Below are 47,839 nucleotides of genomic sequence, written 5' to 3'. Positions count from 1 at the left end.
AATTTATTGTGTTATTTTTTTGTGAACTTTATGAACAAAATGGCGATTAAGTTTTTAATGAGACTTAAATATATAATATTTAAAACATTCAATAATTTTGTAAAATTAAGAAAACGGTTACAAGGGGGAAATAACATGTTTACTTTTAAAAAAATATCAGCAGTAATGTTTGCAGGTGCTTTGGCATTAAGCTTAGGTGCATGCAGCAGCAGTAAAGAAACAGCTGGCTCAAATTCTAGCAAAAAAGAGGAAAGTACCGGCTATCCAACGAAAGCGATTTCTGTTGTTGCGCCATCTGGTGCAGGTGGTGGATGGGACTTAACTGCCCGGTCATTTACAAAAATTCTAAGTGAAACCAAACTAGTCAATCAGCCATTAACGGTTGAGAATAAGCCGGGGGGCGGCGGTGCAGTATTTATGGCCGAATATGCAACCCAGCAAGCAGAAAATAATGACATGCTCTTAGTAAATTCACCGCCAATTATCATCAATAATCTCAAAAAAGAAGGAAACAGTCCATACGGATACAAAAATACAACCCCTCTTGCACAACTGACCAAAGATTATGGAGCGATCGTCGTAAAAACGGATTCAAAATTCAAGGATTTAAAATCAGTGTTAGACGAAGTTAAGAAGAATCCTAGTAAATTAACGTTTGCCGGAGGTTCGGCACCAGGTTCCATGGACCATTTGATTTCTATCCTGCCTGCTTATAAATATGGAGTGGACCCTACAAAAATTAAATATGTTTCCTACGATGGAGGCGGGGAAGCAATTACTGCACTTCTTGGCGGCAATGCTGACGTAATCGGAACCGATGCTTCTAGTGTGAAAGAGTTCTTAAAAGCAGGTAAAGTAAGAGTCCTGGCAATTACTGCTTCAGAACGATTAAGCGGGGATTTTAAGGATGTTCCAACGGCAAAGGAACAAGGCATTGATGCAGAGTTTACTATTTGGCGCGGTGTATTTGGTCCAGAAAAAATGTCAAAAGAAGCTTTAGTCTTTTGGGAAAAAACCATTGATAAATTAGTTCAATCGCCAGAATGGAAAAAAGAAGTAGAGACACAAGGCTGGGAATTAGAATATAAAAACAGCTCTGACTTTAAAACATTCTTAGATGAACAAGAAAAGCAAGTACAACAATTATTAACAGCGTTAGGGATGCAGAAGTAAGCAGGCCGGGGAGGAGTTTAGGTCCTCCCTATTTTTATAGGAGGTTTAAATCGATGGATATAAAATTTGATCGCTTTGCATCTATTTTGTTTTTAACTGTCGGTGTTCTTTTTATCATTGGGAGCAAACATATTTCAAGCTCCTCTTATGGAAGTGTCGTCGGTCCTGATATTTTTCCATTTATTCTGGGGATTCTTCTTGTTCTATTAAGCATCCGATTATTCTATGAAACATTTATAAAGCAGAGTAATAAAAGCCAGAAAGAGAAATTAGATTACAAGCCATTCTTAATCATTTTTGTTGCGACCTTGGTGTACATGTTAGCCTTGGAATCAGTCGGGTATGTTATTACAACCTTTCTCTTTTTGGTGGTTTGTTTTCAAACCATGGAGAGAAAAAAACTTGTTTCTTCTATTATAATATCAGCCGCTTTTTCAGGAATTATATATTTTTTATTCGTTGAGGTCTTAAAGGGTACACTCCCAGGCTGGCCAGTATGGTTTTAGTAAAATTAATATTTAATAATCTTTAGAAAGGGGTCCAAACAATGAGTACACTCGATTATTTATTGCAAGGATTCGGAACAGCACTCGTTTGGTATAATATTTTGTTTGCATTTGTTGGAGTGTTAATTGGTACAGCGGTTGGGGTGCTTCCAGGAATTGGACCAATGAGTGGAGTTGCACTGCTCATTCCTGTCACAGCGTCTATCACAGGAAGCCTGCCTCCGGAACAGGCAGCAACAAGCGCTATTATTCTTTTAGCAGGGGTATACTACGGGGCCATGTACGGTGGTTCCACTACTTCCATTCTCTTAAACACCCCTGGGGAATCTTCTTCCGTTGTTACCACATTGGACGGTTATCAAATGGCGAAAAAGGGCAGAGCAGGGAGTGCTCTATCCATCGCAGCTATTGGTTCTTTTGTGGCAGGGATTATCACACTCATTGCGTTGATTGCACTTGCGAAACCATTATCAAATGTGGCTCTTAAATTTGGTCCAGCCGAATATTTTTCATTAATGCTCTTAGGATTAGGTGCTGTCAGCGGGCTTGCAGGGAAGTCTGTAACCAAAGCACTGATTATGACAGTTTGCGGATTGTTACTTGGAACAATAGGGATTGATACAGTTTCCGGGATTGCCCGGTTCACCTTTGATATTCCATGGCTTTATCAGGGAATTGAATTTTTAACAGTCGCTGTTGGATTGTTTGCACTTGGGGAGGTATTTAAAACGATATTAGAAAAAGAAGAGGAAGATGGAGAGATTGCTCGCATTAATAATTTACTTCCATCCAAAGAAGAGTTTAAAGAGTCAGCTGGCCCGATTGCCCGTGGTTCGATTCTAGGCTTCTTCGTTGGTATTTTACCGGGTGCAGGAGCAACACTCGCGTCTTTCTTTTCGTATTTACTTGAGAAAAGAATATCCAAAAATCCATCCAAATTTGGAACAGGAGCTATTGCCGGTGTAGCTGCACCAGAATCAGCCAATAATGCTGCATCAGGTGGTGCAATGATTCCGTTACTAACCTTAGGGATTCCTGGTTCTGGAACAACGGCCATTCTAATGGGGGCATTGATGATGTATAATGTCCAGCCTGGCCCACTTTTATTTGAAGATCATCCACAAGTCGCTTGGGGACTTATTGCTAGTATGTTTATTGGAAATATTATGTTGTTAATTCTGAATCTGCCACTTGTTAAAGTATTTGCAAAAATCATCCAAACTCCCAAGAAATATTTAATTCCGATGATTATTGCTGTTTCTATTTTTGGAGTCTATGCCGTACAGGTGTCTATCAACGATCTTTTACTTCTGTTGGGATGTGGAGTATTTGGTTATTTTCTTAGTAAGAATGATTATCCAATCGCTCCGCTTGTACTCGGTCTTGTTTTAGGACCAATGGTAGAAAATAATTTGCGCAGGGCGTTAACCATTTCAAATGGTGATTATGGTGTTTTCTTTACCCGCCCGATTTCACTTGTTTTTCTGCTTATTACAGCTCTTTGGTTAGTCATTCCCTTTTTGATGAAAAGAAGAGGGAAGGAAGTAATTATAAATGTGGAAGGTTGAATCTTTTTAATAGTTAAAAAACTCCTTTAAATAAGGAGTTTTTTTTATATAATGGATATAGAGGTGTTTGCATGCGTTTACATACGAAACTAATGCTGGGAATATCTGTTTTAATTATTATCATGGGTACTATAATTGAATTTACGTTTAAAAATATTATGGAGACTAACCTTAAGCATGAGATAGGTACGAAAGCTTTATCCGTTGCGCGAACCATTGCGAATATGCCGGATATTCAGTCTGCTTTTCGTACAGATCATCCCTCATCCCTTATTCAACCAGTGGCTGAAAAAATTCGAAAGCAGGTGGGTGCAGAATTTATAGTAGTGGGTAACCGAAATGAAATTCGTTACTCTCATCCAAATCCAAACAGAATAGGTCAAAAAATGGTCGGTGGTGATAATGGACGTGTCTTTAAGGGAGAGTCTGTCATTTCAGAATCAACTGGAACACTGGGACCTTCACTAAGAGGGAAAGCGCCTATTATTACTGGGGGAAAAGTAATTGGAGTCGTTTCCGTCGGTTATCTCCAAACTGATATTCAAAAACAGGTTTCGAAATTACAGCAAAAAATCTTTGTCGCTACCCTATTCATATTGGTAGGAAGTCTGATCGCTGCGATCCTAATCTCTCTGAATATCAAAAGGGCCATTTTTGGACTTGAACCAAGAGAGATTGCTTGGATGTATCAGGAAAAGCATGCCATTCTTGAGTCTATCCATGAAGGCATAATTGCGGTTGATACGGCTGGGCGGATTACAGTAGTCAATGAAACCGCACATTCTATTTTAGATGTGCCGAATGATATTCTTTTACGGGGTAAAAAGATTGAAGCAGTTCTTGAAAATACTCAGCTTTATGATGTCGTAAGATCAGGTCAGGCTGAATACGATCAGGAAATTCTCATTAATGGGGATGTTTATCTGGCCAACCGCATACCAATCTTTAATAAAAAAAGCGAGGTAATTGGGGCGGTAGCGAGCTTTCGGAATAAATCAGAACTTGCGAATCTACTTAAGGAACTTTCTCATATAAAAGCCTATGCGGAAGGGCTGCGGGCACAAACCCATGAGTATTCAAACAGGCTTTATACACTGCTTGGTCTTATACAGCTTGGTTCCTATAAAGAAGCAATTGATTTTATCTCAAAGGAAGTGGATGTAGCCCAAGGTTTCATCCAATTTTTGATGAAAGAAATACCTGACCCAATTATTGCTGGTTTCATTTTAGGGAAGGTAAGTCTTGCGAGTGAATTGAAAATTAGTCTTTCCATTGATCGAGGCAGCAGTTTTAAAGATGTGCCAGCTGAGATTAATAGAGACAGATTAGTAACCATTATTGGCAATCTTGTGAATAATGCCTTCGAGGCCGTGAGAGAAAGCCAAAATGAAGAAAAAAGAGTATCGCTTTTCTTAACGGATTTGGGTAAAGAATTAATCATTGAAGTGGAAGATAATGGGGTTGGAATGGATGGGGAAATTCAGAATCAAATACTTAAACCCGGATTTTCAACTAAGAAAACTAGCAGCAATTCTGGTATTGGACTAAGTTTAGCACAAAAAGCAATCAACGAATTAGGCGGTTATCTTACATTTACATCAACTAAGGGGGAAGGGACTATTTTCACGGTAGCCATACCAAAAAGGAGGGCTTGTTAAATGAAAGGGAACAGAGATATCGAAGTTTTAATAGTTGAAGATGATTTAAGGATTGCGGAGATTCAGAAACGATTTCTTGACCTAATGGATGGCTTTCAGCCTGTTGGTATTGCAGCGAGCTATGTGGAAGCAAAAACCCTAATCGAGGTTTTACAGCCTGATTTAATCCTTCTTGATGTCTATTTTCCTGATATGGATGGACTAGATTTATTGAAAGAAACCAAGCTTCAAACTAAGCAAATGGATGTCATTATGATAACTGCCGCTAAAGAGATTGATAAGGTCCAAGCAGCGATTCGACTAGGTGTATTTGATTACATCATTAAACCGGTTGTTTTTGAAAGATTTAAACAATCGTTACAAAGATTTCAGGATTATCATAGAAAACTTATAAAATTAAATGAAGAGAATTCTCAAATATCTCAGCAAGAGATAGACAAACTATTATGGAAAGAGAACGATAGCACTACTAATGAAAGGGTTTACTTGCCTAAAGGCATTGATCCACTAACCCTTGAAAAAGTACTTGAGGTCCTTAGTAAAGTGAAAACAGGACTCACAGCAGAAATTGTGGCTAAAGAGGTAGGGGTTAGTCGAACGACCGCCAGAAGATATTTAGAACATTTGGTAGCGATTGAAAAAATAGAGGCGGATTTGTCTTATGGAACAGTAGGGCGCCCGGAACGAGTTTATTTTCTAGCAGATAAAATATTTGATAAATTAGCAGAGTAATAAAATGATATATCCAGACTCGAAGTGTTTAAAAAGTCTGGATTTTTTTGTTGATAAAATGTTAACGTTAACATTAATTATTTACTAGTTTAAATTATTCTGTTAGACTAATTTATAGAAATTGTTAACGTTAACATATATTATTCAAGGATGTGTTGGTAATGGAAAAGTTTATGGGTCCTAATTTTTTATTAAAAAATGAAACCTCCGTCACTTTATATCATGATTTTGCTAAGGAAATGCCAATCATTGATTACCACTGCCATTTAAGCCCAAAGGAAATCTACGAAAATAAAAAATTTAAAAATATTTCGGAGGCATGGCTTTACGGAGATCATTATAAATGGAGAGTTATGCGGGCAAATGGAATCCCTGAAGAGTACATAACTGGAGACAAGAGCGATTATGAGAAATTTCTTGCATGGGCAAGAACCATTCCTATGACCATTGGCAATCCTTTATATAATTGGACTCATCTCGAATTACAGAGATTTTTCGGTATCTATGATGTACTGAACGAGCAAAGTGCAACAGCTATATGGGAGAAAGTAAACGCCTTATTGTCTGAGGAAGGCTTTAGTGTTAGAGATTTAATCATCAAATCGAATGTAAAAGTAATTTGTACAACAGATGATCCAGTGGATAGTTTGGAATACCACACTCTATTAAAAGATGAGAAGGATTTTCCGGTTAGTGTAGTCCCAGGTTTCAGACCAGATAAAGGACTTGAAATAAACCGTGAAGGTTTCCCTGAATGGGTAGAAAAGTTAGAGCAGGCATCTGAAATAGAAATTAACAATTTTGAAGACTACCTTGCTGCGCTAGAAGCCCGTGTCCATTTCTTCCATGCTGTTGGAGGCACTGTTTCCGATCATGCCTTAGATTCCGTTGTTTATGAAGAAGTATCGTTTGAAGAGGCTGCAAAGATTTTTGCTAATCGATTAAATGGAAGTACCATTTCGTTAACTGACGAAAGGAAATTTAAGACCTACACACTTATTTTTCTTGGAAAACTATACGCAGACCTTGGCTGGGCTATGCAATTTCATATTAATGCTCATCGAAATAATAACACGAAAATGTTTAACAAGCTGGGGCCAGATACAGGTTACGATAGCATTAATGATGATCAAATTGCTAAACCGCTTGTTAAGATTCTTGATTCCTTGGAACAAGAAGATAAGTTGCCAAAGACCATTCTTTATTCCTTGAACCCTGGTGATAATTATATAATTGCAAGTATCATCAACAGTTTCCAAGATGGTAATACTCCTGGAAAAATCCAATTTGGAACAGCATGGTGGTTCAACGATACAAAGGATGGAATGCTGGACCAAATGAAGACTTTGTCAAATGTGGGGCTATTTAGCCGGTTTATTGGCATGTTAACAGATTCGCGGAGCTTTCTCTCCTATACAAGACATGAGTACTTCCGTAGACTTGTCTGTAATCTGATTGGCGAATGGGTCGAAAATGGAGAGGTTCCTTATGATTTAGAATTGCTTGGAAAGATCGTTCAGAGAATCTCCTATTACAACGCTAAAGAATATTTTAATTTTTCCGAAGTAGAGACGGCAGATTGCCTTCCTTTAAAATAACTTAGGTTTTAATTTATTAGTTAAACAGAGGTGGAATATGCAAAAGTTAAATCGAACGAATTACAAGGAATACAACACCTATCCCGAAAAAATTCTCCAATTTGGGGAAGGGAATTTTTTAAGAGGATTTGTTGATTGGCAGGTCCAAGTTTTAAATGAAAAAACTGACTTCAATGGCAGCGTAGTTGTCGTTCAGCCAAGAGGTTCTGATAAGATTGAGAGATTAAACCGTCAAGATGGTCTGTTCACCCTTTATTTACAAGGACTAAAAGGGGGAATACCTGTCAATGAACATAGGATTATTGACTCTATTAGCAGGGGAATTGACCTTTTTACAAATTATCAAGACTATTTGAAACTTGCTGCAAGTGATGAACTTCGTTTTATCATTAGCAATACAACGGAGGCCGGCATTGTATTTGATCCTTTTGATAGGTTAGAGGACCGCCCTCAGAAAAGCTTTCCGGGAAAATTAACCGCCTTTCTTTATCAGCGCTTCCTAGCATTTGACGGTGATATTAATCATGGGTGTATCATTATTCCATGCGAACTGATTGAAAATAATGGCGGAGTGCTTAAAGAGGTAGTCCTAAAGTATGCCGAGCACTGGAATTTAGACAGTGAATTCATTCATTGGATTCATCAGGCAAATACCTTTTGCTCAAGCCTGGTTGATCGGATTGTACCCGGTTACCCTACGGACTCAGTCAAAGAAAAAACAGCTGAAATAGGCTTTGAGGATGAATTGATGGTAGTTGGAGAACAGTATCATCTTTGGGTAATTGAAGGTCCTGAATCATTAAAACAGGAGCTCCCGTTAAATGGAACAGGCTTAAACACTCTAATTGTTGACGATTTAACTCCTTTTCGCACCCGTAAAGTGAAAATTCTAAACGGAGCCCATACGGCAATGACTCCTGTGGCTTATTTATCTGGCTTAGATACAGTAGAAGAGGCAGTCAATGATTTTGAGGTGGGTTCATTTATAAGAGAAATGATTTCTGAGGAAATTGTTCCGACATTGGAAGGAGACTTAGAAGAACTTACGTTGTATGCAGAGGACGTACTTAACCGGTTTGCCAATCCATTTATCAAGCATTATTTAATGAGCATTTCACTAAATTCAATTTCAAAATTTAATACCAGAAATTTACCAGCTTTACTTGATTATGTTGCGAAGAAGGATACATTGCCAAAACGGATGGTCTTCACTTTAAGTAGTTTAATTTATTTTTATCGCGGCAAACGGGGAGAGGAATCGATCCATTTGCAGGATCAGCCTGAAACCATCCAATTTTTCCAAACAGTTTGGCAACAGTATGAGGATCATTTAATTGGAGCTAAAGATCTTATAGAAAAAGTTTTAAGTGAACAAAAGCTTTGGGAAATGAATCTAGCCTCTATTCCAGGCTTGGTGGATGCTTTGTGTACTAACCTCCTTCAAATAGAACAAATGGGTGTTAGAAATGCATTGAATGAACTTTCTGAAACATCAATAAAGAAAAACTAGCTATTGAATAAACCAGTCGAGAGATCGGCTGGTTTATTAGACGAATTTATATTGACCGATACGGCTGCTTATTCCTAAATATAACACAAAAAACGCCACAAAAATGGCGTTAAGCAAAGATTACATATTTGTATTATCAGCTTCATTTTGTAATTCTTCTCTAGCAATTTGTTCCATACTATTTCCGCCGTAATCCGGAATATTGCCTGCATGTTCACGATGGTATTCAGAACCGGATCCTTCTGAACTATTGATCTGACTATTTTGCTTCTTATTTTGTTCAGCCAATTGATTCACCTCCTGATAGGACTTTAACTTAAATCTTTTCTAACAATCGTGATGTTTATTAAGATGAAGCGGAGGAGGGATCAGCCAGCCTTTTTCTTTATTTAAACGTAAAATTTTTGCGCCAAGTGCCGCTTTTTGAGCATGGAATTGCCCATACATCATAGCAACATCTTCTCTGATGCACATACCTATGATCTGACTGCAAGCAACCAAACCGGCAGCTGTATCTGTCGCAAGGGTTGCAGCGATGGCAGGATCCGGAACTCTAGCTCCAATCGGAATGTCTTCTAAACAAGCTTCAGGCGGGTCTGGCATAACTGGCGGCAGGCCAATTCCATTTTCTTTTAAGAGCTCCTCAATTTGTTTCTTTTGCTGTTCCCCTGTTTCAATGACTTCAATTAGTATCTTTTTTAAATCATCATCTCCGGCATGATTTAACATAATTTTATAACCGGAGATCATATTGTTTCCTGCTAGTTGGGAGGACCAAATGCCAAATACCTCTCCATAATGTAACGGCTCTTCTTTTGGATTGCCACTTAAGATTCCCATCGTTACCCTCCTTAAGGTATTAGAAAAGTTGTTCAAGTTAAGTGCCTCCTTCCATGAAGTGCACAGAGATAGTTTACCTACACTTTTTAAAATTCATTCTCACCCCTAAAAGATTATATTAGATTAAGGTGGGAGAGGACCTGCAATTTTAAACATATTAAAAATTTGTTCATTGTTTGTTCATATTTACCTGTTATGATAGATGTTAGTCAATTTGGTTCCAATTTTCTATTTATTGATTGAATCTTTTTTGTCATAATTATGCTCTATGAGGTGATGTAAAAAAATGAATAAGTTATTTAACAAGGGTCAAAGTATTTTAAATAAATATGTTGGCTTTTTCTTTTTGGCCGTACTTTTATTATGGTTGAAAACTTATCTTGTCCAGTTAACTCAATTCCAATTGGGAATAGAAAATACATTACAAAAATTCCTTTTATTTTTTAACCCATTAGGTTCTTCCTTAATCTTTTTAGGAATTTCTACCTTTTTTAAAGGAAGAAAAAAATATATTTGGATGATGGTCATTTATTTTCTATTATCTTTCTTGCTATATGCGAACGTTCTTTTTTACCGTTTCTTTAACGACTTTATCACACTGCCTACTTTAACTCAGACCCAAAACTTTGGTGACGTAAGCGGAAGTGTCTATTCATTATTAAGGCCTTATGACTTTCTTTTCTTTCTAGACTTTATCGTTTTAGTTGCCTTACTTGTTTTCCGTTTCGTAAAGATTGATGTCAAAGATATTAGGCGTAGAAAGATATCGGTTTTATACTCTTTAGCACTGATGATTTCTTGTGTGAATTTATCTTTGGCGGAAATGGATCGTCCACAGTTGTTAACTAGAGGATTTGACCGGAATTATATTGTGAAATATCTAGGAATGTACAATTACACGATTTATGATGCGGTAAAAAGTACACATGCATCTGCACAAAGAGTAATGGCAAGTAGTGATGATATTACTGAAGTAATTAATTATACAAAGTCTAACTATGCTGAACCGAATCCAGTTAATTTTGGTAAAGCTAAAGGTATGAATGTCATTTACTTGCATCTTGAGTCCATGCAAAACTTTTTAATTAATTATAAGTTGAACGGAGAAGAGGTCACACCGTTCTTAAACTCATTGATTAAAGACCAGAATACAATGTATTTTGATAACTTTTTCCATCAGACTGGACAAGGTAAAACATCTGATGCCGAATTTATGCTAGAAAACTCTCTATTTGGCTTACCTGAAGGATCTGTCTTTACCACAAAAGGTTTAAATACCTTCCAGGCTGCGCCCGCTATTTTAGGGCAGAATGGCTATACTTCTGCTGTATTCCATGGGAATTCCGGAAGCTTCTGGAATCGCAATGAAATTTACAAATCGTTTGGTTTTGACAAGTTTTTTGATGCTAACTATTATAAAATTAATTCTGCTGACGAGGCGGAATATGGGTTAATGGATAAACCGTTCTATCAGCAGTCGATCACACTGTTAGAGTCATTGCCGCAGCCGTTTTATACCAAGTTTATTACGGTTGCTAACCACTATCCGTATGCAATGAATCAAAAAGATGCAACAATTGCGCCTGCTACTACAGGTGATAAATCAGTAGACGGATATTTCCAAACTGCTCGTTATGCAGATGAAGCATTGAGACAATTTTTTGACTACCTTAAGAAATCTGGTCTATATAACAATTCCGTTATTATTATGTACGGTGACCATTATGGTATTTCTGAAAATCATAATAAAGCGATGGCAAAAATACTCGGCAAAGAAATCACACCTTTTGACAATGCTGGATTACAACGTGTACCGTTGTTTATCCGTGTTCCAGGCATGCAAGGTGGAGTGAATCATGAGTACGGCGGTCAAACCGACCTTCTTCCAACTCTCCTTCACCTGTTAGGAATTGATACAAAAGATTATGTTCAATTTGGTACAGACTTGCTATCTAAACAGCATGATAGTTTAGTAGCATTCCGAAACGGCGACTATGTTAGCCCTACGATTTCTTCGGTTGATGGTAAATATTATGATTCACGTACTGGTTTAAAATTAGAATCGGATAAATTACCAGAGGCTAAGAAATATAAACAATTAGTTCAGCAAAAACTCACATTCTCGGATAAGGTTGTAAATGGTGATTTATTGCGTTTCTACACGCCTAAAAACTTTACTCCTGTTGACCGAACAAAATATGATTATAATCCTTCTCACAAAGAAGAAACGAATAACAATTAGAAGGCTGCCATTTAGGCAGTCTTTTTTTATAGTCTCTTTATTATTGAGAGGAATTTCCCTGAATCAGTTTTGCACTTAGTGAAAAGATAAAAGATGAAACTTTTCGCAAGAGGTGGAAAAAACATGGGGGAAATTTGGAAAATTTATAATACTGATTGGAAAAATATTTTTAAGGTGCCCTTGGTTGTCTTTTTAATTGGCGCGCTTTCGATTCTGCCTTCTGCCTATGCCTGGATTAATATTAAGGCGATGTGGGACCCATATGGGAATACATCGGGCATTAAGGTAGCAGTAGTCAATGAAGACGAGGGGGGTAAAGTGCAGGGGAAAAGGATTAATGTAGGAGAAGAGATTGTTCAAAATTTGAAGAAAAATAAGAAGCTTGGCTGGGTGTTTGTCCCCCAAACTACCGCCGAAGAAGGAGTTAAAAAAGGAAATTATTACGCTTATCTTATCATTCCAAATGACTTTACAAAGAAACTAACCAGCATTCTTCAGATGAATCCAAAAAAGCCGGAAATTCAATTTGGTGTAAATGAAAAGATCAATGCGGTTGCCCCTAAAATTGCCAGTACTGGGGCATCAAGTGTAACGAATCAAATCAGTCAGGCCTTTGTTAAAACAGTGGGAGATGCTATTTTTTCAGGTTTTTATAAAGCAGGAATTGAGTTAGAGAAAGCACTGCCATCTATTCATCATTTGGAAAATCAGATCTTTGAACTAGAAAAGGCCTTGCCGGAAATCGATGCGATGGGTAAGAAAGCAATGGAACTGGAAGCAAAGCTCCCCGAAATTAGGGAAAAAGGACAAAAAATAATTGAATTAGAACAAAGAATTCCGGATATTAACCAGGCTGGTATTAGTATTCTAAAAATTGAAGCAAACCTGCCGCTCGTTAAAAAAGCAGGTGAAAAGGTATTGATACTTCAAGAGAGATTGGGGGATTTGAATCGTGTGAATGAGATTGTGGCAGAGGTAGATAATCAATTATCGGTAATGGAGATGAGCCTTAGCCAAGCTATCGACCGTTCCTCTCAAACAGTCCCACAGATCGAACCTAGTGGAAATCAAGCACAATTAACACAGCTTCATGACGAATTAGCAAGTAGTCGGAATACGATCATCCAAGCTCGTGCAGATCTCCAGCAGAGAGCTTTAGAAGGACAGAAAATAATTAACAATTCGGCCTTGTTTTTTAAAAATGATCTCCCAACGATCGAAGGGAAAATACATACAGCAGCCAATTTTGTTCGAAATGAATTGCCAAATGCTGAAATCGATATTCGGCAGGCCGCCAATCTTGTTCGAACTAAGCTTCCGGCATTAGAAAAAGCAATCCATAAGGCTGCTAATATTGCAAGAAATGACTTACCAGGTTTTGAAGCGCAGATCAGAAGTACAGCTGATAAGCTTAGAAAATTAAAAAACAGTGTGAATATCAATGAATTAATTCAATTTTTGAAGCATGACCCGCAAGCAGAAAGTAATTTTTTAGCAAGTCCCGTCCTATTAAAAACAAAACGGATTTTCCCCATCCCAAATTACGGTTCGGCGATGACTCCTTTTTATACAATGCTTGCTCTTTGGGTTGGAGCTACCTTCCTTATCGCCTCACTTCGTGTGGATGTAGAGGAGCATAATCTGTATAAGAGTTATCAGATTTACTTTGGAAGGATGCTTACTTTTCTAACGATAGGAATACTGCAAGCCTTAATTGTTTCTCTTGGTGATTTGTATATTATTCATGCTTACGCGGTTGATAAACTTTGGTTTGTCCTATTGAGCATTTTTATTGGGATAATATTTGTGATTATCACGTTTACATTATGCTCTGTTTTTGGAACAATCGGTAAGGGGTTGGCTATCATTCTATTGGTGCTTCAAATCTCAAGCTCCGGCGCGACCTTTCCGGTCAGTACTACTTCTCCTTTTTTTCAAAAAATCAATCCTTACATGCCTTTTACTTATGCAGTGAGTGTGCTGCGTGAAACCGTTGGAGGAATGGTAGCGGATGTGGTGATATGGGATGTTCTATACCTGCTCGTCTTTGCCGCTGCCAGCATTCTTTTAGGATTAGTTCTGAAAAAACCTTTAAGTAAAAGAATTCAAAAGACATCTGAGCTTGCAAGGTCGTCGAAAATTATTCAATAATTTGAGTATTAATGGCTGTTTTAGCATCCTTTAGGGGCTAATTTTTTGTCTTGACAAAAAATTAATAACTATGTTATTAAAATAATAGTTAGCACTCTATAGATTGGAGTGCTAAAATATAGGTGTATTTTGTAAAAAAGGAGAGGTCTTGATGGAAACCAAACAGTTTAAAGCAGAGTCCAAACGATTATTAGACATGATGATTAACTCTATTTATACACACAAAGAAATTTTCTTAAGAGAGTTATTGTCAAATGCCAGCGATGCGATTGATAAAATTTACTATAGGGCGTTAACAGATGATGCGTTGACCTTTGATAAAGATGGTTACTACATAAAAGTTACTGCGGATAAGGAAAATAGAATTTTAAAAATATCAGACACCGGAATTGGTATGACTAAAGAAGAGCTGGAAACGAACCTTGGTACGATTGCTAAAAGCGGTTCCTTAGCATTTAAAAAGGAAAATGAATTAAAAGATGGCTACGATATTATTGGACAATTCGGGGTTGGCTTTTATTCAGCCTTTATGGTTGCAGATGAAGTTACTGTAATTAGTAAGGCACTTGGCAGTGAAGAGGCCTACAGGTGGGAATCTAAGGGAGCAGATGGCTATACCATCACTCCTTGTCAAAAGGACTCCATTGGAACAGAAATCACTTTGAAGATTAAAGAAAATACGGAAGACGAGAACTATGATGAGTATCTCGAAGAATATCGTTTAAAGTCTATCATCAAAAAATATTCAGATTTTATCCGCTATCCAATTAAAATGGATGTGTCAGAACGGAAGCTAAAAGAGGGCAGTGAAAATGAATATGAGGATGTAGTAGAAGAACAAACGATAAATAGCATGGTCCCTATTTGGAGAAAAAATAAGAAGGATTTAACAACAGAGGATTATGAAAATTTTTACTCTGAAAAACGGTACGGTTTTGACAAACCGCTTAAACATATTCATATCAGCGTTGACGGCGCAGTAAGATATAATGCCATCCTTTATATTCCCGAAAAAATTCCTTTTGATTATTACACCCAGGAATATGAAAAAGGATTAGAGCTATATTCTAATGGCGTATTAATTATGAATAAGAGTGCTGACCTGCTTCCAGATTATTTTAGTTTTGTAAAAGGAATGGTAGACTCAGAGGACTTATCATTAAATATCTCGAGAGAATTGCTTCAGCATGATCGTCAATTAAAGCTTATTGCAAAAAATATTAATAAGAAAATCAAGAGTGAATTATTGGCCATCTTAAAAAATGAACGTGAAAAATACGAAGAATTTTTTAAGTCTTTTGGCAGGCAGTTAAAATTTGGGGTTTACAGTGACTATGGCACCCATAAAGATGAACTCCAAGATTTATTAATGTTCTACTCATCTAAGGAGAAAAAATTAGTAACACTTGATGAGTATGTATCCAGAATGCCAGAAGACCAAAAGTATATTTATTATGCAACGGGTGAGTCTAACGAACGTATTGATAAACTGCCGCAAACCGAATTAGTAGCAGACAAAGGATATGAAATTTTATATTTCACTGATGAGATTGATGAGTTTGCGATAAGAATGTTAATGTCCTATAAAGAAAAAGAGTTTAAATCTGTTTCAAGCGGTGATTTAGGGTTTACTGTGGATGAGGACCAAGATACTGACGAAGAGGAAAAAGAGAATAAGGAACTATTCAATTTTATGAAAAATGTTCTAAACGATAAAGTTAAGGACGTAAAAGTATCCAAAAGACTCAAAACCCATCCTGTGTGTTTATCAACGGATGGAGCCGTTTCGATTGAAATGGAAAAAATTCTTAATGCCATGCCTAACAGTCAAAATGTAAAAGCTGACAAAATTCTAGAAATTAATATTCATCATGAGGTGTACGCCTCATTAAAAGATGCCTTTGTTAAGGACCAAGAAAAGTTAGCTTTATATACAAACTTATTATATAATCAAGCACTTCTGATTGAAGGCTTACCGATTGAGGATCCGGTAGAATTTACAAATAGTATATGTAAAGTAATGGTATAAAAAGTAGGGGATTGCTTCTTGCAATCCTTTTTTTAAAAATGAATTTGAACTCCAGTTCATTTTTTGTGAAAAATGTGATATAATACTATAGAGAACAATATTATGGGTATTCCTAATAGATTGGATGATCATATGGCAAAATAAAATGAATAAGGAGTGGTTGAATGACAGAATTAATTAAGGCAAATCTTCAGCATCGAAAACTTCCTCTCAGCAGGGTGATTACTCGCATTATTACGATCACCATCGGTGCCATACTTATGGCAACAGGGCTGGAAATATTTTTAGTTCCAAACCATGTTATCGATGGGGGAATCACAGGTATTTCCATCATGCTCGCACATATTACAGGATGGAAATTAGGACTCTTTCTATTTGTATTGAACCTGCCCTTTGTTTATATGGGATATAAACAGATGGGTAAAACCTTTGCTTTTTCAACAGTTTATGGAATTATCGTTTTATCCATATTTACTTCATTTTTTCACCCCATTCCCCCTTTTACAGAAGATATTCTCCTAGCCACCCTTTTTGGCGGAATGATTTTAGGAATCGGAGTGGGTCTTGTCATCCGTAATGGCGGGGCATTAGACGGCACAGAAATTCTAGCACTCGTCATAAACAAAAAGGTTCCTTTTTCAGTCGGACAAATCATTATGTTTATAAATATCTTTATCTTAGGAGCAGCAGGCTTTGTCTTCACTTGGGACCGTGCTATGTATTCCTTATTAGCCTATGTGATTGCTTCAAAAGCAATCGATACGGTTGTACAAGGGCTCGAAGAAACTAAATCTGTTTGGATTATAAGTGACAATGCCGAAGAAATTGGAAATGCTGTTAATGATCGATTGGGTCGTGGTGTAACCTACTTAAACGGTGAAGGCGCTTATACAGGGGATAATAAGAAAGTTATCTTCAGTATCATTTCTCGATTGGAAGAATCGAAACTAACGACCATTGTGGAGGAAATTGATCCTACAGCGTTTTTAGCGATTGCAGATATAGCCGAAGTTAGAGGCGGTCGTTTTAAGAAACGGGACATTCACTGACTAATTATCAAATGGCTAAAAGAAAAGGATCTGTCAACTCAACAGATCCCAATCAGAAATTTTAATGACTTGACTCAACATCATCCACATGGTTAATGTGTTTACTGTTTATTAATATGAATAGTACCGAGATAATTACAAAACCTCCGCCGACAATAAAAGGAAGAGAAGGGTTATAAATCTCCGAAAGTTTTCCAGCCGTATACGGTGCAATAGCTCCTCCAATAAAGCGAAGGAAACTGTAAGCGGCAGAAGCGGTTGAACGCTGAACTGGTGCTGCATTCATAACTGCTGTTGTAATGAGTGTATTATTGTTGCCTAATAATGCACCGGCGGCGATAACACAAATGATGATGACCGATTGTGTTGATGTCCATGTCCCCATAACAAATAGAAGAATACCAAACATCACTAGCATCGCGCACATCGATTTAATGGTTCCAAACTTTTGCTGTAGTTTAGGTGCCATAAAGACAGAAGTAATGGCTAGTAAGATCCCCCAGCCTAGGAATACAAACCCCAGACCATGTTCATCCAATCCCATGACAAATGGGGCATAGGCTAGCAAAGTAAAAAAACCAAAATTATATAGAGCAGCTGCGATACCAAAAACAAGGAGGGAACGGTGCTTTAGAGCGCGGAAGGGATCGATTAAAGATGTTTTCACTTGGCCCGTTTGTTCCTTCTTTGAAGTTGGCATTAATACGATTAACCCAATGAAAGCTACTACCATTAATGCAGCTACCCCTAAAAATGGACCTCTCCATGACATGGCGCCCAGCCATCCACCAAGAAGGGGGCCAACAGATATACCTAGGCCAATGGCCGCTTCATACAAAATGATTGCTTTGGCTGTTCCGCTGTTGGATAGTGAGACGATGGCTGCTAATGCAGTTGCTACAAACAAAGCATTTCCTAATCCCCAGCCTCCGCGAAGACCTACGAGAGACCAAATTCCATTTGAAAAGCCTCCAAGTGCGGAAAAGATGGCAATAATTACAATCCCAGAAAGCAGGGTCCACTTTACTCCCAATCTTGATGAAATCATTCCGGTAATGAGCATCGCGACGGCCATAACCGCATTATAACTGGTGAATAGTAAGGTGACTTGACTATGGGAGGCATGCAACTGTTCTGCAATAGCCGGTAAAATGGGGTCAACCAGGCCTAAACCCATGAAAGCAATGATACAAGCAAAAAACACTGCCCACACGGACTTTGGTTGTGATAATAATGATGATTGTAACTCTTTAGAAGCGTTTGCTGAGGCTGACGCAACTGATTGTGGTGTCGACGACATTCACATCTCTCCTTATTCTTTGTAAAAAGTTGTATAATGAAACTATATGATTGTATTATACAACTATTTTTCACTACGTCAATGTTGTTTTTAGATGTTTGGTGATTAGAATTAAAAAAAATAACTATGATTATGATATGATAGTGTTGAGGAATTTGTATACTGTGAGGTCTTAGAATGAACAAAAATGCCTTAGAAATGATTGAACTTGAATTAGCGATCCTGCTTCGACGAACAACATCTGTTACAACTAATAAAAAAATTGGGACGCTTGATCGTTCTGCCTATTTATTACTTCGTCGAATCGCAAATAAAGGAGCGGTAGGCGTAAAGGTATTAGCTGGTGAGTTCCAATTGGATATTTCAACTGTAAGCAGACAAGCAGCAGCGTTAGAGCAGAAGGGCTTCTTATATAAAATACCGGATCCGTTAGATGGAAGGGCATATTCATTTGAAATAACAGAGTTAGGGAAAAAAGAGCTGCAAGACCATATGCATGCTCGCTTGGAACGAATTACTGAATTATTAAAAGATTGGCCAGAAGACGAGTGCCGGATTTTTGGCGAACTGCTCAAGAAATTCAACTATTCTTTTTTAGAAAGGTAAAAAAATAGGAGGTAATTAATGAGTTATATGGAGACACTCATTGGTTACCTCGTTTTTTTATTCTGCCTTTAGAGGTGATAATAGTTCGATAAAACGTTCAAATGGAAGTTCACAGGCAGGATATTTTTCTAATAAGTCCAGCATAGACAAGTCATTTTGTGTAATCATTTCTTTGTTATTTGCCAGATCTGTCAATTCTCTTTTATGAGGAGGGCAAACAGTATATTGAATTAACTCACTAAGCTGCAGCTGCGTTACCTGCTCCTCAAGGTTTACACTATATTTCAATAAATCCCAAGCCCGTACTGGAAACTCCAATGGAAGATGAACTAGTTTTTCCTTGTCGCCTGAAAGAAGAAACTGTTCAAATCTCTCCAATGCGAAACGATTCAATACACGTTCAATCAGAACAGAAGAATTCTGAGGTACATGAGCAGATAGGACATTATTGATAGAAGCAGGATGATCTGGTGTACCTTGGTTCGGCCCGCTGACAAATTGAATTGCTAGAGAGTCTTTTAATGTATTTTCTTTGTGCTTTAATCCCATTGCTTTGAACACTTCGGGCCATAATTGCTCGTGCCATGCTTCAAATTGTTGTTCAAAATCAGCGCTTGCATCTCCCTGTCCTTTTATAACTAAACGACTGGCTCCCTTTTCGGCAAGCTGCTCATCAATGAGAGTAGGGATGCTTTGATAAGTACTAGCCCAATTTGTATCTCCGCAGCCAAACACTGCATAACGGACACCAGTAGCTGCTGAACGATCAGCTTCCTTTAACCACTTAACGAATTTCCGAGCATTTTTTGGAGGATTTCCATTGTAAGAGGAAGTGACAATAAGAACGACCCCTTGTGTTGGAAGCTTTCCAATAAAATCATCAAGTGGTGCAAATTCACTTTGAAAGCCTTTGAAACGAGCTGAAACTGCTAAATCATGAGCAATTCCTTCTGCTGTACCCATATTTGAACCATACAAGACTAAAAGTGGTGTATTATGAGAATTCCAATTTGTTTTCTCTGTCTGAACTCGGTTCCCATGATTAAGTGGCATCGGCTTCTCATGGATAAAAGTGACAGAAGATTCAGAGATGCGAGGCAGAACTTTTATGTATAAGTTATCCGGCTTAAAGGTTAAGGTTTCTTTAATTTTCAATTGATAGTTTGTATAATCAATGAATTCAAATTGTTTCAATATCATGCCAATTAAAAGAGTTGCCTCATGCATGGCAAATTGTTGTCCGATACAAGCTCGCTGTCCATTACCGAATGGCTTAAAGGCATGGTGTGGTATATTTTTGGGATCAGCAAATCGTTCCGGTTTAAATTCTTCAGCATCTGTTCCCCATGCATGTGGATCCCGATGTAATACTGGCAATAAAATATTAACAACATCTCTTCGTTTAAGCGGATACTTACCTGCTAATAAAGTATCTTCCTTTGCGTATAAAGAAAAAAGAGGGGCTGTCGGCCAGAGCCTTAACGATTCATTTAAAATCATTCGAATATACTTTAATTGTCGGACCTGTTGATAAGTCGGAATCGGACTTGTAAGCACCTGGTCGACCTCTTCATAAGCCTTTGCCAGAACTTCTGGATGTTTCATTAAATAGTAGAGGGCGAAGGAGAGTAAACCGCTTGTAGTTTCATGTCCGGCAATCAAAAATGTAATAATTTGATAGCGGATATTTTCATCGCTAAGTTTTTCTCCCGTTACCGGATCTGCACAAATTAACATTCGGGATAGCAGGTCTTCCGCTTCGTGGCTGTCACTCTTTTTCCGTTCTTCAATAATCCGGTCCACAAGAGAAAACATATATTCGATGTCACGATTAAACTGCCGCTTTTTCTTTATCATCAGTTTGTCCTGAACCCCAAGTCGGTTACTTTGATTCATTGCCTCATCAAGGGCACGGCCCATACTTTTAATAAAACGATGCGGCTTTTCTCGATAGAAACTATTAAACCGATAATTGAAACCGCATAAGCCGATGGTATCAAGTGTAAGCCTTGTCATATCTTCAGGTACATTAATACGATCATCCGAATTAAGACGTGACCATTTTTGGACAAGCTGTAGGGCAATGTCAACCATCATCGAATGATAGCCTTTCATCGCACTTTGACTAAAACTCGGAAGAAGGATATTATGGGCCTTCCGCCAGTTCTCCTCTTTTGTCCAGCTTGTAAAAAGACCATCGCCTGAAAACGCTCTTACTTTTTGTAAAGGAGCATTGACCAGTTTATCAAACCGGGATTCATCGGCTGCATCTTCGACTAATTCGGCTGAGGATATAAAGATTCCTGTACCTGTAGGGAATTTAAGTTTAAAAATGGGTCCGTACTCATAGGAAAGTTTCATGATGGATTGAGATGGTTGATGTAAATCTAGCTGTGGAAGATTGCCAAGCGGGCCATAGGTTTTTGGTTGTGGAATAATACCAATAGCAGTAGTTACCATTAATAATGAAACCTCTCTTTCATATAAAACATCATTGTTATAAAATTTATAATATTAAAATAATATTTTAGATGATTATATCATGAATAACATATTAATATAAGATATTAAAAAATAAAATTAATGACAAAATTCTACATGAATTTCTAAAGTTGACAAAAATCTACACTTTGAGAGGTTTAAAAATATTGTAAAATTAACGATTGTTTGGCAAGAATAAATAAAAAAATACAAAGTTCCTTGAAGGATTATTATTTTAACAGAGTAATTATGTGAATTAGGTAAGAATTCATATTAGAAGTAGAGACACAGGTAATTTTTATTGTTATGATTTCTTTGTATTTATTGTTTTTATTAAAAAGGAGACAGACAGACATGGTCGCAAACAGAACGGAACAGGATTTCTTAGGAAAAAAAGAAATTCCAAAGGATGCTTATTATGGAATTCAAACACTTAGGGCGGTTGAGAACTTTCCGATAACTGGCTATTCCATACACGAAGAATTAATAAAAGCGCTTGCTATGATAAAAAAAGCCGCGGCAATTGCCAATATGAATACTAAGAGGTTATATTCCGGACTCGGTGAAGTGATTTGTCAAGCAGCCGATGAAGTCATTGCAGGGAAGTGGAATGACCAATTTATTGTAGACCCGATTCAAGGCGGGGCAGGCACTTCCATGAATATGAATGCAAATGAAGTGATTGCTAATCGTGCACTTGAATTGCTCGGACATGAAAAGGGAGCCTATATTCACTTAAGTCCTAATACACATGTCAATATGTCGCAATCAACAAACGATGTTTTTCCAACAGCCATCCACATTGCAACTTTAAAATTACTTGAAAAATTACTTATAACGATGAATGATATGCTCAAGGTCTTCAAGGAGAAGGCTAAGCAATTTGAAAATGTAATAAAAATGGGACGTACCCATTTGCAGGATGCCGTTCCCATTCGCCTCGGTCAAGAATTTGAAGCATACTCCCGTGTAGTAGAACGAGATATAAAAAGGATCTCTCATTCTAAAGATCATCTATACGAAGTCAACATGGGTGCTACAGCGGTGGGTACAGGCTTAAATGCGGACCCTAGATATATTAAAGATGTCGTAACTCATTTAGCGGACATTAGCGGGCTGCCGTTGATTAATGCAGAACATCTTGTCGATGCAACCCAAAATACCGATGCTTATACTGAAGTTTCGGCTGCATTAAAAGTATGTATGATGAATATGTCAAAAATAGCCAACGATTTACGTCTCATGGCTTCAGGTCCGCGTGCTGGTCTTGGGGAAATTAGTTTGCCGCCCCGCCAGCCTGGGTCTTCTATTATGCCAGGAAAAGTGAATCCGGTGATGCCAGAGCTTATTAACCAGATAGCTTTTCAGGTGATAGGAAACGACCATACTATTTGTCTGGCTTCGGAAGCCGGTCAGCTTGAACTGAACGTCATGGAACCTGTATTAGTTTTTAACTTGCTTCAATCAATAAGTATAATGAATAATGGTTTCCGTTCTTTTACGGACTTCTGCTTGAAGGGAATCGAAGCTAACGAGGCACGTTTAAAAGAGTATGTCGAAAAGAGTGTTGGTATTATTACGGCAGTTAACCCACATTTAGGTTATGAAGTAGCAGCAAGGATTGCCAGAGAAGCTATTGTCAGCGGAAAATCTGTCCGTGATTTATGTTTGCAGCATGATGTACTTACAGAAGAGGAATTAGATCTTATTTTAAATATTTTTGAAATGACCAAACCAGGCATTGCTGGTGCTGCCCTATTAGATAGGGATTAAAAATATAAGCCTTCATTCCAAAAGGAGTGAAGGCTTTTTTGGTTTTAAAAGAATAACGGAATGTAAACGTAACAAATGTTAACAATAAGAGTGATATACAACAAATAATATTGTAAAGGATGGTGTACAAAAATGGACACTTTTTTACTCCTGATGACCCTCGTTTCGATTGTTATCGTTGTCCTAGGCGTATCTTTATTTAAATGGCATGCATTTATCAGTTTGTTAGTAGCCAGCTTGTTTTTAGCGTTGGTATCAGGATTATCACTTGATAAAATTGTGGCAGCTTATGAAACAGGTGTGGGTGGTGTCTTAGGACATTTAATCGGGATCTTGGCTCTAGGAACGATTTTAGGAAAGATGTTGGCGGACTCTGGTGCGGGTATGCAAATTGCTGAATACTTTATCCGTGTCTTTGGTGTAAACAAACTGCCATGGGCTATGATGCTTTCAGGTTTTATTATTGGTATTCCTGTATTTTTTGAGGTAGGGATTTTAATTTTATTACCTTTAGTCATTTCGATTCATAAGTCATCCAAACAAAACATTTTATTAATAGCCCTTCCATGTATTGCAGGGTTATCAATTGTCCATGGACTCGTACCGCCGCATCCAGGGGCATTGGCAGCCATTAGTATCTACAAGGCGAATCTAGGCAAGGTCCTTTTATATTCGTTAATCATCGCTATTCCAGCCGTTATTATCGCAGGTCCTTTGTTTGCGATGTGGGTTAACAAACGTGTTGTTCCAGCAGGGGAACCGGAATTAATCCGTATTACTACAAGGGCTAAAGATTTACCTGGAACAGGGATTTCTTTTTTTATTATCCTTTTACCCGTGTTACTGATGATTCTATCCGCAGTCGCACCCTATTTGGGATTAACGGCAGGGATTGCGAAAATTCTCATTTTCATTGGCAGTCCTATTATCGCCCTTTTAATCTCAGTCTTTGTCGCTTATTATTTCCTTGGCATGCAAAAAGGTATGAATAAGGAAGCTATTAAAAAGTTGACGGAAGAATGTTTACTGCCAGTAGGTTCGATCGCATTAATTATTGGTGCTGGCGGGGGATTTAAACAAATCTTAATTGAAAGTGGAGTAGGAGATACGATTGCAAGAATGGCAGAGAACTTGTCATTATCACCACTCGTATTAGCTTTTTTAATAGCAGGTTTAATTCGTATCGCTACGGGATCAGCGACGGTCGCTTTAACTACAGCAGCAGGGATTGTTTCTCCTGTAGTTGCCGGAATGCCTGATGTAAATCTAGAATTACTAGTTATTGCCACAGGAGCAGGCTCACTCATGTTTTCACACGTCAACGATGCCGGTTTCTGGATGGTAAAAGAATATTTAGGATTAACTGTTCCAGAAACCTTCAGAACTTGGACAGTCTTAGAAACCATCCTCTCATTTGTAGCGTTTGGAGGAGCGCTTCTCCTAAATATATTGTTATAAGAGAAACACAAAAAGGGCAATATTGCCCTTTTTGTGTTTTGTCAGGTAAATCAATCCTTCTCTTTTTCCTTCTTTTTATCTGATTTTCGCTCGCTCAAGGAACGATAGATTTGTGTATACATACTGCCCTGCTCGATATTTTCCAAGAAGAAAGGACCAATAAGCTCCAAGTATTCTTCATCTTCAAACATTTTCATATTTTGTAATTCCATCTCAGCTAAACCTTCATAAACAGACAAAAGGGCATATGTATGATCCTCTCCAGATACCGGTGTTAAAATTTCCACCTTGTGATTATAATTTTCCATTCTAAACTTCTTTATCTCCCTTAAATTATCAATACCTTCTTTAAATTTATCTTGTTTAATGACAAACGTCTGATGTACATAAACAGACATTTAAGCACCTCCAAAAAAATGAAAAAACCTAAGTATTACTATTTACCTTTCTCATATTTTTATTCTTAGTTTTTAGTGCAAAAAATTTTTAGAAATTGAAGAAAAAGTAATCCTAAATCCATGATAAAAGTGATAAAATGAACCCATGCTTTGATAAATAATACAGGAAATGGTAAAAAATATGGGATAATAAGGATATAATGAGTGAAACTAAATTTGTTACTGATCGTCAAATAATATATTAATAGGTTAAGTAAAAAACTATATAAAAGGAAAAGATGGGGGAAAATGAGAAAGTTTAGTAGAATTGTAACTTTTCTTTTAGCAGGAAGTTTAGTGGGGTTAACTGGTTGTGCTGTACAGACAACGAAGGAAAAAGAAGCAAAGGCAGCGGGTCATCAGCAAAGTCAACAAGAGAAACAAGTTAAGACAGAGAAGAAGAAAGTTGAAAAAACGATTTATGTAAAAATAGTCGATCCAAATACAAAAAGTATAATTAAAACAATCAAACCCAAGGATATGGGATTTGGAACGGATAATGATAAATATAATGCCGAATTAGCTGTATTAACAAGAGAGTTAGCAAGAGGAACAAAAGATACTCCAGGGTATGATAAAAGAATGATCCTTGATAAGTTAGATGCAAACGGACTACTTATAAAGGGGAGACCTCAAACCATCCTGGATGAGGAAGAACTGACAGAAAAAATTATCCAAGCCTCGTTAAAAGGAGGAAAGGTAGAAATCCCCCTGTATGTTACAGCAAGCGGCTACAAGCAGGAGGAGGCAGCACAATTAGGACAAGTCGTAGTAGCATCCTATACCACACACTTTAATAGTGGGATGCCAGGAAGGACAAAAAACATTGAATTATCGGCAAAGGCCATCAATAATATCATTATCGGAGCAGGCGATTCCTTTTCCTTTAATACAACGGTCGGGCCAAGTGATGCTGAGCATGGATACCAACCTGCACCGGAAGCTCTTAACGGAAAGTTAGTCGATGGAATCGGCGGTGGGATTTGCCAAACATCTTCCACTTTGTATAACGCGATTGATAAATTAACGGTTAGTTATATTGAAAAACATCATCATTCCCTGCATGTTGGCTATGTGCCGACTGGAAGAGATGCAACAGTTTCTTACGGCGGCAAAGATTTCCGCTTTAAAAATACTACCGGTGTACCACTGATGCTTAAAGCGATTGTAAGGAAAGGGACCATCACAGTAGAAGTGAGGACAGCAAAGATATATCTAAATCAGGTGGAAAGAAGATAGAAAAAACTCCCTGCTTATGATCCGGTCAAAGGCAGGGAGTTTTTTTACTGCATTTCTTCCCAATCTGCGTAATGGCCGCTGCCTTGGCATCCTGGGCATTCAAATGAATTAAAATAGGCAAACTCATTATATGGATACACGGTATATCCTCTGCCCTCACAATCTGGGCATTTGCCTTGCTCCTTCATAGTGGAGACATGATTTTGGTATCTAGCCTCTTTCCATTGATTAAATGAATTGAGCAGTCCCATTTTCTTCACCTCATCATTTTTCTTCTTAGTATGGGGGAAAAATGGAATATTTATGCTTGCATGTTTTTATATCAAAAAGGGGATTACTTAGTAGGTTGTTGATATATATAATTTTGCTTCTGGTATAGTATATGAAAAAACTCCCCAGGTAGTGAGTCTTTCGTTTCAATGCTTGTACTAAATTATTATATAAAAATAAAAAATATAACGAACTCTAGGATGTTGGTATCCTAGAGTTCGTTATATTTATACATTGGCTTTAGGTATTAACTTCTAAATTTAATTTTTTCAATCGGTATTGCAAGCTTTGACGGCTCAACCCAAGTAATTTAGCAGTCTTGGAAATATTAAAATCATTTTTCTTGAGGACATGTTCAACATAGGTTTTTTCAAATACCTCCATTTGCTCCTTTAAAGGTACTGTTACATCTCCATTATCTTTCATAAAGGTTTCAACCGTTGATAAGGGCATCATACGTTCTTTCATCTGCATTTTATTGCGATACTGGTACGGTAAATGACGGTACATGATTAAATCTTCTCCATCCATCATAATATTCATGGCGGCTTCAATAATATGCTCCAGTTCACGAACATTTCCGTGCCAATCATATTCAAAGAATGACAGTTTAACCTCTTCTGATAAGCCCTTTACCCGCATTTGAAAACGCTCATTGTATTTTTCAATAAAATGTTCCACAAGTAATGGTATATCTTCTTTTCGGTCTTTTAATGGCGGAACAAAGATCGTTACCACTCCAAGTCGATAATATAAGTCTTTTCGCATCCGATTATTAGCTACTGCATCAATCGGATCTTCATTCATATTAGCAATGACTCTGACATCAACAGAGGTTTCCTTTGTATCCCCGATTCGTTTTATCGTTTTTTCCTGAAGTACTCGCAGCAGCTTTGCCTGGAGATTTAAATTAAGGGAGTTAATTTCATCAAGCAGCAATGTGCCTCCATTGGCTTGTTCAAATAATCCAGGAGTATCCACAGCTCCAGTGAATGCCCCGCGTTTGGTCCCGAACAGGAGACTCTCGATTAAGTTATCTGGTAAGGCTGCGCAATTCTGTGAAATAAAGGGTCCTGATAACCGCCCACTTCCATTATGAATACTTTGGGCAAAAAGTTCTTTTCCCGTTCCTGTATCTCCAACAATTAAAACATAGGAGGATGTTCTGGTGGCGCGCTTTGCCGATTCAATCACCTCTTGAATGGCCGCACTGTTCCCAATAATATTATCGAAGGTATACTTTGAGGACCCCTTATTCATATTGCCTTTGATTAAGCGTTCAAGCTTTGTGACATCATTAGCAATTTCAACCGCACCATGAAGCTTATTCTCTGAATAGATCGGAATGGTGTTATTAATGGTCGTAATTTCTCGACCCTTATTGTTAAAATACGTTTGTTTAACGTTATTCGTTTCTTTGCCTTCTTGAAGTGCTTTAACTAGAGTACTTGATTGGTCATCTTTAAACATAAATACATCTAGCAGATTTTTATCCATAACATCCTGAAAATCCATAGCTTCCATTTGCATCATTTTTTTATTGTAGATGATCGTTTTACCTGTATCATCGACGGCGTGAACTCCGACATCGATCTCATCCAATATTCGTTTATACATTTTTGTTAGAAAAAGTAAATCATTTTTTGATTTTTCCATCATTTTAATACCCCTTGTTTTTCCTCTATGCATCTATTTAAACAAAGAAAACCACTTAACGCAAAATAATTTTGCTTTTTTTGTTAAAAAAATAATTTATGTGCAAAAAAATTTGGCTGTTTATAACGTTAAAAAGCTATTAAACTGCAAAAATATAATTGGCACAGAAATTGCATTATACTTTAATGAAAAATAAAAGGGGGAAAAACCATGTATCCATACTCACATGAACCATTCACTAATTTTGCAGAAGAAAAAAATATACAGGAATTTAAAGAGGCTCTTGCCTTCGTTCAAAGCCAACTTGGAAAACACTACCCTGTGATTATTGGTGGAGAATCTATTACAACAGAAGAAAAAATGGTTTCCATTAATCCGGCTAATAAGGAAGAGGTCATTGGAATGGTTTCTATGGCAAATCAAGAATTAGCTGAAGAAGCGATGCAGGCTGCTCTAACTGCATTTGAATCTTGGAAAACATGGAAACCAGAGCATCGTGCCAATATCCTTTTCCGCGCTGCAGCGATATTGCGCCATCGTAAACATGAATTTTCTAGCTATCTTGTAAAAGAAGCGGGGAAGCCGTGGAAGGAAGCAGATGCAGATACCGCAGAAGCTATTGATTTCCTCGAGTTTTATGCTAGACAAATGCTAAGTATCAAAGAAGGCATACCAGTTCAAAGCCGTTTCGGTGAATTTAATCAGTACAGCTATATTCCGCTAGGAGTTGGAATTATCATCTCTCCATTTAACTTCCCGTTAGCGATTATGGCGGGTACAACAGTCGCTGCCATTGTAACTGGAAACACTGTCCTGTTAAAGCCGGCAAACTCGACACCTATTGTGGCTGCTAAATTTGTAGAGCTAATGCATGAGGCAGGTATTCCAAATGGAGTTTTAAACTTTGTACCAGGCAGTGGGTCTCAAATCGGTGATTACTTAGTAGATCATTCAAAAACTCGTTTTGTTTCGTTTACCGGTTCCCGTGAGGTAGGATGCCGTATTTATGAACGGGCTGCAAAGGTAAATCCAGGACAAATTTGGCTAAAACGTGTAATCGCTGAAATGGGAGGAAAAGACACGGTTGTGGTTGATCATGATGCTGATTTAGATCTTGCTGCAGCTTCTATTGTATATTCAGCCTTTGGCTACTCTGGTCAAAAATGTTCAGCTGGATCCCGTGCAGTCGTTCATCAAGATGTTTATGATGTAGTCCTTGAAAAGGCGGTTGCACTAACGAAAACTCTTACTCTAGGCAATCCAGAATTAGAAGATACTTACATGGGACCTGTTATTGATGAGCGTTCATTCAAAAAGATCATGAATTATATTGAAATTGGTAAAGAAGAAGGCAGATTAATGACTGGCGGCGAAGGGGATGAATCCAAAGGGTATTTTATTCAGCCGACCATTTTTGCCGATTTAGATGAGAATGCCCGCCTTATGAAGGAAGAAATCTTTGGACCAGTGGTCACTTTCTGTAAAGCTCAAGATTTTAATCATATGATGAAAATTGCTAACAACACAGACTATGGTCTAACAGGTGCCTTGATTTCAAATGACTGTGAAAATATCGAGAGAGCAAGAGAAGAGTTCCACGTTGGAAATCTTTATTTTAACCGTGTATGTACAGGAGCAATCGTAGGTTATCAGCCGTTTGGCGGATTCAATATGTCCGGAACCGATTCAAAAGCAGGCGGACCAGATTACTTACTACTCCATATGCAGGCAAAAACAACATCAGAAATGCTCTAGGATTGTAACGGGGAGGGCATAATCATCGCTCTCCTAGAATAAAGGGGGAAAAACATAATGACGATCACAACTAAAACAACCGAAATCATAGAACAAACAAATAAATTTGGTGCTAATAACTATCATCCTCTGCCAATCGTAATTGCGAAAGCAGAAGGGGTATGGGTTGAAAGTCCAGAAGGTAATCGCTATATGGATATGTTAAGTGCTTATTCTGCAGTGAACCAGGGGCACCGCCATCCGAAAATCATTCAAGCGCTAAAAGACCAAGCAGACAAGGTAACACTTACTTCTCGTGCCTTCCACAATGACCAGCTGGGTCCATGGTATGAAAAGATTTGTAAATTAACGAATAAAAATATGGCGCTTCCGATGAATACGGGGGCTGAAGCGGTCGAAACCGCTCTAAAAGCCGCCCGCCGCTGGGGCTATGATGTAAAAGGGATTGCTGAGAATCAAGCTGAGATTATTGCTTGTACAGGTAACTTCCATGGCCGGACAATGGGAGCGGTGTCATTATCCTCTGACCCAGAATATAAGCGCGGATTTGGTCCAATGCTTCCTGGTATTAAATTAATTCCATATGGAGACCTAGAGGCATTGAAGGGCGCGATTACTCCGAATACAGCGGCATTTTTAATGGAGCCTATTCAAGGGGAAGCAGGAATTATTTTACCTCCCGAAGGATTCTTAAAACAAGCCTCTGACTTGTGTAAAGATAATAATGTATTATTTATTGCCGATGAAATTCAAGTTGGTTTAGCACGTACAGGTAAAATGTTTGCCTGTGACTGGGAAAATGTTGCACCTGACATGTTAATTTTAGGAAAAGCTCTTGGAGGCGGAGTTTTCCCCATTTCCTGTGTAGTAGCAAACTCCGATGTATTGGGAGTGTTTAATCCAGGTTCACACGGTTCTACTTTTGGCGGAAACCCTCTTGCGTGTGCCGTTTCACTTGCTGCTTTAGATGTAATCGAGGAGGAGCGTTTAGCAGAACGCTCGCTTGAATTAGGTAAGTATTTTCTTGAACAGTTAAAAGCGATCGAGACTCCGATTATTAAAGAAATTCGCGGGAAAGGTTTGTTTATCGGAGTGGAATTAACCGAAGAAGCAAGACCTTATTGCGAACAATTAAAAGAAGCAGGGTTATTATGCAAAGAAACCCATGATACAGTTATTCGCTTTGCGCCCCCACTGATTATAAAGAAAGAAGAGATTGATTGGGCTATTGAGAAGATTCAGACCGTTTTATCATAAAACTAAAACTCTATCAGAATAAGGGGTGGCATAGATGGCTGCTAATCGAATGGTTGAAGAAATGTCAAAGGAACAACAAAAAGAACAAGAGTCGTTAAATTTGTTTTACTCCACGCAAACAGTCATTCAAAAAGCATTGAATAAGTTAGGATATACAAACGAAATGTATGAGCTGCTAAAGGATCCACTTCGAGTATTAACCGTTCGGATACCTGTACGGATGGATGACGGGACAGTTCAAGTATTTACTGGCTACCGTTCACAGCATAATGATGCCGTAGGACCAACAAAGGGTGGTGTCCGCTTCCATCCTGAAGTGGATGAAGAAGAAGTCAAGGCATTGTCTATTTGGATGAGTTTAAAGTGTGGTATTACCGACCTTCCATATGGCGGCGGTAAAGGTGGAATCATATGCGATCCAAGAAAAATGTCATTTAGAGAGCTAGAAAGATTAAGCCGCGGTTATGTAAGGGCAATCAGCCAAATTGTTGGGCCAACGAAAGATATTCCTGCCCCAGATGTATATACGAATTCGCAAATCATGGCATGGATGATGGATGAGTACAGTCGTTTACGTGAGTTTGACTCACCGGGATTTATTACAGGTAAACCTCTTGTCCTGGGCGGTTCAAAGGGCCGGGAAACAGCAACTGCAGCTGGTGTGACTATCTGTATTGAAGAGGCAGTTAAAAAGAAGGGCATGGAATTAAAAGGTTCACGCGTTGTGATTCAAGGGTTTGGTAATGCCGGAAGTTATCTTGCTAAATTTTTGCACGACGCTGGGGCAAAGGTTATAGCTGTTTCTGATGTGTATGGCGGTGTTTACGAACCAAACGGCCTCGATATTGATTACTTACTTGATCGAAGAGACAGCTTTGGGACTTTCTCGCAATTATTCAAAGACACTATTACAAACCAAGAACTCTTGGAGTTAGATTGTGACATTCTTGTTCCTGCGGCTATTTCAAACCAGATTACTTCGCAAAATGCTGCAAATATTAAGGCTTCTATAGTGGTGGAAGCGGCAAATGGACCAACCACACTTGAGGCAACGTCGATCTTAACGGATCGAGGCATTCTGCTTGTTCCAGATATAATGGCAAGTGCTGGCGGTGTTACAGTTTCTTATTTTGAATGGGTCCAAAACAATCAGGGGTATTATTGGTCTGAAGAAGAGGTAGAAGAAAAGCTTGCAAAGGTAATGATTAAATCCTTTAATACAATTTACGAAACAGCTAAGGCACACCAAGTGGATATGCGTTTAGCGGCATACATGGTTGGGATAAAAAAAGTAGCAGAAGCCTCAAGCTTCCGTGGTTGGGTATAAAGAATGAATATCGCTTTGTCTATATGAAATCAAATAAGGAGTGGAGAAAGTGCCAAGGTGCGAAGAAACAATTTACTGTCCTTGTTCCGGGACCGTTGAGAAAGTTCTTACTGAGAAAAATAACCATGTATATGAATGGGAGAAGCTGTTTTTAATTAAGGCTTCCAACGGTAATATGGTGGAGATTTCTGTAGGCATTAGCGGACATATTACTTCTTTGAAGGTGAAGGACGGCCAAAAAGTTGATGTGGAAACTGCCCTGGCAGTCATTAAAGATGATTTGCTTATAACCGGCAGTGATTAAAATAATTGTCCCCTAGCCATTCAGGTGGAAAGTTATTGAAAGCGCATTCTTGATTAAAAGAAGGGGGAAATTGAATGAATTTACAGGAAAATAGTTCAACTCATGAGTTGAAAAGGACGATGAAGACACGGCATTTATTTATGATTTCTTTAGGAGGGGTCATTGGATCTGGGCTTTTCTTGGGGTCTGGTTATACAATTAGCCAAGCCGGTCCAATGGGCGCTATTTTATCCTATGTTGTCGGCGGATTTATAATGTTTTTAACCATGCTTTGTTTAGGTGAATTATCAGTTGCTATGCCGGTTTCAGGCTCCTTCCAAACCTATACGACTAAATTTATTGGTCCCGGGACAGGTTTTGCTCTTGGATGGCTCTATTGGTTAGGATGGTCCGTCACTGTTGCATTAGAGTTACTCTCAGCAGGTCAGCTTATGCAAAGATGGTTTCCTGCTTCACCTGTTTGGATATGGTGTGCTATTTTTGCTATTGTTCTATTTTCACTTAATGCGTTATCTGCACGAGCGTTTGGCGAAACAGAATTTTGGTTTTCGAGTATAAAAATTTTCGCTATCTTAGCGTTTATTGTCCTTGGCGGAGCAGCGATGTTTGGCTTGATCCACATGAAGGGCGGGCAGGCAGCACCATTTTTAACAAATTTCACATCCCATGGCCTGCTGCCACATGGATTTACAGCCTTACTTATTACAATGATTACTGTAAACTTCTCGTTTCAAGGAACGGAATTAATTGGTATAGCAGCAGGTGAAAGTGAAGAGCCTGAGAAAACCATCCCGCGATCAATCAAACAAACGGTTTGGCGTACACTATTTTTCTTTGTCTTAGCTATTTTTGTTTTAGCCAGTTTAATTCCGATGAAACAAGCTGGAGTGGTGGAAAGCCCGTTCGTTGTCGTGTTTGACAGCATTGGTATTCCATATGCAGCAGACCTTATGAACTTTGTCATCTTAACAGCCTTACTTTCTGTTGCGAATTCAGGACTTTATGCTGCAACACGTATGCTTTATGCGATGTCCAAGGAGAAGATGGCAAGCAGAAGACTAACAAAGGTCAATAAGCAAGGTGTTCCATTTAATGCTCTCGTTTTAACGATTGGAATTGCCTTATTATCTCTATTATCTGGATTTTTTGCAGAAGAAACCGTCTTTGTATGGCTGCTTTCCGTTGCGGGACTAGGCGCACAAGTAGGCTGGATATCCATTACGGCTTCACAAATTGCTTTTCGTAAAAAATTCATTCGTGAGGGAGGAAATGTGGAGGATTTAAAATTTAGAACACCGCTTTATCCTATCCTTCCGCTTATTGGATTAACATTAAACTGTCTTGTTTTGGCCAGTTTAGCCTTTGATTCAGAACAGCGTCTTGCCCTTTATTTAGGAGTTCCATTTGTCGTGGCCTGTTATATAATTTATCATTTAAGAATTAAGAAGTATCGTGAATTGGATGGAGGAGCCGAACAAGAATTAAATCTTAATGAAAATAAAAAAATGATCATTTAACCAAAACAAAAACGTTTGGATTTGTCCAAACGTTTTTGTTTTGGGATAAAGTCACTGAAACGTTAGATACTAAACATGAGGTGATAAAAATGAAAGATTGGAATGAACAAGCCGCACCAAATAACAATCTATCTCCAAAAACCCTAAAAACAGGAGAGTTTACAGGGAAATTGGCAGGACACGAATTTTCGGAAGAATTATCTGACGGCGGAGAACGCGACCAAGTGATCCAAAGACAGAAAAAGAATGTAAAAATGAAATAATTAGTGGCGATTTTTTAATCGCCACTTTTATTTTTTGAAAATGTAAAAAATCACCTTTACAATGGAGGAAATTAACTGTAGAATTTCTATGTACCTAAAAATTCTAGGTAGGTGAGAAAATGTTTAATCGCGAATTGGTAAAGGGGAGTACATCCTTAATTTTGCTTCAATTACTAAACGAGCGTGATATGTATGGCTATGAATTAGTAAAAGAACTAGAAATGCGTAGTAATAATGGTTTGAGCGTTAAAGAAGGAACGTTATACCCTGCCCTCCATAAGCTTGAAAAGCAGGAGTACATTGAGTGTTACTGGGTGGAGCAAGAAAAGGGACCAGCACGTAAATACTACCGGATTACTAGTGCTGGCCATAAATTGTTAGGTGAAAAGACACGTGAATGGCAGGATTTTGTTCAAGTAATGAACAAGGTAATAGGGAGAAGCAAGCATGGAACGGCCGAAGAGTGATTTTCTAAAACAATTAAAATATGGGTTGGGGAGTCATCAAGATAAAGAGAGTATCCTCCTTGAATATGAGGCCCATATTGATGAAATTCTTTTAGAATCGTCCGATTGTTCAAACGAAGATCAGATGATGGAAAGGATTATATTAAGGCTTGGAAACCCCGCAGAGATTGCAGATATGTGGAAAGAGGAGTTGTCAGTAACTCCAAGTAATATGAAATGGTTATTCATTTTACTAAATATCGTCTTTTTTGGTGGTGGCAGTGTTTTAACACTGGCACACAATCTTTACGAATGGAAGTGGTTAACGGCCGTTTGGGACAACTTGACCGCTGTTCCGACTCTGATTGCCTTTCTGTACATGTTCTTTTGGGCCTTCCTTGGTTATGAAATTGGAAAAGGCTTTGGTCATGGCGGGAGGACATTACTAAAAAAAACATTCCTGCTTTCTTTGATTCCGAACTTATTATTGATGTTTCTAACACTTTTTGAAATCATCCCACATTCCTGGTTTGCTCCGCTGCTTACCAGAACTTTTATTATTGCTTGTATCATTTTTACGATTATTCTTTACCCAGTAAGCTGGCTTGGTTACCGCTGGGGAAGAAAGGCTTCGATATGAGCAGTTTTTTTTGCTTGTATACCTAGTAAAACTATATATATAGAATTTCTATATAAAAAGAGAGGGATAAACAATGAAAATGAAAGTAAACAAGAATGATTGGCTCTTTTTAGTCGTATGCTTACTGCTTGGAATTTTAGCGGAGGAATCGTTTTTTCGAGGTATAATTGGGATTTCTTATCTTGTATTTATCACAGCGTTTTATGCGGTATTTTTTATGCGGTATCGTCTTTTCCCGTTTTCCCATCAACGTTTTGGCTACCTTGTTGTTATTTGTATATGGCTATTGGCGGCAGGGTATGTACTAAATGAAAATATCCTTTTTTATATCTTAAATATTGCAGCGATACCAGGATTGGTTATATTTCATCTTGTGCTGGTAACCAGTCCGAAAAATTTCAAATGGAACCAGCCGGCTTTTATACTTTATATTTTTTCTAGGATTATTGCTGCATTAAAATATAATGCTGCATTTACAGGCGCAATTGGTAAATTAGCAAAGAAGGATGTAGCTGATAATAGAATAATAATTTGGAAAAAAATATTGATTGGTGTGGTCATTTCATTACCAGTATTGGTTGTGGTTTTAAGACTATTAATGACGGCAGATAGCCAGTTTGCCCTGCTGGTAGGGGATATTCCTGATTTGTTTCGGATTGTGGATGCAGAAGGAGTATTTAGATTCATTGTAGTTGTCATTGCAATGAGTGCTTTTTTTGGCCTGATGCAAGTCCTTTATATAAAACAAGTCACCGTCATGAAAAAGCAAGAATGGCAGGCCCCTTTAAAGCTTGATACGGTTATATCCATCACCGTCCTGGTGTTGATCAATATAGTCTATATCCTTTTTACCATCGTCCAATTTAAGTATTTTTTCAGTGGCAGCCTCCAAGGGGATTATACTTACGCTGAGTACGCCAGAAAAGGGTTTTTTGAACTGCTTTTTGTTACATTAATCAATTTATCCATTACTATTGTTGTCCTATCCTTGGGAGACAGCGGAAAAAATGGAATTAGGATAATGAGGCAGGTCTTGCTAACTATACTCGTCCTAACAAGTGCAGTGATGCTCAGCTCCGCCTTCTTACGTTTAAGTATGTATGAGGATGCCTATGGCTTTACTTTCACAAGGGTCTTAGTGCATTCATTTATGATTTTTCTAGTTGTCATATTTACGTATACATTAGTGAAAATTTGGGTTGAAAAACTTTCACTGTTTCATTTTTATTTTATAACTGCATTAATTTACTACACAGCCATTAGCATAATTGATTTAGACAAAATGGTAGTGAAAGAAAATATCAACCGATATGAAGAAACCGGTAAAATAGATGCCTATTATCTAGGGAGTTTATCCTCTACAGGGGTTCTGGGGTTAATTCAACTATATGAACAGGGAGAAAACATTCCACATTTAGAAACCATCTTACGTAATAAACAAATGGATGTACAAAGGGAAAATTCTACATGGCAAGGGTATAATTTTAAAAGAGAACAAGCTTCTCAAAAATTAAAAGGACTACAATTCAAGTAAGTATCGAAGCATGCAAGTAATGTGCATGCTCTTTAAATTCCATTATATAACAATATTAAATTGAATATTGGGAAAAATAGGTTACAATTGAAAATGGGAGAAATATTCCAAAATTTTACGGATAGTTAACATGCTAATTTTTAGAGATGGGGGAAGAGATGAAACGGGCTTTGCGTGTTTTCATAAGATTAGTGTTAATTCTAGCAAGTTTACTATTTGTCTTTAATTTACCTTCCTTGTTAGGTATAGGAAAAGACAGGGTGCAAATAAATATACATACCTTTTGGGGGAGTGTAAGATCCGATTTTCATAGACTGATTACTATAAGTGACCCTAAATATTGGGAATTCCTTCATACAGTAGATATGGTTGAAAGCTATCGATATACCATGACCCTTTTATTACTGAGTTTATCATTGATTATTATTTTGGCTATCGGCCTTGCCTTTGTTGTGGTCTTATCTTCTGCTAGAGTGAGGAACCTATTAAAAAATGTGATTAACTTTTTCGAAGGTGTTCCTGATTTACTTATTATTTTCTTATTTATGTTTTTGGTTGTCACCCTTTATAAGACCACAGGTTTAAAGTTCTTGCAGCTATATGGAATTTTTGGTAAAAAGCCGTATTTCGTACCCGTAATAACTGTATCTTTTTTACCTTTATTCTTAATGTTACAGTTTCTAATAAAAGTTATTACTGAGGAACAAAGTCAGCCTTATGCGGAGTATGCTAAAGCAAAAGGAATTGGGCAGATACGGGTCCTATTAGTCCATATCATGCGTAATATTTTTCCCCTTGCTTTTATACAATTAAGGACTATTGTCTGGGTCTTATTATCAAATATTTATTTAGTAGAATTTATTTTTAATATTAATGGGTTTAATCAACAATTATTAAAAGTAGTGCTTCTCGGTGGAAATATAACTACGCTTGTCATCTTTATATTCATGTTAACCATTCCATTACTGATTATTGAGTCAATTGGCTGGTTACTATCCAAGATGATTAAAGGAAGGGCGAAAGTAAGCATATGAGAAAGTATCCAAAAACAGTGATTGGTTCTGCTATCCTATTAGCCCTTTTATTGCTTAGCCTGTTATACCCTTATTATGGTCCCAAGGATTTTAATCACAAGATCATTGTTACAAATGAACAGGGAGATGTTATTGGTAGAGCCCCATTTCCCCCATCTGAAAAACATTTGCTCGGAACCGATCGAAATGGAGAGGACTTGCATCTGCTGTTACTATATGGTGCGAAATTTACTCTAATCACGGCTTTTGGCGTAGCTTTAATAAGAGTTGTTTTGGGAGGGGCTCTAGGGCTGTTTCTATCAATAGGGGTCCCTTATTTAAAAAGTTATATCCAGGATGTTTTTATTATTTTTCGTTATATACCGGCCATCCTCTTAGGACTGATTTTAATGATGCCGATTGCTGGTGAATTTAATGATGTTGCGATTTTTTCTATCGTTACTTATCAAATAATTATTCTCGTTATTATTGGAATCCCATCGGTAACCATGTTTGCTTCAGATGTGACGGATGATTTATTAAAGACGAACTATGTGCAAAGTTCCTACTTAATGGGGGCTAGCAAATGGCATATTATCAGGCGTCAATTGATGCCCCATCTCCGTTCGTACGGGTTACTATTTACGGTTCAGCAGATTATCAGCACACTGCATATTACGATGCAGCTTGGGCTATTCGGGATGTTTTTGGGAGGCCGTAATCGGGCGGGAATTATGGGTTATGATGAACCGCCAAAACCCGCAACAATATCGAATGAGTGGGCTGGTTTGATTGGTCAAAACTTCAGTGAGTTTATGCGTGCCCCTTGGGCTATCCTTACGCCAATCATTGCCTATTTTCTAGTGATTGTGATTGTGAATATGATAAAAAAAGAATTAGAGGAAAATTTGAATGGTAGAAAAGTATTAAGAAGGTATAAGAATAGGAGAAAGATAAAACAGGATCCAGTCAAACAATCTTCGTGTCCTGACTTTCAATTAGTGGGACAGCTGGAAAAATCATCATAAAAAAGGCAGGGGCTACATTCGACCCTGCCTTAAAAAACTTATTCTCCATTAAACATATCAAAAATTCCTCGCGCAATACTGCCTTCATCTTTTGAACCGCCGCGTGAAGGTGCAGCAGCAAACACTCTGCTGGCTAGTCTGCTAAATGGCAGGGATTGAATCCAAACAGACCCCGGGCCTCTAAGCGTTGCAAAAAATAAGCCTTCGCCGCCGAAAAGGGCAGTTTTAACACCTTTAACAAACTCGATATCATATTGTACATTGCTTGTCATCGCAACCAAACATCCAGTGTCAACCCTCAGCGATTGCCCTGGCAGGAGTTCTTTACGTACAATCGTACCTCCGGCGTGAACGAAACACATCCCGTCGCCCTCAAGCTTTTGCATAATAAAACCTTCACCGCCAAAGAAGCCAACACCGATTTTTCGCTGGAATTCAATACCTACTTGAACACCTTTGGCCGCAGCCAGAAAAGCATCCTTTTGGCAAATGATTTTCCCTCCAAGCTCACTTAAATCCATTGGAATGATCTTTCCAGGGTATGGAGAGGCGAATGAAACATGTCTTTTCCCGGCACCATGATTGGTAAAGGTAGTCATAAACAGGCTTTCACCTGTAATTATTCGTTTTCCTGCACTGAATAATTTACCCATTAATCCGCCGCCGCCGGATCCGTCACCAAATATAGTCTCCATATGTATGTTATCATCCATCATCATAAAGCTTCCTGCTTCGGCCACAACAGTCTCTTGTGGATCAAGCTCGACTTCAACAAACTGCATATCATCGCCATAAATCTTATAATCAATTTCATGGTTATTCATTTAGATTCCTCCACCATTATAAAAATAAATGCCCATATTCATTATAAAAAATTTAGGAAAAAAGTGCTAATTTTAATTGAGACAAAAAAAGCCCGCAACAGGAGCTTCCGTAGATATAAAATAAAAAAGACGCCTGTATATACAGGCGTCTTGCGTATTGAGGCGAAAAACCACACTCCACATTGTGTGCTCCATAAAGGAATGTTTCTCGACTTACACAATTCAGCTCATCGCTTAATCATTATAACACTATAATAACAAGAAAAACAAGCGAAACTTTTTGGGGTAAACTACTTGAATAATACATAGTATTCCGCTATATTCAAATAATCAGATATACAAAAATAATTGATAAGAAGGGTTACTATGTTAATTGACAAGAGGTTCCAGCATTACTCCTTAGGAAGTTTACAAAAAGACCTGCTTTCGGGTTTGATTGTGGGTGTGATTGCGATTCCGCTGGGAATGGCGTTTGCCATAGCATCAGGGGTAAAGCCGGAGTATGGAATCTATACGACCATTGTGGCCGGAATACTTATTTCATTACTTGGAGGCTCAAAATATCAAATTGGTGGACCAACAGGGGCGTTTATTCCTATTTTATTTGGAATTGTTATGACGTATGGTTATGAAAATTTACTTATCGCGGGGTTTATCGCAGGAGTTATTCTAACGCTGATGGGAATTTTTCGATTAGGGTCGCTTATTAAATGGATTCCTAGACCGGTGACGATTGGTTTTACAGCAGGGATCGCTGTAACCATTTTTACTGGACAAATTGCCAGTTTCCTAGGGTTAACTGGGATTAAAAAACATGAAGAGTTTATTTTAAATGTTAAAGAAATCTTTTCTCATTTAAACACAACTAATTTATTTAGTTTGCTCACAGCAGGTATTTGTTTAATGATTGTGTTACTGACTCCGAAAGTGGCACCTAAGGTTCCCGGTCCCCTTATAGGGTTAATCATTTCAACACTTGTTGCTGTACTATTTTATCCTGATCAAGTGGCTACCATTGGAACAGCCTATGGAGAAATTCCTGGTACATTGCCTAAGATTCATATGCCTGATATTAATATGAATATGTTCTTAAAACTTTTGAAGCCTGCGTTCGTAATTGCTATGCTTGGGGGGATTGAATCCCTTCTATCAGCAGTGGTAGCGGATGGTATGACCAACAGCCGCCATAACAGTAATAAGGAGTTGATTGGTCAAGGGATTGCGAACATGGTCACCCCATTATTTGGGGGAATCCCTGCTACTGGGGCATTAGCTAGGACTGCGACCAATATTAAAAATGGAGCAGTTTCCCCGTTCTCTGGTATCACTCATGGGGTTGTTGTCTTCCTTGTCTTATTGTTTTTTGCCCCAAAGGCATCGTATATTCCACTTGCCAGCATGGCACCAATCCTAATGGTGGTTGCATGGAATATGAGTGAACGAAAAGTCTTTGCTCATATTTTAAAAACAAAATCAACGGATTCTATTGTCCTCTTAGTTACGTTTTTACTTACCGTATTTGTAAACTTAACGACAGCAGTAGAAAGTGGGTTAGTGATGTCCGCTATTCTGTTTGTTAAAAGGATGAGTGATGTGACAATTACAGCAAAGGCGTTGCCAAACCCTCAGAATAAACAAGGAAAAGTAGAAACGTCTATGGTAACTGATACCCACGATTGTCCGCAATTTAGTATATTTAATGTGGAAGGTCCATTATTTTTTGGGGCAGCCCAAACCTTTGAAAAGACCATTATGGAAACAATCAATTATCGGCCTAAAATTCTTTTATTGCGAATGAGCAAGGTACCGTTAATGGACACAACCGGTGAAGCCATTCTTAGGAGTATTGTGAAACATTTTTCAAAAAGTGGTATAGTGTTGATATCAGGATTGAATTCACAGCCAGAGAGTGTTCTGAAAAAGACAGGTTTATTTGATTTAATAGGCCAGACTCATTTTTTTGAACATACCGGAGATGCCATTCAATATGGATTATCAAAAATTAATGAAAATAAATGCTTGGGCTGTAAGCATTTTGCCTTTAGGGAATGTAAACAATTGTCTGCGGCAGAGGCAGTTGATAATAGGACAAAATTAACAGCCACCTTCTAAAAAATGAGGAAGTGATTTTTTGAATTTAGAAATGCAGCAATTTAAAGCGGAATTTTTTAAAGCACTGGCTCACCCCCTAAGAATCCGCATTTTGGAACTGCTTGCTGAGGGGGATAAAAATGTCAATGAAATTCAAACCCTTGTGGGCAGTGAAGGTTCTGCTGTGTCCCAACAGCTGACGGTTTTACGAGCAAAAAATATTGTCACAGGAACCAAGGAAGGGAATAAGGTAATCTATACGTTAAAGGACCCGATGATTATTGAATTACTGGCAGTGGCCCGTCAGATATTTAATAATCATTTAGTAGATACAATTACCATCCTGGATAAGTTTAAAGAAGAGGAAGACGATGTCCTCACGCAGTCGAAGAATTAATCTTCGGCTGTTTTTATTTATTGTAATATTGAGAAGACAGCAATAGTATGAGAGAAAATTGTAAAAATGGAACCGTTTTAAAATTGAGCCCAATTATTTTTCTTCAAAATACGACAAACTCATTACTAAACTGCTATATTTAATGGAGAATCCAGAAGGTAGAAATAGAGGAATGTAGAATCGTGTAATAGCGTGTCGTAAAGCCCTTTCTTGACAGATTTTAATATAGATGATAAATTTTAAACAGCCGTTGCACACGAGATAAGATTTATGTTACCAGCTTGTTCAAAGTTTTAACCGATGTTTGGATGAGGAAATGAAAGTAAAGCTATCACGTTGTACTTTGGTGAATTTTACACATGGCTTAAAGTTTAAGCCAATAGGAGGATTTTTTTACATGAAAAACGGTAAAGTAAAATGGTTTAACTCAGAAAAAGGTTTCGGATTCATCGAAGCAGAAGACGGAAACGACGTATTCGTTCACTATTCTGCAATCCAAACAGAAGGTTTCAAAACTTTAGAAGAAGGTCAAGAAGTTTCTTTCGAAGTTGTTGAAGGAGCTCGTGGACCACAAGCTGCTAACGTAACGAAGAAGTAATTTTACCAAAACAACAATTACAACAGCCTGGACATTGTCTAAGGCTGTTTTTTATTGTCTTAGTTTAGTTATACAAGTGATTTCCAGATTCATTCCAATTGGTATTTTGCTATAATAGTAGTATTCGAATATGCAAGAGGTGACTTAAATGAAATTTATTCACACCGCTGATTGGCATTTAGGTAAATTAGTACATGGTATTTATATGACAGAGAATCAACGTGCTGCACTTGAACAATTTGTTTCTATTGTAGAGGAAGAGAGACCGGATGCAGTAGTTATTGCAGGCGACCTATATGACCGTTCAGTTCCTCCAACAGATGCGGTGGAGTTACTAGATGAAATTCTTTTTAAAATCAATGTTGAGTTAAAGACCCCTGTTGTAGCCATAGCCGGGAACCATGATAGCGCGGAGCGTCTTTCCTTTGGAAGCTCGTGGTATAAACATAGTCAATTCTATTTAACTGGAAAATTAACAAATAACTTAAAGCCGGTTCAAGTTAATGGGGTAAACTTTTATCTTGTCCCCTATGCAGAGCCAGGGATGGTCCGCCAGCTGCTTGAGGATGATTCTATCCATTCACACCAAGAAGCGATGAAGGCCCTGATTGGTAAAATAGAAGAGAACTTAAATCCGAATGAACCAAATGTTTTGGTCGGACATGCCTTTGTTTTAGGCGGACAAACCTCCGATTCTGAACGGATTTTATCTGTGGGCGGCTCAGGCTGTGTGGGTGCAGAGTTATTTGCTCCATTTTCCTATACGGCGCTGGGACATCTGCATAGTCCTGACGCGATAAACCACGAGAAAGTGAAGTATTCTGGTTCCCTGTTAAAATATTCTTTTTCGGAAGCAAAGCAAAGAAAGTCCATTTCTATTATTGAAATGGATGAAAAAGGGGAGTTTTCCCACCGGTATCGGTCGCTTACACCAAAACATGACATGCGGGAGATCGAAGGACATATTGAAGAATTGCTTGATCCTAATTTTTATGGGAAGGAACAAGTGGAAGATTATTTAAAAATTACATTGCTGGATGAAGGTGCCCTGCTTGATCCGATAAATAAATTGCGACAAGTTTACCCAAATGTTCTCCATTTGGAAAAGAAGATTGACCTTACAGACAGTAAGAAAAAACAATCCTATACAGTTATAAAAAGTGAGAAAAAATCTGAAATTGATCTATTCGAACAGTTTTATTCCGATATGACAACCTCTGAATTTACTGCGAATAAAAGAAACGTCATGACTGAAATTATTGACAAGGTGTTGCGAGAGGAGGGAGTTAAATGAAACCGTTAAAATTAATCATGCAGGCGTTTGGACCGTATGCAGGCCGGGAGGAAATAGATTTTAATCAGCTTGGAAACCGGACCATGTTTGTCATCTCTGGAAAAACAGGTGCGGGAAAGACAACGATCTTTGATGCGATTAGTTATGCCATCTATGGCAAAGCTAGCGGGGAAGACCGTAATGGCCCGGAGCTCCGCAGCCAATTTGCAAAAGAAGATTTGTTAACAGAGGTTTCGCTTGATTTTTCCCTGCGTAACAAAGTTTATTCCATTACACGCTCACCACAGCAGCAAAAGAAAAAGGACAGAGGCGAGGGTTTCACATCTATTGGAGCGAAAGCGGAATTATATGTATGGGATGTAGATGGGGAGAAAAAATTGCTTGCCTCGAAGACAAGTGATGTAGAAGAAAAAATTAAGGAAATTATGTTGATTGATGCCAATCAGTTCCGGCAGATCTTAATGATTCCTCAAGGAGAATTTCGAAAACTGTTAACATCAGACAGTAAGGATAAAGAACTCATCCTGCAGCGGCTATTTCATACTCAGCTATATAAATTAATAGAAGAAAAGCTTAAACAGGAAGCGGCCGATCTGAAAAAGGCAGTTGAAGATCAGGAGAAGGCACGTAATGAAGCCTTACGCCGAATCCAAGTGGTGACAAATGAAGGACTCCGCCAAGTTCTTAATACCGATCCGGAGAATCACACTGTGATCATGCCGCTATTACATGATGAGATCGTTGGCATGGTGGAAAAACTAGACCAATTAACAAGTCAATTAACAGTAAAGGTTCAAGAGCAAGATAAATTAAAGGGGCAGCTTTTTGAAGCAGAAGCTATTCTAAAACAGCTGCAAACGAAAGAGGAGTTAAAAGAACAAAAGGCGCACCTGCTTGATCAACAGGACCTGTTCTCTGAGAAAGAATTACAGGTTCAACGCGCGCAAAAAGCGGCTTTATTGTCTAAACAAGAGGAGCTTTGCCATCGGTTAAAACGGGAGGCAGACAAGCTTCAGGCAAATATAAACTCGATATTAGCCGAGATTAAAGAATTGAATGAACTTGAAGAACAGTATAAACAGCAGTTACAGAAAGAACTTGAGCGTGAGGATGACCGCCAAGCCGCACTTTCTGAAGTGAATCGTCTAGTGAATATGAAAGAAGATGTCTATTCATTTGCAGCCTTAAAGAAAGAGACAAATCAGAAAGCCGTCGAGCTAAAAGCTGCAAAAGAAAAGCAATTGAAGGATGAACAAAGATTACAACAGTTAGAAGAGAGAGTTGCTTCGTTAAAGGTTCAAAAAGAAGAAATCGAAAAAGGCAAATTAACCTTTTTAGAAAATAAGGGTAAGCTTGAAAAACTGAGAGTTGATTTTGCCCGTCTTGAAAAACTAGAAACATTGCTTGCCCGTCATCAAAAAGCCGAGCAAGACCTGGCTGTCATAAGTGGCCATTTTGAAAATACGGTGGCTCGATTTAAGGATGCAAAAGCCCTAATAGATGAGTTGGAGATAAAATGGATTCATGGGCAAGCAGCTATTTTAGCTGCTAATCTGCGAAATGATGTAGCTTGTCCTGTTTGTGGGTCTTTGCATCATCCAGCACCAGCAAGTGGTAAAGAAAATAGTATTCCAACCGAAGATGATATGAAGGCTGCTAAGGCACAAGTCGAAAAATGGGAAAAAGAAAAATCACGAGTGGAAGCTAACTTTTATCAGTGTCAATCAGAAGAAAGAGCACAAAAAGAAGCAGTTAAAGACATGCTAATCGAAATACGAGTAACCCATCCAGACTTTATTCTAGATCAGTTATCAAATGTAAAGTTAGAAGCAGCTTCGGCCATTAAGGATTTAGTTCATCGGCAAAGTAAGTTAGAAGAACAAATTCAAATGCTAGAACGGCTTAAGTCAGAAATTGATTCTCGAGAGAATGAAAGAGGCGTATTACAAAAAGGGATTGAACAGTTAAGGGGAATGGTAAGTGATCTAACCGTTCAGTTTACAAAAAAAGAAACTGATCTTTCTAGAATGATGAAGGTAATTCCTGAAAATTTACGCTCAGAAACGGAATATGAAAGGGCTCTGGCTGCCTCTCGAAGTCGTCATGAAATGTTAGTGAAACGGCTAGAAGAAGCGAAGGAACGTCTTCAAGCTGTTCATGAAAAACTATCTAATCAAAAGGCGAGATTAAAGGATGCCGAGAAGCTTCATGCTTCGAAACAAAAGGATCTTGAAACAGAACGTGGTATCTTTTTAACGAGACTATCTGAACAGGGCTTTGAGAAATATGGTATTTATGCTGCTTCGAAAAGGACAGAAGGGGAAATTCAGAGCCTTCAGGAAGAAATTCGCAGCTATCGTGAGGAGTTACGCTCTGTTTCTGACAGGCTGAAGGAATTAATCGAGCTTTTATCCGATGTGAAAACACCCGATGTTGAGGGAATTAAACAGGAGTTATCGAAATCTACAAGTGAGATTGAAGTGCTGGGACAAGAACGAAATGATTTAGTTTTCAAAAAACGTGATAATGAGGAAATTTATAGCCGTGTCCAGAATCTGAATAACGAGCTTAAGGAATTGGAGGAACGGTTCAGTATTATCGGTGATCTATCTGATATTGCAAGAGGACAAAATAATTTACGTATTACGTTTGAACGTTATGTTCTTGCTGCCTTCTTAGATGATATTTTACGAGAAGCGAATGTCCGCTTGAGAAAAATGACCTCTGGACGCTATCTGTTACAAAGGAAGACTGATCGTTCGAAAGGTAACGCTCAAAGCGGTTTAGAATTGCTTGTCTTTGACCAATATACTGGTCAGGAACGCCATGTTAAAACGTTATCGGGTGGAGAAAGCTTTAAAGCATCCTTGTCATTGGCATTGGGTTTGGCAGATGTGGTGCAAAATTATGCTGGTGGTGTTTCTTTGGAAACGATGTTTATTGATGAAGGGTTTGGTACACTTGACCCCGAATCACTGGACCAAGCCATTGAATCCTTAATGGATATACAAAGCAGCGGCCGATTGGTCGGAATAATCTCTCACGTGCCTGAATTAAAAGAGCGCATTGATGTAAGACTTGAAGTTATAGCCGGACAAACTGGAAGCCGGACAGAGTTTAAATTTACAAATTGAAATCAATGAGAGCAAGGGGACGGTTCTTTTGCTTCGTAAGCATGAGAACCGTCCCCTTGATTACCCTTGCTTCATAGTTCCTTTGCGAGTGCCCGCCCAGCCTGTCTTCCAGTAAACAGGCAGCCTCCGACGAAAGTTCCT

Annotated in this window: 40 protein-coding genes (1 of these 40 only partly in view); 31 read left to right on the top strand and 9 right to left on the bottom strand. The window is 38.2% G+C overall.

Translation table 11 applies throughout. From position 1 onward, the window contains the following. Positions 1-135 precede the first annotated feature (135 nt). The 7 genes from CVD27_RS06465 to CVD27_RS06435 all read left to right on the top strand — a co-directional run bounded on the left by CVD27_RS06465 (position 136) and on the right by CVD27_RS06435 (position 8,745). Positions 136-1,173, top strand: coding sequence for a Bug family tripartite tricarboxylate transporter substrate binding protein (locus CVD27_RS06465; RefSeq protein ID WP_101647061.1), 1,038 nt, complete (start codon positions 136-138; stop codon positions 1,171-1,173). A gap of 53 nt (positions 1,174-1,226) precedes the next feature. Further along, positions 1,227-1,679 (top strand): tripartite tricarboxylate transporter TctB family protein, encoded by a 453-nt coding sequence (locus CVD27_RS06460; protein WP_101647060.1) that lies wholly within the window; start codon positions 1,227-1,229, stop codon positions 1,677-1,679. A gap of 41 nt (positions 1,680-1,720) precedes the next feature. After that, on the top strand, positions 1,721-3,247 hold the full coding sequence (locus tag CVD27_RS06455; RefSeq protein ID WP_101647059.1) for a tripartite tricarboxylate transporter permease: 1,527 nt from the start codon (positions 1,721-1,723) through the stop codon (positions 3,245-3,247). A 71-nt stretch (positions 3,248-3,318) separates the two neighbouring features. Then, entirely contained in the window at positions 3,319-4,905 is a 1,587-nt protein-coding gene (locus tag CVD27_RS06450; protein ID WP_101647058.1) for an ATP-binding protein, read from the top strand. Further along, complete coding sequence (locus CVD27_RS06445; RefSeq protein WP_101647057.1) at positions 4,906-5,637, top strand: response regulator; 732 nt, start codon at positions 4,906-4,908, stop codon at positions 5,635-5,637. Between the two features lie 161 nt (positions 5,638-5,798). Beyond that, positions 5,799-7,235: a glucuronate isomerase gene (uxaC, locus tag CVD27_RS06440; RefSeq protein ID WP_101647056.1), complete on the top strand. Its 1,437-nt coding sequence runs from the start codon at positions 5,799-5,801 to the stop codon at positions 7,233-7,235. A 37-nt stretch (positions 7,236-7,272) separates the two neighbouring features. Further along, positions 7,273-8,745: a tagaturonate reductase gene (locus CVD27_RS06435; RefSeq protein ID WP_101647055.1), complete on the top strand. Its 1,473-nt coding sequence runs from the start codon at positions 7,273-7,275 to the stop codon at positions 8,743-8,745. A gap of 120 nt (positions 8,746-8,865) precedes the next feature. Here CVD27_RS06435 and CVD27_RS27975 read toward each other — a convergent pair whose 3' ends face one another. Both CVD27_RS27975 and CVD27_RS06430 read right to left on the bottom strand, forming a co-directional pair. Next, on the bottom strand, positions 8,866-9,033 hold the full coding sequence (locus tag CVD27_RS27975; protein ID WP_180960175.1) for a hypothetical protein: 168 nt from the start codon (positions 9,031-9,033) through the stop codon (positions 8,866-8,868). Between the two features lie 39 nt (positions 9,034-9,072). Beyond that, positions 9,073-9,585 (bottom strand): DUF3231 family protein, encoded by a 513-nt coding sequence (locus CVD27_RS06430; protein ID WP_101647054.1) that lies wholly within the window; start codon positions 9,583-9,585, stop codon positions 9,073-9,075. A gap of 286 nt (positions 9,586-9,871) precedes the next feature. Between CVD27_RS06430 and CVD27_RS06425 the strand changes: the two genes are divergently transcribed. The 4 genes from CVD27_RS06425 to CVD27_RS06410 all read left to right on the top strand — a co-directional run bounded on the left by CVD27_RS06425 (position 9,872) and on the right by CVD27_RS06410 (position 17,056). Next, positions 9,872-11,827: an LTA synthase family protein gene (locus tag CVD27_RS06425; RefSeq protein WP_101647053.1), complete on the top strand. Its 1,956-nt coding sequence runs from the start codon at positions 9,872-9,874 to the stop codon at positions 11,825-11,827. A 123-nt stretch (positions 11,828-11,950) separates the two neighbouring features. Continuing rightward, entirely contained in the window at positions 11,951-13,978 is a 2,028-nt protein-coding gene (locus CVD27_RS06420) for a YhgE/Pip domain-containing protein (RefSeq protein WP_180960174.1), read from the top strand. A 151-nt stretch (positions 13,979-14,129) separates the two neighbouring features. Beyond that, positions 14,130-16,007 (top strand): molecular chaperone HtpG, encoded by a 1,878-nt coding sequence (htpG, locus tag CVD27_RS06415; RefSeq protein WP_101647051.1) that lies wholly within the window; start codon positions 14,130-14,132, stop codon positions 16,005-16,007. 164 nt (positions 16,008-16,171) lie between these two features. Then, positions 16,172-17,056, top strand: coding sequence for a YitT family protein (locus tag CVD27_RS06410; protein ID WP_101647050.1), 885 nt, complete (start codon positions 16,172-16,174; stop codon positions 17,054-17,056). Positions 17,057-17,117: 61 nt separating this feature from the next. On the opposite strand, the gene CVD27_RS06405 is transcribed toward CVD27_RS06410, so the two are convergent. Then, positions 17,118-18,356 (bottom strand): MFS transporter, encoded by a 1,239-nt coding sequence (locus CVD27_RS06405; RefSeq protein ID WP_101647049.1) that lies wholly within the window; start codon positions 18,354-18,356, stop codon positions 17,118-17,120. A 177-nt stretch (positions 18,357-18,533) separates the two neighbouring features. Between CVD27_RS06405 and CVD27_RS06400 the strand changes: the two genes are divergently transcribed. Continuing rightward, a complete protein-coding gene (locus tag CVD27_RS06400; protein WP_101647048.1) occupies positions 18,534-18,962 on the top strand; it encodes a MarR family winged helix-turn-helix transcriptional regulator in 429 nt (142 codons plus the stop codon). Between the two features lie 57 nt (positions 18,963-19,019). On the opposite strand, the gene CVD27_RS06395 is transcribed toward CVD27_RS06400, so the two are convergent. After that, entirely contained in the window at positions 19,020-21,422 is a 2,403-nt protein-coding gene (locus CVD27_RS06395) for a cytochrome P450 (protein ID WP_101647047.1), read from the bottom strand. A 375-nt stretch (positions 21,423-21,797) separates the two neighbouring features. Between CVD27_RS06395 and aspA the strand changes: the two genes are divergently transcribed. Both aspA and CVD27_RS06385 read left to right on the top strand, forming a co-directional pair. Further along, positions 21,798-23,216 (top strand): aspartate ammonia-lyase, encoded by a 1,419-nt coding sequence (gene aspA, locus CVD27_RS06390; RefSeq protein ID WP_101647046.1) that lies wholly within the window; start codon positions 21,798-21,800, stop codon positions 23,214-23,216. Between the two features lie 132 nt (positions 23,217-23,348). Beyond that, complete coding sequence (locus CVD27_RS06385; RefSeq protein WP_101647045.1) at positions 23,349-24,674, top strand: GntT/GntP/DsdX family permease; 1,326 nt, start codon at positions 23,349-23,351, stop codon at positions 24,672-24,674. A gap of 50 nt (positions 24,675-24,724) precedes the next feature. On the opposite strand, the gene CVD27_RS06380 is transcribed toward CVD27_RS06385, so the two are convergent. Continuing rightward, positions 24,725-25,072: a hypothetical protein gene (locus CVD27_RS06380; RefSeq protein ID WP_101647044.1), complete on the bottom strand. Its 348-nt coding sequence runs from the start codon at positions 25,070-25,072 to the stop codon at positions 24,725-24,727. A 288-nt stretch (positions 25,073-25,360) separates the two neighbouring features. Here CVD27_RS06380 and CVD27_RS06375 point away from each other — a divergent pair, with 288 nt between their 5' ends. Further along, positions 25,361-26,350: a VanW family protein gene (locus CVD27_RS06375; protein ID WP_101647043.1), complete on the top strand. Its 990-nt coding sequence runs from the start codon at positions 25,361-25,363 to the stop codon at positions 26,348-26,350. 44 nt (positions 26,351-26,394) lie between these two features. Here CVD27_RS06375 and CVD27_RS06370 read toward each other — a convergent pair whose 3' ends face one another. After that, a complete protein-coding gene (locus tag CVD27_RS06370) occupies positions 26,395-26,601 on the bottom strand; it encodes a methionine aminopeptidase (RefSeq protein WP_101647042.1) in 207 nt (68 codons plus the stop codon). Between the two features lie 259 nt (positions 26,602-26,860). Further along, positions 26,861-28,276, bottom strand: coding sequence for a sigma-54 interaction domain-containing protein (locus CVD27_RS06365; protein WP_374703047.1), 1,416 nt, complete (start codon positions 28,274-28,276; stop codon positions 26,861-26,863). Positions 28,277-28,486: 210 nt separating this feature from the next. On the opposite strand from CVD27_RS06365, the gene pruA reads away from it, so the two are divergent. From pruA to CVD27_RS06315, 11 genes are all read left to right on the top strand, one after another. Beyond that, positions 28,487-30,031: an L-glutamate gamma-semialdehyde dehydrogenase gene (pruA, locus tag CVD27_RS06360; RefSeq protein WP_101647040.1), complete on the top strand. Its 1,545-nt coding sequence runs from the start codon at positions 28,487-28,489 to the stop codon at positions 30,029-30,031. A 57-nt stretch (positions 30,032-30,088) separates the two neighbouring features. Then, on the top strand, positions 30,089-31,288 hold the full coding sequence (locus CVD27_RS06355) for an ornithine--oxo-acid transaminase (RefSeq protein ID WP_101647039.1): 1,200 nt from the start codon (positions 30,089-30,091) through the stop codon (positions 31,286-31,288). Between the two features lie 61 nt (positions 31,289-31,349). Beyond that, entirely contained in the window at positions 31,350-32,615 is a 1,266-nt protein-coding gene (locus tag CVD27_RS06350; RefSeq protein ID WP_374703051.1) for a Glu/Leu/Phe/Val family dehydrogenase, read from the top strand. Positions 32,616-32,664: 49 nt separating this feature from the next. After that, on the top strand, positions 32,665-32,919 hold the full coding sequence (locus tag CVD27_RS06345; protein WP_101647038.1) for a biotin/lipoyl-containing protein: 255 nt from the start codon (positions 32,665-32,667) through the stop codon (positions 32,917-32,919). A 74-nt stretch (positions 32,920-32,993) separates the two neighbouring features. Continuing rightward, positions 32,994-34,436: an amino acid permease gene (locus CVD27_RS06340; RefSeq protein WP_101647037.1), complete on the top strand. Its 1,443-nt coding sequence runs from the start codon at positions 32,994-32,996 to the stop codon at positions 34,434-34,436. Positions 34,437-34,525: 89 nt separating this feature from the next. Next, positions 34,526-34,699: a hypothetical protein gene (locus CVD27_RS27970; protein ID WP_180960173.1), complete on the top strand. Its 174-nt coding sequence runs from the start codon at positions 34,526-34,528 to the stop codon at positions 34,697-34,699. 119 nt (positions 34,700-34,818) lie between these two features. Then, complete coding sequence (locus tag CVD27_RS06335; protein WP_101647036.1) at positions 34,819-35,166, top strand: PadR family transcriptional regulator; 348 nt, start codon at positions 34,819-34,821, stop codon at positions 35,164-35,166. Beyond that, positions 35,147-35,785, top strand: coding sequence for an HAAS signaling domain-containing protein (locus tag CVD27_RS06330; RefSeq protein ID WP_101647035.1), 639 nt, complete (start codon positions 35,147-35,149; stop codon positions 35,783-35,785). Before CVD27_RS06335 ends, CVD27_RS06330 begins: the two co-directional genes overlap by 20 nt. A 73-nt stretch (positions 35,786-35,858) precedes the next feature. Further along, a complete protein-coding gene (locus CVD27_RS06325) occupies positions 35,859-37,319 on the top strand; it encodes a DUF4153 domain-containing protein (protein ID WP_101647034.1) in 1,461 nt (486 codons plus the stop codon). 158 nt (positions 37,320-37,477) lie between these two features. Further along, entirely contained in the window at positions 37,478-38,353 is an 876-nt protein-coding gene (locus tag CVD27_RS06320) for an ABC transporter permease subunit (RefSeq protein ID WP_180960172.1), read from the top strand. After that, positions 38,350-39,360 (top strand): ABC transporter permease subunit, encoded by a 1,011-nt coding sequence (locus CVD27_RS06315; RefSeq protein WP_101647032.1) that lies wholly within the window; start codon positions 38,350-38,352, stop codon positions 39,358-39,360. The genes CVD27_RS06320 and CVD27_RS06315 overlap by 4 nt, the downstream gene beginning before the upstream one ends. Positions 39,361-39,398: 38 nt before the next feature. Here the strand turns inward: CVD27_RS06315 and CVD27_RS06310 are convergent, their stop codons facing one another. Continuing rightward, complete coding sequence (locus CVD27_RS06310) at positions 39,399-40,184, bottom strand: TIGR00266 family protein (RefSeq protein WP_101647031.1); 786 nt, start codon at positions 40,182-40,184, stop codon at positions 39,399-39,401. A 366-nt stretch (positions 40,185-40,550) separates the two neighbouring features. Between CVD27_RS06310 and CVD27_RS06305 the strand changes: the two genes are divergently transcribed. From CVD27_RS06305 to CVD27_RS06285, 5 genes are all read left to right on the top strand, one after another. Next, positions 40,551-42,296 carry a SulP family inorganic anion transporter gene (locus CVD27_RS06305; RefSeq protein ID WP_101647030.1) on the top strand — a complete coding sequence of 582 codons (1,746 nt, stop codon included), beginning with the start codon at positions 40,551-40,553 and terminating at the stop codon, positions 42,294-42,296. A gap of 19 nt (positions 42,297-42,315) precedes the next feature. Continuing rightward, the gene (locus CVD27_RS06300) at positions 42,316-42,672 is read left to right on the top strand and encodes an ArsR/SmtB family transcription factor (protein ID WP_101647029.1); all 357 of its coding nucleotides are present in this window, start codon (positions 42,316-42,318) and stop codon (positions 42,670-42,672) included. 397 nt (positions 42,673-43,069) lie between these two features. Beyond that, positions 43,070-43,270, top strand: a complete 201-nt coding sequence (locus CVD27_RS06295) for a cold-shock protein (protein WP_007083969.1) — start codon at positions 43,070-43,072, stop codon at positions 43,268-43,270. 148 nt (positions 43,271-43,418) lie between these two features. Further along, entirely contained in the window at positions 43,419-44,564 is a 1,146-nt protein-coding gene (locus CVD27_RS06290) for an exonuclease SbcCD subunit D (protein ID WP_101647028.1), read from the top strand. Continuing rightward, the gene (locus CVD27_RS06285; RefSeq protein WP_101647027.1) at positions 44,561-47,698 is read left to right on the top strand and encodes an AAA family ATPase; all 3,138 of its coding nucleotides are present in this window, start codon (positions 44,561-44,563) and stop codon (positions 47,696-47,698) included. Before CVD27_RS06290 ends, CVD27_RS06285 begins: the two co-directional genes overlap by 4 nt. 71 nt (positions 47,699-47,769) lie before the next feature. Here CVD27_RS06285 and CVD27_RS06280 read toward each other — a convergent pair whose 3' ends face one another. After that, positions 47,770-47,839: the 3' portion of an FAD-binding dehydrogenase gene (locus CVD27_RS06280; protein WP_101647026.1), read on the bottom strand. Its footprint extends 1,583 nt past the window's final position; the window shows 70 of its 1,653 coding nt (coding positions 1,584-1,653); the start codon falls outside the window, past its right edge; the stop codon is at positions 47,770-47,772.

The organism is Neobacillus cucumis (genome assembly GCF_002860255.1).
Classification (GTDB): Bacteria; Bacillota; Bacilli; order Bacillales; family Cytobacillaceae; genus Neobacillus; species Neobacillus cucumis_A.
Note: the sequence above shows the minus strand (reverse complement) of the source record. Positions and strands in the feature narration are given on the sequence as shown.

What these genes read in the sequence shown, in the direction of transcription:
- CVD27_RS06465 (WP_101647061.1), top strand. Translation starts at nt 136, where the DNA reads ATGTTTACTTTTAAAAAAATATCAGCAGTAATGTTTGCAGGTGCTTTG.
- CVD27_RS06330 (WP_101647035.1), top strand. Translation starts at nt 35,147, where the DNA reads ATGGAACGGCCGAAGAGTGATTTTCTAAAACAATTAAAATATGGGTTG.
- CVD27_RS06370 (WP_101647042.1), bottom strand. Translation starts at nt 26,601, where the DNA reads ATGGGACTGCTCAATTCATTTAATCAATGGAAAGAGGCTAGATACCAA.
- pruA (WP_101647040.1), top strand. Translation starts at nt 28,487, where the DNA reads ATGTATCCATACTCACATGAACCATTCACTAATTTTGCAGAAGAAAAA.
- htpG (WP_101647051.1), top strand. Translation starts at nt 14,130, where the DNA reads ATGGAAACCAAACAGTTTAAAGCAGAGTCCAAACGATTATTAGACATG.
- CVD27_RS06410 (WP_101647050.1), top strand. Translation starts at nt 16,172, where the DNA reads ATGACAGAATTAATTAAGGCAAATCTTCAGCATCGAAAACTTCCTCTC.
- CVD27_RS06400 (WP_101647048.1), top strand. Translation starts at nt 18,534, where the DNA reads ATGAACAAAAATGCCTTAGAAATGATTGAACTTGAATTAGCGATCCTG.
- CVD27_RS06435 (WP_101647055.1), top strand. Translation starts at nt 7,273, where the DNA reads ATGCAAAAGTTAAATCGAACGAATTACAAGGAATACAACACCTATCCC.
- CVD27_RS06430 (WP_101647054.1), bottom strand. Translation starts at nt 9,585, where the DNA reads ATGGGAATCTTAAGTGGCAATCCAAAAGAAGAGCCGTTACATTATGGA.
- CVD27_RS06315 (WP_101647032.1), top strand. Translation starts at nt 38,350, where the DNA reads ATGAGAAAGTATCCAAAAACAGTGATTGGTTCTGCTATCCTATTAGCC.
- CVD27_RS06350 (WP_374703051.1), top strand. Translation starts at nt 31,350, where the DNA reads ATGTCAAAGGAACAACAAAAAGAACAAGAGTCGTTAAATTTGTTTTAC.
- CVD27_RS06295 (WP_007083969.1), top strand. Translation starts at nt 43,070, where the DNA reads ATGAAAAACGGTAAAGTAAAATGGTTTAACTCAGAAAAAGGTTTCGGA.
- CVD27_RS06385 (WP_101647045.1), top strand. Translation starts at nt 23,349, where the DNA reads ATGGACACTTTTTTACTCCTGATGACCCTCGTTTCGATTGTTATCGTT.
- CVD27_RS06290 (WP_101647028.1), top strand. Translation starts at nt 43,419, where the DNA reads ATGAAATTTATTCACACCGCTGATTGGCATTTAGGTAAATTAGTACAT.
- CVD27_RS27970 (WP_180960173.1), top strand. Translation starts at nt 34,526, where the DNA reads ATGAAAGATTGGAATGAACAAGCCGCACCAAATAACAATCTATCTCCA.
- CVD27_RS06395 (WP_101647047.1), bottom strand. Translation starts at nt 21,422, where the DNA reads ATGGTAACTACTGCTATTGGTATTATTCCACAACCAAAAACCTATGGC.
- CVD27_RS06380 (WP_101647044.1), bottom strand. Translation starts at nt 25,072, where the DNA reads ATGTCTGTTTATGTACATCAGACGTTTGTCATTAAACAAGATAAATTT.
- CVD27_RS06325 (WP_101647034.1), top strand. Translation starts at nt 35,859, where the DNA reads ATGAAAATGAAAGTAAACAAGAATGATTGGCTCTTTTTAGTCGTATGC.
- CVD27_RS06320 (WP_180960172.1), top strand. Translation starts at nt 37,478, where the DNA reads ATGAAACGGGCTTTGCGTGTTTTCATAAGATTAGTGTTAATTCTAGCA.
- CVD27_RS06455 (WP_101647059.1), top strand. Translation starts at nt 1,721, where the DNA reads ATGAGTACACTCGATTATTTATTGCAAGGATTCGGAACAGCACTCGTT.
- CVD27_RS06445 (WP_101647057.1), top strand. Translation starts at nt 4,906, where the DNA reads ATGAAAGGGAACAGAGATATCGAAGTTTTAATAGTTGAAGATGATTTA.
- uxaC (WP_101647056.1), top strand. Translation starts at nt 5,799, where the DNA reads ATGGAAAAGTTTATGGGTCCTAATTTTTTATTAAAAAATGAAACCTCC.
- CVD27_RS06305 (WP_101647030.1), top strand. Translation starts at nt 40,551, where the DNA reads ATGTTAATTGACAAGAGGTTCCAGCATTACTCCTTAGGAAGTTTACAA.
- CVD27_RS06420 (WP_180960174.1), top strand. Translation starts at nt 11,951, where the DNA reads ATGGGGGAAATTTGGAAAATTTATAATACTGATTGGAAAAATATTTTT.
- CVD27_RS06335 (WP_101647036.1), top strand. Translation starts at nt 34,819, where the DNA reads ATGTTTAATCGCGAATTGGTAAAGGGGAGTACATCCTTAATTTTGCTT.
- CVD27_RS06405 (WP_101647049.1), bottom strand. Translation starts at nt 18,356, where the DNA reads ATGTCGTCGACACCACAATCAGTTGCGTCAGCCTCAGCAAACGCTTCT.
- CVD27_RS06425 (WP_101647053.1), top strand. Translation starts at nt 9,872, where the DNA reads ATGAATAAGTTATTTAACAAGGGTCAAAGTATTTTAAATAAATATGTT.
- CVD27_RS06450 (WP_101647058.1), top strand. Translation starts at nt 3,319, where the DNA reads ATGCGTTTACATACGAAACTAATGCTGGGAATATCTGTTTTAATTATT.
- CVD27_RS06460 (WP_101647060.1), top strand. Translation starts at nt 1,227, where the DNA reads ATGGATATAAAATTTGATCGCTTTGCATCTATTTTGTTTTTAACTGTC.
- CVD27_RS06310 (WP_101647031.1), bottom strand. Translation starts at nt 40,184, where the DNA reads ATGAATAACCATGAAATTGATTATAAGATTTATGGCGATGATATGCAG.
- CVD27_RS06365 (WP_374703047.1), bottom strand. Translation starts at nt 28,276, where the DNA reads ATGGAAAAATCAAAAAATGATTTACTTTTTCTAACAAAAATGTATAAA.
- CVD27_RS06375 (WP_101647043.1), top strand. Translation starts at nt 25,361, where the DNA reads ATGAGAAAGTTTAGTAGAATTGTAACTTTTCTTTTAGCAGGAAGTTTA.
- CVD27_RS06355 (WP_101647039.1), top strand. Translation starts at nt 30,089, where the DNA reads ATGACGATCACAACTAAAACAACCGAAATCATAGAACAAACAAATAAA.
- CVD27_RS06285 (WP_101647027.1), top strand. Translation starts at nt 44,561, where the DNA reads ATGAAACCGTTAAAATTAATCATGCAGGCGTTTGGACCGTATGCAGGC.
- aspA (WP_101647046.1), top strand. Translation starts at nt 21,798, where the DNA reads ATGGTCGCAAACAGAACGGAACAGGATTTCTTAGGAAAAAAAGAAATT.
- CVD27_RS06340 (WP_101647037.1), top strand. Translation starts at nt 32,994, where the DNA reads ATGAATTTACAGGAAAATAGTTCAACTCATGAGTTGAAAAGGACGATG.